This window comes from Paenibacillus sp. Soil750 (genome assembly GCF_001428045.1).
Classification (GTDB): domain Bacteria; phylum Bacillota; class Bacilli; order Paenibacillales; family NBRC-103111; genus Paenibacillus_E; species Paenibacillus_E allorhizoplanae.
The window spans coordinates 1,092,849-1,150,519 of the sequence record NZ_LMSD01000012.1 but is presented as its reverse complement, the minus strand read 5'-3'; the positions used below and the strand labels follow the sequence as shown (position 1 = coordinate 1,150,519).

The 57,671-nt window shown below is 44.8% G+C and carries 55 protein-coding genes and 1 riboswitch (2 of these 56 cut by a window edge); of the genes, 26 read left to right on the top strand and 29 right to left on the bottom strand.

Annotated features, from left to right (window positions below; translation table 11 throughout):
* Positions 1–504, top strand: the 3' portion of a protein-coding gene (locus ASL11_RS16950) for a DeoR/GlpR family DNA-binding transcription regulator (protein WP_056616717.1). The gene continues 258 nt to the left of window position 1, outside the view; 504 of the gene's 762 nt are visible here — the last part of the coding sequence; its start codon lies beyond the left edge, outside the window; it ends in the stop codon at positions 502–504.
* 144 nt (positions 505–648) lie between these two features.
* Positions 649–1,146 (top strand): metallophosphoesterase family protein, encoded by a 498-nt coding sequence (locus ASL11_RS16945; protein ID WP_056616714.1) that lies wholly within the window; start codon positions 649–651, stop codon positions 1,144–1,146.
* Positions 1,147–1,210: 64 nt separating this feature from the next.
* Here the strand turns inward: ASL11_RS16945 and ASL11_RS16940 are convergent, their stop codons facing one another.
* Complete coding sequence (locus tag ASL11_RS16940; RefSeq protein WP_056616711.1) at positions 1,211–2,074, bottom strand: aldo/keto reductase; 864 nt, start codon at positions 2,072–2,074, stop codon at positions 1,211–1,213.
* 352 nt (positions 2,075–2,426) lie between these two features.
* On the opposite strand from ASL11_RS16940, the gene motA reads away from it, so the two are divergent.
* Together motA and motB are read left to right on the top strand one after the other, a co-directional pair.
* On the top strand, positions 2,427–3,224 hold the full coding sequence (motA, locus tag ASL11_RS16935) for a flagellar motor stator protein MotA (RefSeq protein WP_056616707.1): 798 nt from the start codon (positions 2,427–2,429) through the stop codon (positions 3,222–3,224).
* The gene (gene motB, locus ASL11_RS16930) at positions 3,221–4,027 is read left to right on the top strand and encodes a flagellar motor protein MotB (RefSeq protein WP_056616704.1); all 807 of its coding nucleotides are present in this window, start codon (positions 3,221–3,223) and stop codon (positions 4,025–4,027) included. The genes motA and motB overlap by 4 nt, the downstream gene beginning before the upstream one ends.
* 120 nt (positions 4,028–4,147) lie before the next feature.
* Here the strand turns inward: motB and ASL11_RS16925 are convergent, their stop codons facing one another.
* Positions 4,148–6,073: a methyl-accepting chemotaxis protein gene (locus ASL11_RS16925; RefSeq protein ID WP_056616701.1), complete on the bottom strand. Its 1,926-nt coding sequence runs from the start codon at positions 6,071–6,073 to the stop codon at positions 4,148–4,150.
* Positions 6,074–6,332: 259 nt separating this feature from the next.
* Between ASL11_RS16925 and ASL11_RS16920 the strand changes: the two genes are divergently transcribed.
* From ASL11_RS16920 to phoU, 5 genes are all read left to right on the top strand, one after another.
* Entirely contained in the window at positions 6,333–7,253 is a 921-nt protein-coding gene (locus ASL11_RS16920; protein ID WP_056616697.1) for a phosphate ABC transporter substrate-binding protein, read from the top strand.
* 205 nt (positions 7,254–7,458) lie between these two features.
* On the top strand, positions 7,459–8,397 hold the full coding sequence (gene pstC, locus ASL11_RS16915) for a phosphate ABC transporter permease subunit PstC (protein WP_056616694.1): 939 nt from the start codon (positions 7,459–7,461) through the stop codon (positions 8,395–8,397).
* Positions 8,394–9,251 (top strand): phosphate ABC transporter permease PstA, encoded by an 858-nt coding sequence (gene pstA / locus ASL11_RS16910; protein ID WP_056616691.1) that lies wholly within the window; start codon positions 8,394–8,396, stop codon positions 9,249–9,251. The genes pstC and pstA overlap by 4 nt, the downstream gene beginning before the upstream one ends.
* Before the next feature lie 3 nt (positions 9,252–9,254).
* Positions 9,255–10,022: a phosphate ABC transporter ATP-binding protein PstB gene (gene pstB, locus ASL11_RS16905; RefSeq protein WP_056616688.1), complete on the top strand. Its 768-nt coding sequence runs from the start codon at positions 9,255–9,257 to the stop codon at positions 10,020–10,022.
* 23 nt (positions 10,023–10,045) lie between these two features.
* The gene (gene phoU, locus ASL11_RS16900) at positions 10,046–10,705 is read left to right on the top strand and encodes a phosphate signaling complex protein PhoU (protein ID WP_056616685.1); all 660 of its coding nucleotides are present in this window, start codon (positions 10,046–10,048) and stop codon (positions 10,703–10,705) included.
* A gap of 61 nt (positions 10,706–10,766) precedes the next feature.
* Here the strand turns inward: phoU and ASL11_RS16895 are convergent, their stop codons facing one another.
* Positions 10,767–12,338, bottom strand: a complete 1,572-nt coding sequence (locus ASL11_RS16895; RefSeq protein WP_056617172.1) for a response regulator — start codon at positions 12,336–12,338, stop codon at positions 10,767–10,769.
* 187 nt (positions 12,339–12,525) lie between these two features.
* Here ASL11_RS16895 and ASL11_RS16890 point away from each other — a divergent pair, with 187 nt between their 5' ends.
* Positions 12,526–14,268 carry a GGDEF domain-containing protein gene (locus tag ASL11_RS16890; RefSeq protein WP_056616682.1) on the top strand — a complete coding sequence of 581 codons (1,743 nt, stop codon included), beginning with the start codon at positions 12,526–12,528 and terminating at the stop codon, positions 14,266–14,268.
* 18 nt (positions 14,269–14,286) lie between these two features.
* On the opposite strand, the gene ASL11_RS16885 is transcribed toward ASL11_RS16890, so the two are convergent.
* Positions 14,287–15,036 (bottom strand): HAD family hydrolase, encoded by a 750-nt coding sequence (locus ASL11_RS16885; RefSeq protein ID WP_056616679.1) that lies wholly within the window; start codon positions 15,034–15,036, stop codon positions 14,287–14,289.
* Between the two features lie 141 nt (positions 15,037–15,177).
* Here ASL11_RS16885 and polA point away from each other — a divergent pair, with 141 nt between their 5' ends.
* The 5 genes from polA to ASL11_RS16860 all read left to right on the top strand — a co-directional run bounded on the left by polA (position 15,178) and on the right by ASL11_RS16860 (position 20,814).
* A complete protein-coding gene (gene polA, locus ASL11_RS16880; protein WP_056617169.1) occupies positions 15,178–17,841 on the top strand; it encodes a DNA polymerase I in 2,664 nt (887 codons plus the stop codon).
* Positions 17,842–17,898: 57 nt separating this feature from the next.
* Positions 17,899–18,759: a DNA-formamidopyrimidine glycosylase gene (gene mutM / locus ASL11_RS16875; RefSeq protein ID WP_056616664.1), complete on the top strand. Its 861-nt coding sequence runs from the start codon at positions 17,899–17,901 to the stop codon at positions 18,757–18,759.
* Between the two features lie 98 nt (positions 18,760–18,857).
* Positions 18,858–19,598, top strand: a complete 741-nt coding sequence (locus ASL11_RS16870; RefSeq protein WP_056616661.1) for an MntP/YtaF family protein — start codon at positions 18,858–18,860, stop codon at positions 19,596–19,598.
* 35 nt (positions 19,599–19,633) lie between these two features.
* Positions 19,634–20,230 carry a dephospho-CoA kinase gene (gene coaE / locus ASL11_RS16865; protein ID WP_056616658.1) on the top strand — a complete coding sequence of 199 codons (597 nt, stop codon included), beginning with the start codon at positions 19,634–19,636 and terminating at the stop codon, positions 20,228–20,230.
* On the top strand, positions 20,227–20,814 hold the full coding sequence (locus ASL11_RS16860; protein WP_056616656.1) for a lytic transglycosylase domain-containing protein: 588 nt from the start codon (positions 20,227–20,229) through the stop codon (positions 20,812–20,814). The genes coaE and ASL11_RS16860 overlap by 4 nt, the downstream gene beginning before the upstream one ends.
* Before the next feature lie 100 nt (positions 20,815–20,914).
* Here ASL11_RS16860 and ASL11_RS16855 read toward each other — a convergent pair whose 3' ends face one another.
* Positions 20,915–21,124, bottom strand: coding sequence for an alpha/beta-type small acid-soluble spore protein (locus tag ASL11_RS16855; protein ID WP_056616653.1), 210 nt, complete (start codon positions 21,122–21,124; stop codon positions 20,915–20,917).
* 111 nt (positions 21,125–21,235) lie between these two features.
* On the opposite strand from ASL11_RS16855, the gene nrdR reads away from it, so the two are divergent.
* A complete protein-coding gene (gene nrdR / locus ASL11_RS16850) occupies positions 21,236–21,715 on the top strand; it encodes a transcriptional regulator NrdR (protein WP_056616650.1) in 480 nt (159 codons plus the stop codon).
* Positions 21,716–22,111: 396 nt separating this feature from the next.
* On the opposite strand, the gene ASL11_RS16845 is transcribed toward nrdR, so the two are convergent.
* Positions 22,112–22,300, bottom strand: coding sequence for a hypothetical protein (locus ASL11_RS16845; RefSeq protein ID WP_056616647.1), 189 nt, complete (start codon positions 22,298–22,300; stop codon positions 22,112–22,114).
* A gap of 42 nt (positions 22,301–22,342) precedes the next feature.
* Positions 22,343–22,441, bottom strand: a riboswitch (cyclic di-GMP riboswitch).
* Positions 22,442–22,525: 84 nt separating this feature from the next.
* Between ASL11_RS16845 and ASL11_RS36535 the strand changes: the two genes are divergently transcribed.
* Complete coding sequence (locus ASL11_RS36535) at positions 22,526–22,699, top strand: hypothetical protein (RefSeq protein WP_157256942.1); 174 nt, start codon at positions 22,526–22,528, stop codon at positions 22,697–22,699.
* A gap of 50 nt (positions 22,700–22,749) precedes the next feature.
* Here the strand turns inward: ASL11_RS36535 and htpG are convergent, their stop codons facing one another.
* Both htpG and ASL11_RS16835 read right to left on the bottom strand, forming a co-directional pair.
* A complete protein-coding gene (htpG, locus tag ASL11_RS16840; RefSeq protein WP_056616645.1) occupies positions 22,750–24,630 on the bottom strand; it encodes a molecular chaperone HtpG in 1,881 nt (626 codons plus the stop codon).
* A 486-nt stretch (positions 24,631–25,116) separates the two neighbouring features.
* The gene (locus ASL11_RS16835) at positions 25,117–25,788 is read right to left on the bottom strand and encodes a DUF559 domain-containing protein (RefSeq protein WP_056616642.1); all 672 of its coding nucleotides are present in this window, start codon (positions 25,786–25,788) and stop codon (positions 25,117–25,119) included.
* A 180-nt stretch (positions 25,789–25,968) separates the two neighbouring features.
* On the opposite strand from ASL11_RS16835, the gene ASL11_RS16830 reads away from it, so the two are divergent.
* Positions 25,969–26,724: a PIG-L deacetylase family protein gene (locus tag ASL11_RS16830; protein WP_056616639.1), complete on the top strand. Its 756-nt coding sequence runs from the start codon at positions 25,969–25,971 to the stop codon at positions 26,722–26,724.
* A 30-nt stretch (positions 26,725–26,754) separates the two neighbouring features.
* Complete coding sequence (locus ASL11_RS16825) at positions 26,755–28,041, top strand: MFS transporter (protein ID WP_235550482.1); 1,287 nt, start codon at positions 26,755–26,757, stop codon at positions 28,039–28,041.
* A 718-nt stretch (positions 28,042–28,759) separates the two neighbouring features.
* Here the strand turns inward: ASL11_RS16825 and ASL11_RS16820 are convergent.
* From ASL11_RS16820 to ASL11_RS16810, 3 genes are all read right to left on the bottom strand, one after another.
* Positions 28,760–29,428, bottom strand: a complete 669-nt coding sequence (locus ASL11_RS16820) for an NAD-dependent epimerase/dehydratase family protein (RefSeq protein WP_056616632.1) — start codon at positions 29,426–29,428, stop codon at positions 28,760–28,762.
* A 26-nt stretch (positions 29,429–29,454) separates the two neighbouring features.
* Complete coding sequence (locus ASL11_RS16815) at positions 29,455–30,207, bottom strand: hypothetical protein (RefSeq protein WP_056616630.1); 753 nt, start codon at positions 30,205–30,207, stop codon at positions 29,455–29,457.
* Between the two features lie 98 nt (positions 30,208–30,305).
* Entirely contained in the window at positions 30,306–31,136 is an 831-nt protein-coding gene (locus tag ASL11_RS16810) for a helix-turn-helix domain-containing protein (RefSeq protein ID WP_056616625.1), read from the bottom strand.
* Positions 31,137–31,330: 194 nt separating this feature from the next.
* Between ASL11_RS16810 and ASL11_RS16805 the strand changes: the two genes are divergently transcribed.
* On the top strand, positions 31,331–33,583 hold the full coding sequence (locus ASL11_RS16805; protein WP_056616622.1) for an FAD-dependent oxidoreductase: 2,253 nt from the start codon (positions 31,331–31,333) through the stop codon (positions 33,581–33,583).
* A gap of 25 nt (positions 33,584–33,608) precedes the next feature.
* On the opposite strand, the gene ASL11_RS16800 is transcribed toward ASL11_RS16805, so the two are convergent.
* From ASL11_RS16800 to ASL11_RS16785, 4 genes are read right to left on the bottom strand one after another with little or no spacing between them, the layout of a single operon-like run.
* Positions 33,609–34,727 (bottom strand): GerAB/ArcD/ProY family transporter, encoded by a 1,119-nt coding sequence (locus tag ASL11_RS16800; protein ID WP_056616619.1) that lies wholly within the window; start codon positions 34,725–34,727, stop codon positions 33,609–33,611.
* Positions 34,728–34,770: 43 nt separating this feature from the next.
* Positions 34,771–35,016, bottom strand: coding sequence for a hypothetical protein (locus ASL11_RS16795; RefSeq protein ID WP_056616617.1), 246 nt, complete (start codon positions 35,014–35,016; stop codon positions 34,771–34,773).
* A gap of 36 nt (positions 35,017–35,052) precedes the next feature.
* The gene (locus tag ASL11_RS16790; protein ID WP_056616614.1) at positions 35,053–36,216 is read right to left on the bottom strand and encodes a Ger(x)C family spore germination protein; all 1,164 of its coding nucleotides are present in this window, start codon (positions 36,214–36,216) and stop codon (positions 35,053–35,055) included.
* A 30-nt stretch (positions 36,217–36,246) separates the two neighbouring features.
* The gene (locus ASL11_RS16785; RefSeq protein WP_082595508.1) at positions 36,247–37,812 is read right to left on the bottom strand and encodes a spore germination protein; all 1,566 of its coding nucleotides are present in this window, start codon (positions 37,810–37,812) and stop codon (positions 36,247–36,249) included.
* Positions 37,813–37,990: 178 nt separating this feature from the next.
* Here ASL11_RS16785 and ASL11_RS16780 point away from each other — a divergent pair, with 178 nt between their 5' ends.
* A complete protein-coding gene (locus tag ASL11_RS16780) occupies positions 37,991–39,181 on the top strand; it encodes an oxalate decarboxylase family bicupin (protein ID WP_056616611.1) in 1,191 nt (396 codons plus the stop codon).
* Positions 39,182–39,269: 88 nt separating this feature from the next.
* Here the strand turns inward: ASL11_RS16780 and ASL11_RS16775 are convergent, their stop codons facing one another.
* From ASL11_RS16775 to ASL11_RS16745, 7 genes are all read right to left on the bottom strand, one after another.
* Entirely contained in the window at positions 39,270–40,151 is an 882-nt protein-coding gene (locus ASL11_RS16775; RefSeq protein WP_063795586.1) for a carbohydrate ABC transporter permease, read from the bottom strand.
* Between the two features lie 19 nt (positions 40,152–40,170).
* Positions 40,171–41,076: a carbohydrate ABC transporter permease gene (locus ASL11_RS16770; protein WP_056616606.1), complete on the bottom strand. Its 906-nt coding sequence runs from the start codon at positions 41,074–41,076 to the stop codon at positions 40,171–40,173.
* Positions 41,077–41,233: 157 nt separating this feature from the next.
* Entirely contained in the window at positions 41,234–42,607 is a 1,374-nt protein-coding gene (locus tag ASL11_RS16765; protein WP_056616601.1) for an ABC transporter substrate-binding protein, read from the bottom strand.
* Positions 42,608–42,696: 89 nt separating this feature from the next.
* Complete coding sequence (locus ASL11_RS16760; protein WP_056616598.1) at positions 42,697–44,298, bottom strand: response regulator; 1,602 nt, start codon at positions 44,296–44,298, stop codon at positions 42,697–42,699.
* On the bottom strand, positions 44,276–46,078 hold the full coding sequence (locus ASL11_RS16755; protein WP_056616591.1) for a sensor histidine kinase: 1,803 nt from the start codon (positions 46,076–46,078) through the stop codon (positions 44,276–44,278). Before ASL11_RS16755 ends, ASL11_RS16760 begins: the two co-directional genes overlap by 23 nt.
* Positions 46,079–46,364: 286 nt before the next feature.
* Positions 46,365–46,778 carry a VOC family protein gene (locus tag ASL11_RS16750; protein WP_056616588.1) on the bottom strand — a complete coding sequence of 138 codons (414 nt, stop codon included), beginning with the start codon at positions 46,776–46,778 and terminating at the stop codon, positions 46,365–46,367.
* Between the two features lie 82 nt (positions 46,779–46,860).
* Positions 46,861–47,535: a DUF6022 family protein gene (locus tag ASL11_RS16745; protein WP_056616586.1), complete on the bottom strand. Its 675-nt coding sequence runs from the start codon at positions 47,533–47,535 to the stop codon at positions 46,861–46,863.
* 107 nt (positions 47,536–47,642) lie between these two features.
* On the opposite strand from ASL11_RS16745, the gene ASL11_RS16740 reads away from it, so the two are divergent.
* A complete protein-coding gene (locus tag ASL11_RS16740; protein ID WP_056616584.1) occupies positions 47,643–48,353 on the top strand; it encodes a TetR/AcrR family transcriptional regulator C-terminal domain-containing protein in 711 nt (236 codons plus the stop codon).
* Between the two features lie 422 nt (positions 48,354–48,775).
* Here ASL11_RS16740 and ASL11_RS16730 read toward each other — a convergent pair whose 3' ends face one another.
* The 4 genes from ASL11_RS16730 to ASL11_RS16715 all read right to left on the bottom strand — a co-directional run bounded on the left by ASL11_RS16730 (position 48,776) and on the right by ASL11_RS16715 (position 51,629).
* Entirely contained in the window at positions 48,776–49,231 is a 456-nt protein-coding gene (locus tag ASL11_RS16730) for a VOC family protein (protein ID WP_056616580.1), read from the bottom strand.
* An 81-nt stretch (positions 49,232–49,312) separates the two neighbouring features.
* Positions 49,313–49,762 carry a DoxX family protein gene (locus ASL11_RS16725; RefSeq protein WP_056616572.1) on the bottom strand — a complete coding sequence of 150 codons (450 nt, stop codon included), beginning with the start codon at positions 49,760–49,762 and terminating at the stop codon, positions 49,313–49,315.
* Between the two features lie 20 nt (positions 49,763–49,782).
* Complete coding sequence (locus ASL11_RS16720; RefSeq protein WP_056616569.1) at positions 49,783–50,379, bottom strand: TetR/AcrR family transcriptional regulator; 597 nt, start codon at positions 50,377–50,379, stop codon at positions 49,783–49,785.
* A gap of 215 nt (positions 50,380–50,594) precedes the next feature.
* Positions 50,595–51,629 (bottom strand): AraC family transcriptional regulator, encoded by a 1,035-nt coding sequence (locus ASL11_RS16715; protein WP_056616566.1) that lies wholly within the window; start codon positions 51,627–51,629, stop codon positions 50,595–50,597.
* Positions 51,630–51,741: 112 nt separating this feature from the next.
* On the opposite strand from ASL11_RS16715, the gene ASL11_RS16710 reads away from it, so the two are divergent.
* Positions 51,742–52,323, top strand: a complete 582-nt coding sequence (locus ASL11_RS16710) for an NAD(P)H-dependent oxidoreductase (RefSeq protein WP_235550481.1) — start codon at positions 51,742–51,744, stop codon at positions 52,321–52,323.
* 84 nt (positions 52,324–52,407) lie between these two features.
* On the opposite strand, the gene ASL11_RS16705 is transcribed toward ASL11_RS16710, so the two are convergent.
* Positions 52,408–52,566 carry a hypothetical protein gene (locus ASL11_RS16705; RefSeq protein WP_056616564.1) on the bottom strand — a complete coding sequence of 53 codons (159 nt, stop codon included), beginning with the start codon at positions 52,564–52,566 and terminating at the stop codon, positions 52,408–52,410.
* Between the two features lie 206 nt (positions 52,567–52,772).
* Between ASL11_RS16705 and ASL11_RS16700 the strand changes: the two genes are divergently transcribed.
* Entirely contained in the window at positions 52,773–54,422 is a 1,650-nt protein-coding gene (locus ASL11_RS16700; protein ID WP_056616560.1) for an alpha-amylase family glycosyl hydrolase, read from the top strand.
* A gap of 11 nt (positions 54,423–54,433) precedes the next feature.
* Here the strand turns inward: ASL11_RS16700 and ASL11_RS16695 are convergent, their stop codons facing one another.
* On the bottom strand, positions 54,434–54,976 hold the full coding sequence (locus ASL11_RS16695; protein ID WP_056616559.1) for a PadR family transcriptional regulator: 543 nt from the start codon (positions 54,974–54,976) through the stop codon (positions 54,434–54,436).
* 122 nt (positions 54,977–55,098) lie between these two features.
* Here ASL11_RS16695 and ASL11_RS16690 point away from each other — a divergent pair, with 122 nt between their 5' ends.
* Positions 55,099–56,223, top strand: coding sequence for a serine hydrolase domain-containing protein (locus ASL11_RS16690; RefSeq protein WP_056616555.1), 1,125 nt, complete (start codon positions 55,099–55,101; stop codon positions 56,221–56,223).
* Positions 56,224–56,324: 101 nt separating this feature from the next.
* Positions 56,325–57,098 carry an SDR family oxidoreductase gene (locus ASL11_RS16685; protein ID WP_056616552.1) on the top strand — a complete coding sequence of 258 codons (774 nt, stop codon included), beginning with the start codon at positions 56,325–56,327 and terminating at the stop codon, positions 57,096–57,098.
* Positions 57,099–57,165: 67 nt separating this feature from the next.
* On the opposite strand, the gene ASL11_RS16680 is transcribed toward ASL11_RS16685, so the two are convergent.
* Positions 57,166–57,671, bottom strand: the 3' portion of a protein-coding gene (locus tag ASL11_RS16680) for a MerR family DNA-binding transcriptional regulator (RefSeq protein WP_056616550.1). Its footprint extends 202 nt past the window's final position; the window shows 506 of its 708 coding nt (coding positions 203–708); its start codon lies beyond the right edge, outside the window — the gene reads right to left on this strand; it ends in the stop codon at positions 57,166–57,168.

Sequence of the window (57,671 nt, the reverse complement as noted above, 5' to 3'; positions counted from 1 at the left end):
GTTTCACATATTGGGGAGGGGGACCGCATCATTCTTGATGCGAGTACCACAGCTTGGTATATGGCGAAAATGATTCCAGACATGGCGATTACCATCATCACCAATTCGATGAAAGTTGCCTTGGAGGTAAGTGGCAAGGAGAAAATTCAAGTCATCTCCACCGGTGGCTTGCTTTCTCCGAAGTCTTTATCCTACGTAGGTCCATTATCGGAGCGGTCCTTGGATATGTACCATGCGCACAAGCTGTTCCTTTCATGTAAAGGGGTTCACGTACAGCGCGGTATCAGCGAATCGAATGAGCTGCAAGCGTTAATTAAGCGCAAAATGATCAGCATTGCTGACGAAACCTATCTGCTGGCTGATCATAGTAAATTCGGCACACAGGCTTTAACACAAGTTGCGGGTTGGTCGGAGATTCAACATGTGATTACCGATCGACTTACGAGCAAGGAAGCACTAGATCGCATTCGAGACAAAGGCGTGCAAGTGCGTCAATTGGATTAATAATGTAAGCTCTCAGCCGTTCCACGTTATGTGAGGCGGCTGTTTGTATGATTGACACATGAGTCCCAAATACTTATTTGCATTCCAACTTATTCCTGACTAGTATATGTTTAATGACTGTTGATATTGGAAGGAGTTAAGGTGATGCGAATAGGTGTTATAGCAGATACGCACTTATCCTACCGTGCCACGAAGCTGCCCGATGCGCTTATAGCCGGGCTACAGGGTGTCGATCTGATCATTCATGCAGGTGATTGGGTGAGTGAGCATGTCATCGAGCTTGTCGAGCAGATTGCGCCGTGTGAGTCCGTGGCTGGTAATAATGATGGTGAAGACATTGTGGAGCGATACGGGAAAAAGAAAGTGCTAACTTTCGGTAACTTCCGCATAGGGCTTATCCATGGAGATGGTTTCCGGAAAACGACTGAAGAAAGAGCACGTGAGGCGTTCGAAGCTGAGCGGCCTGATATGGTGATCTTTGGACACTCACACGTCCCATTTCTACAAAATGTTCAAGGAATGATTATGTTCAATCCAGGTTCGCCTACGGATAAAAGAAGACAGCCACGCTACTCGTATGGCATTCTCCAGTTAGGGGAGCAATGGAAGGTAGAGCACTTCTTCTTCGACTCCAAAGAATAATCTTCGGTGACATGATAGTTAAAAAAGCCCGATAGGCTCTGAGCTTATCGGGCTTTCGCTGTTGCTACCTCTCATACCACTCGCCGGAAACCCAATCCGTCGATTTCCACTTCAGCACATCCGGATTCGCCAAATGCATAATTTCCTTCAGGAAATCAAGCTGCTCGAGATCGGTCATTGGCTTGAAATTTTTCGCTATCGCAAGATTCTGCTCCAGTTGTTCCATAGACTCCATACCAACGATGGCCGTTGAGATTGGCAAAGATAGCGTGTAGCGCAAAGCTTTCTCATACCACGGCGCCAATTTGCCCAGCGCCATGACTTTCATGCCGATGACTGCGATTCCCTTTTCATTGGCCTTGGGGAGGAACTCATGGGCGAAGCTATAAACAAGGTGATCGGCAGCAGATAGTGCCACAAGTGCGCTATCGAATGGATAGCGGTCAATCGCTTCCAGTTGGACTTGAGGATTCGTATGACCACTGATTGAGATATGCTTAATCATGCCTTGTTCCTTCGCTTCAAGTAAAGCTTCGAGTGCGCCTCCTTTGGACAAACACTGATCGAGCTCTTCCATTTTCATAATATTATGTAGACGCCATTCCTCGACGTGATCCGTCTGCAGTCGCTTCAAGCTGTCTTCGAGAAGTCGCAAGGAACCGTCCCGCGTTCGGTCATTGGTCTTGGTTGCAATCCATACCTCGTCCCTGCGATTATGCAGGGCTAGTGCTTTACCTAACCGTTCTTCCGATTGCCCTTTCGAATAGCTAGGCGCTGTGTCGAAGTAAGTGATTCCCTCATCGATCGCACGATTCACTATCTGAATCGCTTGTTCCTCCGTGCAATTATGTTCATTTACAATACGTTGGGCGCCAAAGCTTAATAGTGGGAATTGTGCTCCCGTCTGGCCAAAAGGTCTTTTCTCCATTCCAAACATTCCTCCTATACTGGCTAGCTGAAGTTATTATGTCCTATCGTTCCCACAATGGATACCAAGACATACCAATTTTACCACATCGGTTGAATTCCGAAAGAGAGCGAAATAAGAAGGAATTCAATGCAGCTCCACATAATTTAATGAGTAGTGTTCTTCGTCAGGATTCGACCTAATTGGTTCGAAATGATGAACATATGGGTCTTTTGACCTAATATTTTTATGAAAAAGGATTGTGGTAATGCACAATTAAACTTATTATGAATATAGGACTCAGTTATTGTCGAAAGCTTGCTTGAACAAGTTGGAAATTCATAAATCGATTACTTGAAGAGGTGCATGAAGGATGGAGAAATCATCAATTATTGGTATTGTGCTGGCTGCAGTATCCATTGGCTTTGGGATGGTATTAAAAGGGGCAAGTCTAGCAGCCTTATTAAATCCTGCGGCCGCATTAATCATTTTCGGTGGAACAGCTTCAGCGCTGCTCATAGCCTTCTCACTCGAAGAGATCAAGAAAATTCCGGTCTTATTAAAAATTATTTTTACCGAACAGAAACTAATGCCCAAAAAAGAATTGATCGAGACGTTCATTAACTGGGTGAGCATTACGCGTCGTGAGGGGCTGCTTTCTTTGGAGAAGCAAGCTGAAGAGCTTTCGGATCCTTTTATGAAAAGCGGTATGCGACTGATTATCGATGGGAATGACCCTGACTTCGTGCGTGATGTTCTTCTTGAAGATATTGCTGAGATGGAAACGAGACATAAGAAATTTGCAAGCATTTTTACACAAGCAGGTACATATGCGCCTACACTAGGGGTACTTGGTGCGGTAGTAGGGCTTATCGCGGCACTCGGTAATTTGAGTGAAGTTGAGAAGTTGGGTCACTTGATTTCAGCAGCATTCGTTGCAACCATGTTCGGTATTTTCTTGGGCTATGTTATTTTTCACCCTTTTGCAAATAAGCTTAAGCAGAAGTCCAAGAAAGAAGTTGAAATTAAGCTGATGGTCGTAGAAGGTTTACTTTCCATCCAATCCGGTGTGTCTGCCAATTCCGTGAAGCAGAAGATGATGATTTTTGTTGCTAACAAAGATCGTGAGTCCTATGAAGAAAGCATGGAGGGGGGGGCATCCGGACAGTGAGTAAAAAAAAGAAGCATGAGGATCATGAAGAACATGTCGATGAATCCTGGCTGATTCCCTATGCAGATTTATTGACTTTACTACTTGCCCTTTTTATCATTCTGTTTGCTTCTAGTCAGTTGGACTCCAAGAAATATGATTCCATTATGCGATCGTTAAATAATGCTTTCACAGGTGGCGAAGCGCCATTCGCCATGTCGAACTTAATTCCAATTGATGATGCTGCGAATTCGACGAAAAATAATTTTAAGAACCAGAATCCACCTTCCAAAGAAGAGAATAAAATCGAGAGCCAGTTAGCTGCGAAGCTTCAGAAGGAAGAAAAGGATCTGGAAGAACTAAAGAAAAGTATGGATGCTTTCATTAAAGAGAATAACATGAGTGAACAGCTGACAACCAAGTTGGATAATGAAAAATTGACGATCACAATAAGCGATCGCGCACTGTTCGATTCGGGATCTGCTACGATCAAGCAAGAGTCCCAGAATCTAGCCACATCGATGTCGAATCTACTGGGACAATATCCAGGCTATCAGGTTGAAGTGGCTGGACATACCGATAATATACCGATTCACCGGGCGGATTTTGAAACGAATTGGGATTTAAGCGCCAAGCGTGCTGTGAATTTTATGAAATTGCTGCTCGTTAACACCAAGATTCAGCCAGCGTCTTATTCCTCAGTTGGTTACGGCGAGTATCGCCCAATTGCTGAGAATGCGACAACCGATGGCCGGGCCAAGAATCGCCGAGTCGAAGTGAGCATCCTCCGCAACATCAAAGCAACGGATGAGATTGCGAAATAAATGATTTTCGAAAATGAAAAGAGCTAAGCGGCTTAAAATCCGTTTAGCTCTTTTGCTTGTTGGAAGTTAGTCGGAGAAACCGACTAACTCAGTCTCGAAAACGGTTGGAAGCTCTATGTGTTACTTAACCCCCACCAATTCTTTCTTTTCTTCTAAACGCTGCTCCTCGTCCTTGCGTTCCTTCTGTTGCTGGACGTCACGCTGCTGTTCAAATACGGGCTCTACGTTCAATTCCTGTTCAATGGCTGCGATTTGTTCCACAATTTGTTCCACGATATGACCTTCAGCCAGATGGATTTCTATTGGCTCCTCCACACTAACAACCTCCGCAATTTGAAACTTGCTAATTTCTGCAAAAAGCTGCTGAGCCAGCTCAAGAATATCATCCGACTCCTCGGCAATACGGCGGATCGACGCGTCCTGTTGGATACTAGTCGAGTTCACCTCTTCAACACCTGCAGCTGTCTCTTGCGCAATAGCGGCAACGAATTGGACGGAATCAACAAGATGATCGTTTTTCGATTGGGCTTGCTCGATTTTCTGATGAATCTGCACAATCTGCTCACGGATGACTAACGTCGATTGTTCAATTCTATTGAACGCGCCGAAGGTTTCCTCCACATGGCTGCTTTGCGTTAGCGCAGATTCACGTGCATCACCTAGTGAAAGCTGCAGTTCCTGAATCTGTCCTTGCAGCGTCCCGATGATACCGCTGATCGTCTTCGACGATCCGTTCGTTTGCAGGGACAGCTCGCGCACTTCGTCCGCGATCACGGAGAAGCCGCGGCCGTGCACGCCGGCTCTGGCCGCTTCGATCGCGGCATTCAACGCAAGGACATTCGTCTGCGTTGAAATTTCCATGATCGAGCGCACGATGGCGCCGATCTGCTTAGAGCTGGCGCTGAGCGTCTGCATCGCAGCGTCAACCTTGTGCAGCAGGAGCTGCGACTGCGCAGTCGATGCTTTGAGCGCTTGTACGTACGCAGTACCTTGCTGCGTATCGATAGCTGCCTCGTCACTGCTGCGTTTCATTTCATGGGTATACGCGCTGATATCGCGGATTTCTTCTTCAAGCTCGGCAATGAGTAATGAGCTGCTCTCTGTTTTCATCGCTTGTTCATCCGCACCTGTCGAAATCTCGTGGATCGCTTTGAGGATATCTGAATTAGCCGAAGCCGTCAGCTGTGAGAAGCGATGAAATTCATGCGAATGGGCAGATAAGGAAGAAGCGATGCCCTTGGTCGCGCCAAGCATGAGCCTAACCTGTTTAATCATTTGGTCGAAGCTATTACTCAATTGCCCTAGCTCATCTTTGGCAGAGGAATTAATGGTGTGGGTTAAATCCCCGGAGGCAATGCGAGCGACGGCTTTTTGCAGTACCGAAATCGGACGCGTGAACGATGTAATAATGAGAAAAGCGATAACAAGGGTAAGAAAGAACACAACAGCGGAAGCAACCAACATGATCGTACGGCTATTATTGAGTGCTTTGGAGGAGTCAGCGATGGCAGCAGCAGCACCGTCTGCATAGGTTATGTAAAATTTATCGACTAATCCAAAAATGTTATCCTTCAACTCTTGCGATTCACTATATAAGTACAACAAATTAATCTGAAGATCGGTTGGCTTGATGTTGGGGTCCTGAACCATTTTAGCTGCTGAATCGAAATTGTTAATGTAATCAACCGAGGCTTGGATTAACTGGCTTCGCCATTTTTGTTGATCAGGAGTACTGGCGGTATCGCCTATCTTCTTAATGGAATCATTGTACGGTTTTCGTTTACTATTGTATTTCTCAATAAATTCGGGTTTCTTGGAGATTTCAAGTCCAGAAGCAATGATGTTCATCTCCTGAACCAAATTCTTAAGCTCTAAGGCCATTACTTTAAGATCTACCTTATCGTTCTGATCGATCATATGCTGCTTGATTTGTGTCACCTGATGAAGATTAAACAGAGCAACGGTTAAGAAAATTACTAATACACCGCTGAAGCTTGTGATTAATTTTGCACGCATAGAGAAGTTTGACATCATCAATCTAATCATATGTATTCCTCCTATAAATAGACAAGCTTAGACATTCTTCGTCTAATTACTTATTAATATAGGGGGCTTCTATTAACTAAAGCGTCGAACTATGTAAACGATTTGTAAATTAAAAGTTTTACATTACGTTAACGTTTCGTGGGTTTGTAATTTACATTCGCTTGTTACCATATGGAAGTAAGGTCGTTCGACACACAAGTAGATGGGGATCGAACATAACCAAATCCAGCACATACATTCAAAGGAGGACATGCTAACTATGTTTAACTTCATGTCGAGAAAAGGAATTACATTTACATTATCCGCGGTACTAATGATGGGGACTTTGGTTGGTTGCGGCGCTAAAACAGAGACGAACAACGCAGCAGCAACAACAGCAGCAACGACTGCAGCTTCAGCTTCTGCTAAACCGACAGATGCACCGAAAACAGAGTTGAGCGGCACAGTAACAGCTTCTGGTTCCAGCGCACTTCTTCCATTGGTTAAACAAGCAGCAACAGAGTTTATGGAAAAGAACCCGAAGGTAACTGTTAACGTTACTGCTGGTGGTTCAGGTACAGGAATTAAAAACGTAGCAGACGGAACATCCGACATTGGTAACTCCGACGTAGAACCTGCTGCTGAATATAAAGATAAAGGCCTTGTGGATCACCAAGTAGCAATCGCACCTTTCGCATTCATCGTTAACAAAGATGTTAAAGTAGACAACGTAACAAAAGCACAAGCGGCTGACATCTACATGGGTAAAATTACAAACTGGAAAGACGTTGGCGGCAATGACGCGAAAATCGTTCTTGTTCACCGTCCGGACAGCTCAGGTTCCCGTACACTAGTTAAACAAATTATTTTGGATGGCAAAGAATTCACGAAAGACGGTATTACCCAAGAAAATAGTGGTGCAATGAAAACAGCAGTTGTTGGTCAATCCGGTTCCGTTGGTTATGTTGATACGCCGTATATCGATGACACTGTAAAAGCTTTGAAAATTGATGGCGTAGCATTCTCCGAAGAAAACATCAAAAACGGCACATACAAATTGTTCGGTGTTGAGCACATGTATACAAAAGGTGAAGCGACAGGTGCTGCTAAAGCATTCATCGACTACATCTCCACAAAAGAATTCCAAGGTAAGCAAGTTCGTGAATTGAAGTTCTTACCAGCTGATTTGTTGAAAAAATAAGATATCCCATCATGAGCGTCTGCATATTCATGCAGCGCTCTTTTTCTGTGTATGTGTGCGGGGAGATCACTCGCTGCAAACTCGGAATACCGCGCATACACGCAAAACTTTTACATTCCCTTAACAATTCATTTACGATCCAATGACATTCGTATTCTATGATAATAGTAAGTCTTGTGTATTGTAGAGAAAGGGGAATCACCCAGTGAATTCCATAGTAGATCAACTTACCAGCAATGTGAAATCAGATGCAAGTCGCCCAGTCGTCACCAAATGGACTCAAAATCAGCATCGGCAAGATAGAATGATGAGGTGGGTGTTTGTTGGCAGTGCTGCTCTAGTTTCTGCAATTATATTCTCAATCATCATTTTCGTAGGTATGCAGGGAATCAAAACCTTTCAAGGTGTAAGTCCTCTCGAATTTTTCTTTTCTACCGATTGGACACCTGGTCAAAATAAATTCGGCGCATTTCCGTTTCTTTACAGCACGTTGCTCATGACACTAGTTGCGGTCGTCATTTCCGTTCCACTCGCCTTATCAGGTGCTTTGTTTATGGCTAAAATAGCACCAAAATGGATGCGTGAGATCATGCGTCCTGCCACGGATCTATTCGTTGGGATTCCTTCAGTTGTTTATGGACTGATCGGGATGACCGTCATTGTACCAGCGTTAGGTAAAATAACAGGTGGCATCGGGTACGGCATTTTGCCAGCAGCGATCATTCTAGCCATTATGATTCTACCTACTATTCTGTCCATTTCCGAAGATGCGATTCGCTCGCTTCCGGGCCGTTTGGAAGAAGCCTCATTGGCACTGGGAGCAACACGGTGGCAAACGATGTGGCGTGTACTCCTACCAGCAGCGAGACCTGGTATTCTAACAGCGATCATCCTTGGGATGGGCCGCGCGATTGGCGAAACGATGGCAGTATTCATGGTCATCGGGAACTCACCGCAAATGCCCAAATCGCTGCTCGATTCAACGACAGTACTAACGACAGCCATCGTTAAAGATATGGGGAATACAAATTACGGCTCAACGTGGAATAACGCGCTCTATTTGATGGCTTTGCTCCTACTTGTCATCTCCTTATCCCTCATTCTCATCATTCGTATTGTAGCCAAGAGGAGTGAACTCAAATGACAAGTAAATCAACAGATCGCATCGCAACCATCTATTTCTGGACATCAGGCATCGTCATTATCGGGATTCTGGCATGGTTTCTCGTTCGCATACTAGGGGATGGCATCCCGCATTTATCCTGGCATTTTATCTTCGGTAAGCCCGAAGAAATCAAAGCCGGCGGTGGCGTAGGACCTCAGCTTTTTAACTCGTTCTACGTACTGTTCCTGTCACTTGTGATTTCGATTCCAATCGGTTTATTTTCAGGTATTTACTTAGCCATTTATGCGCAAAAGAATTGGTTCACTGATCTCGTCCGTATTTCCGTAGAGGCACTATCTTCCGTACCATCTATCGTATTTGGTCTTTTCGGATTTCTTCTATTCGCTAACTTGCTAGGACTCAAGTTTTCATTGATTGGTGGCGCGGCCACTGTAGCCTTGCTGAATTTACCCGTCATGGTTCGGGTGACAGAGGAAGCTATTCGGACAGTGCCTGACTCCTATTGGGAGGCTAGCTTGGCGCTAGGCTCAACGAAATGGCAGGCCATTCGTAAGGTGCTCATTCCAGCAGCGTTACCAAGCTTGATTACAGGTATTACGTTAATCGCCGGACGGGCGCTTGGTGAATCAGCGATTCTCATTTATACAGCTGGCTTGTCCGTATCGCGCTTTTTCCCAGATTTCAATCCGCTCAAAATGGGAGAGACGCTCTCCGTTCATCTCTGGTACATCGGTGCAGAATCACTTGTTCCTGATGCGAAAGAGATTGCCAAGGGCAGTGCCGCTTTACTCTTAATCGTTGTCCTGATCTTCAATCTGCTGGTTTCGATACCAAGTCGAATCTTACAAAAAAGACTTTCCGGGGGGAAATAACATATGGCTATCGCGACGAAGTACAAAATTAAAGCAGAGAAATTGAATTTGTTTTATGGCGAAAACCAAGCACTTCACGATATTGATTTGAATATCGAAACAGGATCTATCGCCGCGTTGATCGGTCCTTCGGGTTGTGGGAAATCCACGTTCCTTCGTACGTTGAACCGAATGAATGATCTTATCGATAATGTGCGGATCACAGGGAATGTAGCCGTGGACGGACACAATATTTATGGCTCGGATTCCGATGTCGTGTCACTGCGTAAACGTGTGGGTATGGTATTTCAACGTCCAAATCCATTCCCAATGAGTATCTATGATAACATCGCTTATGGTCCAAGAATTCACGGTATCAAGAAGAAAGCTGTGTTAGATGAAATTGTAGAACGCAGTCTCGTACAAGCTGCGCTTTGGGAAGAAGTCAAGGATCGACTGAATAAGTCTGCGATGGGATTATCCGGGGGACAACAGCAACGTTTATGTATCGCACGATTACTCGCTGTCGAACCAGATGTATTGCTGATGGATGAGCCAACATCGGCTTTGGATCCTATTTCAACATTGAAAGTAGAAGAACTAACACAAACCTTAAAAGAGAAATATACGATCATCATCGTGACCCACAACATGCAACAAGCAGCGAGAATCTCAGATAAAACCTCTTTCTTCCTGAACGGTTATTTAGTCGAAACCGACCAAACCGATAAGATCTTCACGAATCCGAATGATCAACGTACAGAAGATTACATTACCGGACGTTTCGGTTAAAACACATAAAGGGAGAGATACACATGGATGCAAGACCAGGGTTTCATCAGTCGTTGGCACTACTGCAGAAGGAATTACAGCAAATGGGAGAAAGTGTGGAGGATTTAATTTACACCTCCGTGGAGTCCCTTGCCAAGCTGGATGAGAAGGCCGCTCAGCAAGTCATCCAGAAGGATGATCTTATTGATGATTATTTAACGACCATTGATGAGCTATGTTTACGATTAATTGCTCTTCAACAACCCATGGCTAGTGATCTGCGAATTATTGGAACGGCGTTGAAGATTGCCACGGACTTGGAACGTATTGCAGATCATGCTGTCGATATCGCGAAGATCACAATTCGATTTGCAGGTGAAGAGCTGGTGAAGCCACTAGAAGTCATTCCGCAAATGGCGGAAATTGCTATCGAAATGTTGCATGAGAGCCTTCTATCCTATACGGAACGCGATGTACATAGGGCGGCATCGCTTGCCGAGAAGGATGACCGTGTAGATAAGCTGTACAGTACGGTGATGCAGGAGCTGATGGGGATGATGGGTACCGATTATCATCGGAATCGTCAACTGACCCATCTGTTGTTTGTTGCGCACTTCTTGGAGCGTGTGGCAGATCATACCACGAATATCGGCGAAGGTGTCATCTACATGGTAACAGGGAAACGGAAAGATCTGAACGTATAAGCGAAATAGAGAAGGGCCATCTCCAAGCGTAGATTATCTACTCTCGGAGATGGCCCTTTTATCATTTGGAATGAAGCGGGAATCGAATGAAGAAGGTAGTACCATTTGGACTGGAGCTCACTTCAATCGTAGCGTGATGTCTGGCAGCAATACTGTAGCAGATGGCTAAACCGAGTCCAGTTCCTTCATCCTTCGTCGTGAAGAAGGGGCGGCCCAGCTTCTCCAAATGCTCTGTCTTAATGCCACTGCCTTGATCAGCAATTAAGAGGACAACGTGTTCATTCTCCTGATAGGTTTCAATCGATAGTGTTCCGCCTATGCTCATAGCCTCAAGACCATTCATACACATGTTCAGAATAAGCTGCCGCATCTCTTTGTCGTCAAGTTGTATCTCTGGACAATATCCGAATTGACCATTAACATGTTTGCCTGACATGACGGCTTCTGCTTGAATCAGAGGCAGCAAGCTTTCAATGATACGGTTAATACTCTCAGGACGTTGATAGGATTGCTTATTCTTGGCTAGAGAAAGATATTCCGTAATAATATCGTTGGCCCTGTCCAATTCTTCCAACATGATAGGGATATATTCCTTTTGCATATGTCGATCATTTTCTTGAAAGAGTTGAAGGAAGCCACGAATCGTCGTCATCGGATTCCGAATTTCATGTGCGATACCCGCGGCCATTTCACCGACTAGGTTTAACTGAGCAAGGCGTGCCATTTCGGTTTCAAATCGAAGACTTTCCGTAATATCAACTGCGACATGGAGCAAGCAATTTTCATCCTCGATATCGATGATCTCTGTGGATAGGAGCGCAGTCCGAACGTCGCCAGATTTGGTAACATAACGAACTTTCTCATTCCGGACAATATCGCCATATTTAGATGAATTATTAAGATCGTCACGAAATAGATTCAAGGCTGTGCCAATAACCTCGTCTCCATAGCCTGTATGCTGCTTCCAGCTTTCATTAACATCCAGAAAGGTAAGATCAGGTAATCGGCGAATGGCCATTAAGGAAGGCGAGAGGATGAACATTTTTTTGAAATGTTCTTGGGAGTTCATAAGCTTCTCATGGGCATCGACCAGCTCAGATGTACGCTCTTCGACCCAATTCTCGAGAAGTAAGTTTTGCTCTATTAACTTCTCCTCAGCTTCTGCAAGCTTGCGATTCGTTTCTTCAAGATCTAATGTACGTTTATGTAAAAGCTCGCTTTGAGCTTTCAGCTTCTGATGGTTCAGATGCATATTAACGAAACCATCCACCTTCATGCGCAGCATTTTGGGATGTACAGGTTTAAATAAGTAATCAATCGAACCCACATGATAGCCTCGCAATACATGCTCTATTGAGGTACTCAAGGCGGTTAAGAAAATAATCGGGATATCTTGACAGGCTTTCCGTTGCTTTATTAATTCTACGGTTTCAAAACCGCTAAGCCCCGGCATCTGCACATCCATCAAAATAACTGCAATATGGTCAGCAGGTTCTTTTAATAAATAGCGAAGTGCTTCCTCCCCTGATTGTAATGAAATAACGTCATAGGAAGAAGAGGCCAGAATGCTATTCAGAGCCAGCAAGTTTTCATAGCGATCATCTACCGCCAAGATTTTTACTTGTTGTTCCATCGGTTGTCCTTTCCGCACGAGATCTGCTATACGCACCTACAATCCATATCTCACCTTTTCGAGGAAAAAGTGTAATTCCCTCTTTTTTTCTTAAAGTCTTTACATACATTTTACATATGGTTAATCTTACCTATCATTTGATTTGCTAGACTTGGAATAGATGCAGAAATAGATGAGGATGATGGACATGCTTACTCAGTCAGAAGTCGCGATAGAGTTTCATAAGTTAATAGAAGAACAACGTATTTCTTCCGTTTATCAACCAATTGTATCCTTGCAAGATGGACAAGTGATGGGGTATGAAGCTTTAACTCGCGGTCCGGTGGACGGCCCTTTCCATTCGCCGCTCGCGATGTTTCAGTATGCGGAGCAGCAAGGTGAGCTATATCGTCTAGAGCGGCTAGCCCGTGAGAAGGCGATACAAGGTTCCATTTTGGAACACGGACAGCAATTGTTATTTATTAATATCTCGTCACACGTTTTAGAGGATCCTGGCTTTATTCCAGGTAAGACGCTTGAGATTCTACAGCAGTATGGACTTCGTCCGAGCAATGTCGTATTCGAAATTACGGAAAGAAGTTCGATCGAGGACTTCACTTTGGCTAAGAAAATTTTAGCTCATTATCGGACACAGGGTTATCGCATTGCGATTGATGACGCGGGGGCAGGATATTCTTCACTCCAAGCGATTGCCGAGCTTCAGCCTGATTTTATTAAAATCGATCGTTCATTGATTGAAAATATTCATTTGAATAAAGTGAAAGCTTATATTCTCGAAACTTTCGTCACCTTTGCTCAGAAAATGAACATTTCGTTAATCGCTGAGGGAATTGAACAAGTAGAGGAGCTAGCCAAATTAACTCAAATGGGTGTGCATTATGCGCAAGGCTTTTTACTCGGGAGACCTTCTACATCCATTGCGACTGTTCAAGACACGCATAAAATGACCATTTGGCAGCATCGCAACGTACAAGGAGGCACTATGACTTGGCATATTGGCGAGCTGAAAACACCTGTTGGTGTGTTCCATACGAAAGTGCAAATTTCCGAAATTGCGGAGTTTTTCAAAAAAAATCAAGAGGCAGTCGGGGTTGTCATTGTTCATGACGATGAGCCGCGCGGTCTTATGATGAGAGATCGCTTATTCCAGCATTTGGCTGGTCAATATGCTTATTCCCTTTACTGGAATCGCACGATTGATAGTGTGATGGATGCTTCTCCCTTAATCGTAGACGAGTTAACGCCTGTGGAGCAAGTGTCCCAGTTGGCAACTTCACGTGCGATTCATCATTTATACGACCTTGTCATCATTACTAGTCAGGGGAAAATGGCAGGTTCAGCATCCATACGAACGATATTAGAGAGTATTACGAATGTGAAAATGGAATCAGCACGCGTCGCGAATCCACTAACAGGCCTTCCTGGGAATTTGCAAATTAATCGGGAATTGAACAAACGAATAACGGCGAGAGTGCCATTTCATGTGATCTATGCGGATTTGGATTATTTTAAATGGTACAATGATCGATTTGGTTTTCAAAAAGGGGATCAATTAATTCAGTATATGGCGGATTTAATGCAACAAGCCATCGCTTTCTATGGAACACCAAGCGATTTTGTCGGTCATGTTGGCGGTGATGATTTTATTGCGATATCCACCTCGTTATCACCGAAACTCTTGTGTCAGGAAATCATCAATCGCTTCGAAACCGGTGTCCGTATGTTCTATGAAGGCGAAGACTGGGAGTATGTGGTGGATCGGGGGGGCCAGCAAGTGAAAAGCGAAGGGGTCACGGTGTCCTTATCTTTAGTCATCTGCAGCTGTGAGTCCCCTATTTCACTAGACTATATTTCTCAAACAGCGGCTCAACTCAAGAAGAAAGCGAAGGCGCATCAAGGCAGTATTTATTGTTTTCAAACGATTGGCTAACGAATGCTGTGAAGATTTTCAGAACGTATAGATTAATTGTTTGAATGAACGAACGATGATCACTTTCTGCTTCCCAATCCGCCTTTCAGAGATTTTCTTAATATTGGCTGGGTGAATCCAGACCGCATCCATCCCAGTAGAAGCCGCACCTACCACATCATTACGCCACGAATTCCCAACCATCACACTCTGGCCTGCAGCCGTATTCATCGATTTCAGGGCTTGCTCAAAAATCGCGGGATGCGGCTTCCGTGGTCCATCATTCTCCGTTGTAAATAAACGCTCTTGGTCGAACCAGGAGGTCAGCTTCATTTTCTCCAAATTACGTTGTAGTCGATTTCGATTTCCATTGCTGATAATCGCCAGCTTATATTGACGTGACAGCAGCTCTAGTGTGTCTTCTACCCCTGGAAATAAAGCAACGAAATTGTCCTCTTTCTCTTCGATTTGATTGAAAAAGGATCGCGTAAACGCCGTACTCACTTGCATCGGAAATGGATGGAGTGCTTTGATTAAACAAATATGCCGCAACTCGTCTGGCGAGATAGGGCTTCGGATAGGTGTTTTGCGATGGCGGCTCCACTCGGACTTATAGCTAAGCAGTGCCTCTTGCGCGGTCAGTTTCGAATCCTCTGTTTCCCACCGTGCCGTGAAATCCTGCATAACTTCAAGAAAAGCGGAGTCGAAGCATTGTCTTCGATCAAGGATCGTGTTATTCATATCAAAAAATATAACCTTTTTACGTGTGGGTGAGAAAAAAGGACTCATACGGAGAACCTCCTTCTGAAGACCTGACCGTCCTAACTTGTAAAATTTCGGCTCCTTACATGTTTATGTAGGGAACCGTTTTTTTATTTTAATTTCGTATGCTATGATGAAGGAAGTATGTTTAAAATTGGGGTGGAACTTATGGATAAGCTTATTATTATTGATGGGAACTCAATCGCTTTTCGTGCCTTCTATGCGTTACCTTTGCTGAGTAATTCAAGCGGTTTACATACCAATGCGGTATATGGATTTACGACCATGCTGCTGAAATTGATTGAAGAAGAAAAGCCAACCCATTTTCTTGTTGCATTTGATGCGGGGAAAATTACGTTCCGACATAAAGAATATACCGAGTATAAAGGTGGTCGTGCGAAAACGCCGACAGAGCTTTCAGAACAATTTCCTTTGATTAAAGAATTGCTGAAGGCTTTCAAAATCCCGCAATTCGAGCTATCTGGCTATGAAGCGGATGATATTATCGGAACGTTGACGAAAGAAGCGGATGCGAGAGGGGAGAAAGTTCTCCTCGTGTCTGGTGATAAAGATATGCTCCAACTTGCTTCTGAGCAAGTGACGGTTGCGATTACCCGCAAGGGAATCAGCGAGATGGATCGCTTCGATCCTGAAGCCATTAAAGAGAAATACGGGCTTACGCCGAATCAAATCATTGATTTGAAAGGTCTCATGGGCGATACGTCCGATAATATTCCGGGTATTCCCGGCGTTGGTGAGAAGACGGCTCTTAAAATGCTGCATGACTTTGGCACGGTTGAAGAAGTGTTGGCAAACACAGCAAGTCTGAAAGGCAAAATGAAAGAGAAAGTGGAAGAGCATGCCAAGAGTGCTCTCATGAGCAAAGAGCTGGCCACTATTTACCGTGAAGTCCCGATGGAAACAGCTTGGGAATCGTTCCGTTATGATGGCTTCGATGGACAAGCGTTATCCAGTATGTTTCGCAAGCTGGAGTTCAAGTCGCTGCTGGAGAAGATGGATTTCGGTTCAGTCAGCGTAGAAACTGAAGATCTCGTCGTGGAGAGTCTGGAAGCCGTTGCGGTTACAGAAGCTAATATGGGTGAGTTGGTTGCCAAATTGGACGACCATGCCGCGATCCATGTGGAAGCGGTTGGTGAGAATCCACATCAAGCTGTGATGGTTGGGGTTGTGTGGTTTATCGATGATGGTGCTTCCAACACTTCGTATTATGTGCCGTTTGCCCTGCTGCAAAGCGATGCAGGCAAGCCGCTGCGCGATTGGCTCAGCGATGCTTCCAAGAAGAAGCAGCTCTTCGACCTGCACCGCGCGCAGCTGGCGCTGGCTTGGCAGGGCATCCACCTCGCAGGGGTGGATTTTGATGTGCTGTTGGCCGCTTACCTCCTTGATCCGACGGAGTCGAATCTCAGCTTGAGCGGCCTGTCGGTGAAGTACGGTCTGCCATCTGTGAAGGCAGACGAGGATGTGTTCGGCAAAGGCGCGAAGTTTCGCCTGCCGGAACTCGCTGCGCTTAGCGACCACGTGGGTCGCAAAGCGATGGCGATGGCGCGCATGGTGCCCGTGCTGCGCGATGAATTAGAGAAGAGTGAGATGCATCAACTCTTCTACGAGCTTGAACTGCCACTCTCCGGCGTTCTCGCGGAGATGGAGATGTGCGGCATCGCCGTGGATGCCGAGGGGCTCAAAACGCTCGGCGTGGAGCTTGGTAAGCAGCTGGACACGATCATGTCCAGCATTTACAAGCTCGCCGGCGTCGAGTTCAACATCAACTCACCGAAGCAGCTCGGTGAGGTTCTGTTCGAGAAGCTGGGACTGCCAGCTTCGAAGAAGACCAAGACCGGCTACTCGACGGATGCCGAGGTGCTGGAACGTCTTGCGCCCTACAACGAAGTTGTCGGGCAGATCTTGCACTACCGCTCGCTAGCGAAGCTGCAGTCGACATACGTCGAAGGGCTGCTCAAAGAGGTGCGGCCAGAGACCGGTAAGGTGCACACCTATTACCGGCAGACGATTGCCGCGACGGGACGACTCAGCAGCCAGTTCCCGAACCTCCAGAACATTCCGATTCGTCTGGAAGAGGGCCGTAAGATCCGCAAGGTCTTCGTTCCATCCGAGCCTGGATGGTACATTCTTGCTGCGGATTACTCCCAGATCGAGCTGCGTGTGCTAGCGCACATCTCGCAAGATGAGAAGCTGAAGGAAGCGTTCCTTCAGAATATGGACATTCACACGAAGACTGCGATGGATGTCTTCGGTGTGGAAGAAAGCGCTGTTGACAGCAATATGCGCCGTCAAGCGAAAGCCGTTAACTTCGGAATCGTATACGGAATCAGCGACTACGGCCTGTCACAGAATTTAGATATTACCCGTCGGGAAGCCGCTCAGTTCATTGAACAGTATTTCGCGGTGTTCCAAGGGGTTCGCCGATATATGGATGAAATCGTTAAGGATGCTCGTCGTGACGGATATGTAACCACTTTGCTTCAGCGTCGACGCTTATTGCCTGAAATTACGCATTCGAACTTTAATATACGTTCATTCGCAGAACGCACTGCCATGAATACGCCAATCCAAGGGACAGCGGCAGATATCATCAAGCTTGCCATGGTTCAAATGGCTGATCGCTTGGTGAAAGAAGGGCTGAAGAGCCGCATGCTGCTTCAAGTACACGATGAGCTTGTCTTTGAAGTGCCAGCTGATGAGCTGGAAACAATGAAGGGGCTTGTGCCTGAAGTCATGGCAGCTGCGCTGAAGCTGGACGTTCCTTTACGTGCAGATGTTGATTTCGGTCTAACTTGGTATGATGCGAAGTAACAATTTGGTCTAGCGGCATGAACTGCAGCTCCCAACACCTAGAAGGAGGTGAACACCTTGCCTGAGCTACCCGAGGTCGAAACCGTCAAACGAACACTGAATGAGTTAATTACAGGGAAAACGATCGCCCATGTTGAGGTTAGACTGCCTCGTATTATCCAAAAGCCGGACGATATTCAGCAGTTTGAAACGCTGCTGCAAGGACAAACCATTGAAACCATTGAACGAAGAGGAAAGTTTCTTCGCTTCGTGCTTACGGATTATGTGATGGTCTCCCATTTGCGTATGGAAGGTCGCTATGGCTTGTACGCAGGCAATGATCCGATAGAACCGCATACACATGTTTTGTTCCGTTTTACAGATGAAAGTGAGCTGCGGTACAAAGATGTGCGGCAATTCGGCACGATGCACCTGTTTCCGAAGGGTGATGAGCTTACACAGCCACCATTGGTGAAGCTCGGTCTTGAGCCGCTCGATGAGGCGTTCACCCTCGAAGCATTTCGCGGGGTGATTGGTCATCGAACTACGAAGATCAAGCCGTTGCTGCTCAATCAAGCATATATCGTGGGCATCGGGAATATTTATGTAGACGAGTCCCTCTTCTTAGCGGGGATCCATCCCGAACGGGAAGCTTCCTCACTGAGTAGGAAGGAGTTAGCCTTGTTGCATGAGGCGATTATTCGTACCCTCCAAGAATCCGTTGAGGTAGGCGGATCATCCATTAAATCCTATGTGAATGGACAAGGCGAAATCGGCCTTTTCCAGCACCAATTAAACATTTATGGCAGACAATTACAGCCATGCAAAACGTGCGGCCAAGAGATTGTGAAAACCGTCGTGGGAGGCAGAGGGACACACATATGTCTCACTTGCCAACCTTTGAAGCCCAAGCGGTCGCGAAAGAAGTCTGAGAAATAGGCACGAGAAGCGCACCCTCCCCATATGATATGGAGTACTTAGCCTAGGTAACAGCCCATGAGGCTTGTTATTTGGGTAAAACGCTTAGGAGGGTTTGTATGCTTCCTGTCATATCTCTGCTCATTTTGGCATTTGCAGTTTCTTTAGACGGTTTCGGTGTTGGTGTGATGTATGGGTTACGTAAAATACGAATACCCCTTATCTCAATTGGAATTATATCGCTTTGGTCTGGTATCATTATTTTTACTTCGATGCAGATCGGCGTTTTGATGTCTTCCTTCATGTCCCCTGGGTTTGCTAAGCGGATAGGGGCGCTCATTTTAATCGGTATTGGCGTTTGGGCTCTTGTTCAAATGAGACAAGGGCAGAAAAACCAAACGCAACAAGAGCAAGCAGCTGCTACGGCAGATCAAGCGATGGTTAGCAGCATGCCTTATGGAGAGATTCGCAACTCTGGTTACGTGGAGCCGGTAACGTTCGATACGTTACAGCGGACCAAAGAGATTCTCAGTATTGAGCTGAAACGTTTTGGGCTAGTGATTCAAATTTTACGAACGCCTTCCATAGCGGACGTAGATAAATCAGGCAATATTTCAGCCTCTGAGGCTACTTTGCTCGGCTTAGCGCTATCTTTGGATGCCTTCGGAGCGGGAATCGGCGCTGCGCTTATTGGCTTCGTGCCGTTATTAACGGCTTCAGTCATTTCAATTTCAAGCGGCTCCTTACTTGCAGTCGGCTTGCGGATTGGTTTCCGATATGCAGAAATGAACTGGATGAAGAAGCTGTCTATTCTCCCAGGCTGTGTACTTATTGTCATGGGACTTTTGAAAATGCTATAGTTCACTAACAATGAACCTTTAGGAGAGAATCGCTTATGAATATCGGCTTAACTGGAGGTATTGCTTGTGGAAAAAGTACGGTTAGTCGCATGCTCGTTAGCCGTGGCGCACTTTTAATCGATGCCGATCAGATCGCTCGTGATGTCGTCGAGCCTGGCAGCCCTGTTCTCGAACAGGTTGCTGCGCATTTTGGACAAGCTGTGATTGGACCTGATGGATCTCTGCAACGTAAGAAGCTTGGTGAAATTATCTTTGGATCGCCTGAAGCTAGAAAGCAGCTAGATGGCTTGTTGCATCCCCCAATTCGGGCAAAGATGCGTGAACAAATGACTTTGTATGAACGGGACTTCCCCACCAAGCTGGTGGTGGTCGATGTTCCTTTACTCATAGAATCGAATCTGGTCTCGATGTTTGAGGAGATCATGGTTGTTTATATTCCGCGTCACTTGCAATTGGAGCGCCTGATGCAGCGAGATGGCTTGTCAGCCGAGAATGCTCAGCTTCGACTTGATGCACAGATGTCGATTGAGGAGAAACGAAAGCTAGCCGATATCGTGATTGATAATAGCGGAACTTTGGAAGAAACCAACATGAGGGTAGAGCTGTTCTGGGTAGGGAAGGGATTGGCATGACGTTCTTTCGGAAAAAACGAATGTTTGCTCTTCTGCTTATCGCATTTGTCATGATTCTCTTCATGAATAGCGCAATTATAGGTAGAAAGCTATATCCCATCTACTTTCAGCAGGAGATTAAGCAAAGCGCGGCGAAACACAATATAGACCCGTTTCTAATTGCAGCCATTATTCGCGTCGAAACGAATTATAAATATCATTTAGAATCAAGCAAAGGGGCATTAGGGCTCATGCAGCTAATGCCTGATACCGCTGATTGGATTGTTGAATCCTCGAATCTAGGGCCTCATACACAAGAAGATTTGCTTCGAGTCGATATTAATATTTATTTAGGGTCATGGTATCTAAATTGGTTAATTAAGCATTATAATGGGAATTTAGTCTATGCCATTGCAGCGTATAATGCAGGTCAAGGTAATGTGAATAAATGGAAAAACGGTAACGTTTGGGACGGTTCTGAAGACAATATTCGTGATATTCCATTTGGTGAAACCCGTCATTATGTGCAGCGTGTTCTTTATTACTATGAGAAGTATACGAAGCTATACACGGACACGGAGCAATGGCAGGGTGCAGATGCTTAAGTTAGCCCCACAAAACAAAGAAGCATTGGACTAGCTCCGAGTGGAGCGCAAAGTCCAATACTTCCTGTTTTGCAGAGTCAAAAGCGTGTGTTATTCAAGATTACTTGAATTGACCTGCTAGAGATTGTTCTGCGATTTGCACCAGGCGACGAGTAATGCTACCACCAATAGATCCAGTTTCACGAGAAGTCATGTTGCCATAGTAGCCATCTTGTGGGATAGCGATACCTAGCTCCTGAGCTACCTCGTACTTCAACTGATCCAAGGCTGCATTAGCTTGTGGAACGACTAAAGTGTTGCTTGAGCTCATGTCTGTTCACCTCCTTGTCGGTTGGTAAATCTATTGTGTGCAGAACTCAAAACTTCAAGACATGTAACATATGGTAATGATATTTCCAAGTGAGAAAGGAGATGAAAGCGAATGAAATGCCCGTTCTGTGACCATTCTGGTACGAAAGTGCTTGATTCCAGGTCTGCCAATGAGAATAAATCCATTCGTCGGCGTCGTGAATGCGAGAAATGCGCGCGAAGATTCACAACGTTCGAAATGGTAGAAGAAACACCTTTAATTGTGATTAAGAAAGATGGAAGTCGGGAAGAATTTAGTCGAGAGAAAATTTTACGGGGCTTAATTCGTGCTTGTGAAAAAAGACCTGTTTCCATGGAGCGGCTAGAGATGCTTGTCTCCGAAGTTGAAATGCAGCTTCGTACGACGGCTCATGCTGAAGTAGATAGCCTTGGCATTGGTGAAATTGTGATGGAGCAATTGTACCCCGTCGATGAAGTGGCCTACATTCGCTTCGCCTCTGTATATAGGCAGTTCAAGGACATTAACATGTTTTTGAAGGAGTTAACGCAAATATTGGGAAAGCATGATGTCGGGCTGCTCCGAGACAAATAAGCAGCACATGTATGCTTCTCAGTAAAAGCCGCGTGGTCTCATGAATGATTTCATGAGACCACGCGGCTTTATTCACTTTTGAGCTAATTCGTATGAATAGTTGTTGTGACAACCAGATTGTTCCCTAATACCACATTAGCTGTCCTATTCTAGTATTTGTTATGTGATATGTTAGAAACAGCTAGTTTGCTTGGGAAAATTAGAGGGTGACACGAATTGATTTGTTTTTTTTCGAAATGTGACAAAAAATCAACAAAAGACAGCGGCAGATGCGCTGTCTTTTGTTGCTTCATCAGAGAAAAGTCAATAACGACGCGCCCTCATGAGCTTTTGAAAAAAAATTATTCTCATGACATCAACCGACTGTATTTTTGAAAGCGATAAGGCATAATTCGGTTATTGAGTGCGTTTGTCCAATTCACTTCGAAGAAAATGAATAAATCGGATGGCTTCATCAGATGTTAACAGGTTGCCGCTGAATGAAAAGGAGAACATGTCCAAAATATCATCATCAGGGAGATGCAAGTTATCGATTAAATGCTTTATGTCTATGCTCATATTGCCGTCAATTACCATTTTATTCATGAAGCTGATTCCTCCTTTGTCGAACTGCCATTATCGGATGGAGGCGGTAGCTGGCTGACATATTGGACACTAGACAGGATTGCCAATTTAGTCCCTTTAGCTTTGCGTCACCACTTTTCAGCGGTTTTGCCCTTATCATACCGATAACGTCTTATATGAAAACTATATCACAGGTTAGGTTTAACGTGCTATTAATTACATTAATTCGAAGGATGGTTGAAGCATATGTCCGTCAATAGCCCAAAATCAAGTAAAATTATTTATGAATTGGATATTGTTAAGGTAGCGGAGGCGCTTGGTCTTGATCAAGCACGTTTACTCGCTTATGTCTATAATCGTTCAGAGGCTATTCACGCTTATGTGCTAGATGAGCCAGCAGCTCCTTCGGATGCTTCCTAACCATACATAAAAAAGCACCGCAACATGGAAGTTGCAGTGCCTGCATGGTATTACACCATGATTTTACAAATATCATTCGTGAATTCAACTGGATCCTGCAGCGGCAGACCTTCGATAAGAAGAGCTTGATTGTACAAGAGTGCTGTATACAGGTTCAATTTCTCTTTATCCTTTTCAAAAGCATCCTTCAAGGAAGTGAACACGTCATGATTGACGTTGATTTCTAATACTTTCTCAGCCTTAACGTTCGGATTGTTCGGCATAGCGTTCAAGATTTTTTCCATTTCGATGGTGACATCACCATCTGTAGATAAGCATACCGGATGCTTTCTCAAACGTTTGGAAGCTTTAACGCTTGTCACTTTACCAGCCAATAAGCCATTCATGTAGTCGAATAGATCTTGATTTTCTTTTTTATCAGACTCAGAATCGTTGGCGTTATCCTCTACATCAATACCAAGATCCCCGCTTGAAACCGATCTGAATTCCTTCTCTTTGTAAGTCATAATCATTTTGATTGCGAACTCATCAATATCATCTGTGAAGTATAAAATCTCATAGCCTTTGTCAGTTACAAGCTCCGTTTGCGGAAGCTTATCGATTCTTTCCATCGACTCACCGGAAGCATAGTAAATGTACTTCTGATCTTCTGGCATTCTAGCTACATACTCCTCCAACGTAACAAGCTGTTTCTCCTTGGAGGAAGAGAACATCAATAGATCCTGCAGCAGCTCTTTATGCGTGCCGTAGTCGCTGTAAACACCGAATTTAAGCTGTCTGCCGAAGGACTTGTAGAATTGCTCGTATTTCTCTCTCTCGTCCTTCAGGAGGCTTTGAAGTGAGCCTTTGATTTTGCTGGAGATATTCTTCGCAATTAATTTAAGCTGACGATCGTGCTGCAGCATTTCACGGGAGATGTTTAGTGACAAACTTTCGGAATCAACCATCCCTTTGACGAAGCTGAAATAGTCAGGAAGCAGGTCTGCACATTTATTCATAATGAGAACGCCATTTGCGTAAAGCTCGAGGCCTTTCTCGTATTCTTTGGAATAGTAGTCATAAGGCATGTTTTCAGGGATAAAGAGGATCGCTTGGTAGACTACCGCGCCATCTGCACTCACATGAATATGCTTCAGCGGCTTGTCGAAGCCGTAGTGTTTCTCATGGTAGAACTTCTCGTAATCTTCAGGAGTAAGTTCGCTTTTGTTTTTGCGCCAGATCGGCACCATGCTGTTCACGTGCTGCTCTTCTTGATAGTCCTCGAATTCGCTCTCGCTGCCTTCTTTGAGTCGCTTGCCCGTGATGTCCATTTTAATAGGATAACGGATGAAATCTGAATATTTCTTGATGATCGCTTTCAAGCGATACTCGTCCAAGTATTCGTCGTAGTTATCATCTTCGGTATTCGCTTTAATTGAAAGAACAATCTCCGTACCAATCGAATCCTTCTCGGCTGGTGCAATCGTGTACCCGTCTGCGCCATCGGATTCCCATTTGTAAGCTGTGTCGCTGCCAAGGGCTTTACTTGTTACTGCGATGTGATCAGCGACCATGAACGCGGAGTAGAAGCCTACCCCGAATTGGCCAATAATGTTGTGGCCGTCTTTAGCTTCGTTTTCTTTCTTGAAAGCAAGAGATCCGCTCTTCGCGATAATCCCCAAGTTGTTCTCAAGATCTTCTTTCGTCATCCCGACACCTGTATCGCGAATCGTTAAGATGCGATTGTCTTTATCGGCTGTAATTTTGATGAAGTAGCTATCTTTGTCAAAAACGAGCGAGTCGTCTGTAAGTGCCTTGTAGTAAATTTTGTCAATCGCATCGCTGGAGTTGGAGATAAGCTCTCTTAGAAAGATTTCACGTTGTGTGTAAATCGAATTGATCATCATTTCCAAAAGACGCTTGGATTCGGCTTGAAACTGTTTCTTTTCCACGGATAGATCTCCTTTCGATATGTAGCAGGGTTTATATAATTAGCACTCGCACGCTGTGAGTGCTATACACTAACTTTATAACATCCCTGAAATTTAATGTCAATTGGCATGGAGAGAAATTATGTGAAGTTGCGGGGAGTTATACGTTGTGATGGCGATAAGTGGCACGAAGTATGGGGGCGAGTGTGATTGGAGAAATGAGGTGCACGCATTTTCCAATTTCAACCATAAATTAGTGGGAAAGGTTGTATATTTGCATTTTTGAGAGTGAGGTGGGAGAGAAAGCGGAGAAAGAGAGAGCAATCCGCCAGCTCATTCCACATTCACTCGCCAGCCACCACACTCCACTCGCATTCACCCGCCACTGACCAACTCACAGTCGCCACCTCACAATCCCACGCCACCGAACCCCACATGCCACAGACCAACTATAACACTCTATCACACTCACCCTCGCTACCATTCCCCACCTAACACACCAATTCATTACATCATGCGTATATGATCCCTTTTTACTAACTCATAACGGAGCACATGTTTTCCTTCAGCTCCTTTGTGCGGGATGAACCAACCTTTGTCGCAGAGTGATTGGAGCACTCGAACGGTTGAGCGGTAGTTGATATCCAGATGTGTTCGAACATCAATTGGACGGAGTGGCCCAGCGAGCGTATAAGCTAGCCTAACAATTTCCCGTTCCATCACATTGTCTAGACTGACAGGTGAGGAGATAGCCTGAAATCGACTAATCAACATGCGAAGCAGCGTAATGCATAGGTCAGGGCGATTCGCGACGTCATCGTATGAAAATGAAATCACCTGATATCCCATCGCAGTCAAAAAGGTTTCCCTGTTCAGCTCATTGCAGTATTTCTGCCTGTCCATGTCTCGCACGTGCGGGCCGAATCCTTTGATCTCGATGATCAATTTCACAAATTTCGTCAGCCAGGCGAAGTCGCAGAAATACGAACGTCCACGCCAATCCAATACTTCGAATTCTGGGTGTAACTCATCGAAATTGCCTCGGAGCTCCCACCAGACTTTCTGACAGAACAACCTTTCCGCCTCTTGATGCCCACGCTCTAAGCGGCCGCTGCGTTCTCCGGTTCTGCGGTCAAGATGGTTTTGAATCCATAATGCATGCATTTTCTCGAAATTCATATGATCTTTCCCTCCTTTAAAATGAGAAAAACGCCCCTGTTCCACTCATGAAAAATGGACAGGGACGTTCTTCGCCTCTTGCAAATAAGTATAAAGGAAATCCCCTGATTTCACGAGGGAACATTTTCGACATTTCTTCGCCTTATTATGATAGAATGTGACATATTGGAGGGATGTCACATGGATATTAGACGAATATTAGGTCTTCCTGAGTTGTTAGATGTCAAAAAAGTCGTATGCGTTCAACCCCACCCTGATGATAACGAAGTTGGAGCTGCAGGAACGTTATACGAACTTGCACAGCGCGGTTGTGAAATCGTTTACATTACTGTTACGGATGGAAGTGGCAGTGGTTCAACTGGCGAGGTAGAACCAGAAGCGATCGCAGCGATTCGCCGTTCAGAGCGGTTGGCCGCTGGGGATATATTGGGTGTGACCAAGCATATTACGCTTGATTACCCGGATATGGGCAGTTATACCGAAGAGGAACTGCTTGCCAAGTTGATTCCGATTATCCGCGAAGAGAAGCCGGATTTGCTGATGTCCGTAGATCCTTGGATGCCATATGAGGCTCATCCGGACCATATCAAGACTGGGAAGGCTGTAGCTTCGACCATGCTCTTCTCGTCAAATGAGATCCTATTCCCTGGATCCAAACCACATGATGTCCCGCAAATCGCGTTCTATGCGACGTCGCATCCGAACACCTTCATTGATGTATCGGCCCATTGGGAAACGAAAATCGCATCCATCCTTGCCCATAAGAGCCAATTTGACAACGTTAATTGGCCCTTGGTTAAGGGGTATTTTGACTATCAAGGTGTTCAATTGTACTCCAAGTTGAAGCAAGACCCCGATGCCAAAGGATATGCGGAAGCTTTTAAATTACTTACGTCCCACCAACTGCACTTCTTCCCATCCGCACTATACAGCTAACAGCTACATATGACGAAGGAGGCAAGTCCAATGATTTCATTATCCAAAAAACTCGCTTACAGCTCGAATCAAATTGGACTTAGCGTCTTATGGCAAGCGTTTAGTGCCATTGCTGTTTTCTATTATGTTACGGTTTTGAATGTTTCCGGCACATCGATTTCCATCGGGATGATCATTTACGGCTTCCTGAATGCCTTGTTCAATTTGGTTGCTGGGTATGTGAGTGACCGTACGAAAACGCGTTTCGGAAGACGTATTCCGTATATTTTGTTCGGAAGTCTGCCATTTGGTGTGTTATTCTTCTTCCTCTTTAATCCGCCTGTGGGCAGCACGACGATGCTGTTAATTTACTTTTTCACACTAACGTTCTTCTTCGATTTGATCTACTCGTTCATTGGACTTAACACAGGTGCGTTATTTCCGGAGATGTATCAAACCAAGAAGGATCGTTATCAAGTGTCAGCGTTCCAGCAAATGTTCAGCATCATCGGCATGATCATCGGTATCGCGCTTGCGAAATCGTTAGGGCTCTCTTTAGGTTGGGGACTTATGGCGGGGATATTTGCGATCATCGCGGTCATTTCCTTGTATGTGTCCCTGTACGGTTCTTTCGAGAATCCCGCTGCTAGTAAGTCAGAGCCCCTACATTTTAAAGAAGCAACGGTTCAGACGTTTAAAAATAAACTATTCAGTTCCTACGTCGTAGCGAATTTATTGATTCAATTGACGACGACGATGTTCGTGTCATTAACAGCTTTTTACACGAAATACGTCGTGGTGTTAAACGGAACTCAAAACTCGATTTTCCTAGGCGCGGTGTTTATCGTAGCCATCCCGATGTCATTCATTTGGGCAAAAAGCGGCGTACGATTATCAACGGTTCGAGTTGCGATGATTTCATCAGTCTTGTATGCGATCATCTCGCTAGGCTTCCTTTTTGCCGACTCGACGGTCATGGTGATTATCATTGGCGCTCTGCTGGGTATTCCAGTTTCTGGTTTCATGCTGTCCTTGCATGTTCTGCTTTCCGATGTCGTTGATTTCGATGCACAGCAAACGGGACGTCGTCGTGAAGGGATGTATTATGGCGTGAATGGCTTTATCATTCGTATCGGGATGTCCATTCAATATGGGATTATGGGGATTTTCTTCGCGACGAGCGGCTTTGATGCGGATAAGGAAGTTCAGGTCACCAGCGCGATTCATGGCTTCCGCTTCCTCATTGGGGGATTACCGGTGCTTATTCTTGTGATCGCCTACATGTGCCTGAAAAAATATCAGTCTTCCGAGAAGAAGCTTAGAGGCACGAACAGTTAAGAGGGAACCCAGAATGCGATGGAACATGTACCCATTTGGGGAGGCTCCCCTGATGGTCCGAGTATAGCAATGGCTCCAACCTGCTGAGCTGGAGCTCCATGCCTGCCGCGGCGATGCTCATTGGCGGCGTCGGGCTGTATCCTAGCTTGGACGCGGAGAAGGTGCAACTGAAAGTTCCACTTTGGGGAACTTTCAGTTGCAGCATAGTCACTTCCGCAGAAGTGTGTACGATATAGCCTACTAAGATGGGGAGCAAGAGTACAGTGCTGGACCACACGTTGTGCAAGTGTCTAGTTGTGATAGTTAAGTTACCTAAACGAACGAGAAGAGCCTCCCGGAATGGGAGGCTCTTCTGCGTTCTAGGGTAGGCTAATTGCCTCAAAGCGGTGTCCGAACGCTGGACAGTAGTACCCTCCTCCAACGTTTAACTGTAAAACATACAGCTAATTTTAGCGCTTTTCCGCTATTTCCCCGTTTAACTGTAAAACATACAGTTAATTCAGAAGGTTGGATCCATGCGGCGTGGAATGGGAGAAATTAACTGTAGGAAATACAGCTATTGCCCAAAAGCAGCCGCTTTCGGCGAAATTAACGACATAAAATCCATCTAATTCAAAATTGAATCTATCTAGTTGGTGGATATGCAAACCGTAGAGTCTGAACCACATCTTGCACACAGATCATCAAGTAGATCACGCGCTAGCACCTAGCACCTCGCCTATCTCCCCGACGCCTCACGAATATCGGTGCTCTCCAGAATCGCTTTCGAATATCCGTCTCGCGCGACGGCGATCATGGCACGACCAATTTGCTCGGAGTCGATAACGGCGTTCGGGAACCATTTCTGTAGGAGAGGGAAAATTGGACGCAAGATGACAATGAAGGTCTGGTATAGCTTGGTTTTGGATTTGACGCCATTCTTCGGCAGAATCGCACCAGGTCGGAACATAAAAGCTGACTTAAAAGGCAGCTTGAGGAGCGCATTTTCCGTTTTACCTTTGACACGTGCCCACATGCTGCTGCCTTGCTCTGTACTATCGGTGCTGGCCCCAGTCACATAGACGAAGGTCATCTTGGGCTGGATTTGGACTAGCGCGTTAGCAATATTCATGGTCAGATCATAGGTGATTGCATGGTACTTTTCCTCGCTCATACCTACAGATGAAACACCGAGGCAGAAGAAACAAGCATCGATACTTGAAAGCTCATCCCTTAATGGGGATAGCTCGGTGATATCCTTGAGGATATGTTCACGGAATTTCGAATGAGTCTGCTGTGTAGCGCTTCGACCGATCGAAACGACTTGGTTAACTTGTGGATCAATCAAACATTCACGCAATACGCTTTGTCCGACCATCCCCGTTGCTCCAAAGATGAGAATGTTCATAGAGAGAGCCACCTTTCGCAAATGAATTAAGAGAGCAGAACAGCTAAGAGACACAGTATAGCATTTATCACCATGATGCTGATTTGGATGGGGTGCTTTTTGATAGTGGTAATAAAGTTAAGCAGTGTAGGACTAATAAAATAGGACTCGATATAAGCTTTTCCTGATATTTGAAAAATACCCGCAAACGTCAAGGAGGTGGCACGCATGATCAGCCATAATCCTGGGTTCATGGTCAGGCAAACGATCAACAAAGGGGTTGTCAAAACGGCAATATGATAAAATCCAATCTGTTGTTTAAATTCGTAAATGACGAAATCCCAGTTCCAAAGCGTGTAAGCGATGGCCCAGAAAATCATGGCTTCATTAACGGTTATGTAATAGCTGCCAAGCCATGTACCCGTGATGACAAATGACGTGGCGATTAGAATAAGCCCCGATATGACATTGAAGTAATTCTTGTTCTTAAAATCGGTCCATGTTGCTTCCAAAATGTTAATCCGCAGCAGCCACACGATAATGGGTACTAGCCATTCACTAGGGAAGTACCCTACGAACGTCAATAAAACGAGTACTCTTCCTATGACTAAGGTTGATAGTTTTAATTTTTCGAAGAAGTCCGATCGCAAGGCAAACAAAATGCAAATAGGTATAACAACATTAATCAATCCGTTTGCGTAAAGTGGTGAGAAGGCGGTAAGGGTGGTACCGAGGGAAAGAATAGTCAAAATGATGAGAAATCCTATCCATTGGGGCAATTTCATTAGTCGTTCTGTCATGCCGTTTACATTCCTCATTTAGAATTGATGTGATGCTAGTATCATACTAAATTTGTGTGCTTCTCGTATAGTTGCACTTGTTGGTCTAAGACGTCCATTCATAGGCGATGAAGCTTGCGAAAGGAAGACGGAGTTACATGCATGCGTTTTTTGAATACACGGCTCAAATAAAATTCGTTCTCAAAGCCGCATTGTCCAGCGATCTGCTGCAAGGTCATCTCACTATCCAGCAAGAGCTGCTGTACCTTCTGCAGACGTAACGTGGTTAAGTAATCGATCGGCAGCATGCCGGTCGATTTTTTGAATCGGCGGGTAAACTGCACCTGTGTCAATCCAAGTTCCATGGCGATGTCTTTCATGATGCAGGTCGATGACGCTAGTTCATGCAGCCGTTGAGTTGCCCCAGAAATAAGGGCATCCTTATTGTTCGTAATCCCTGCTGTCCAAGGAGATACCGCTTCTGGGCTTGCTGAATAAGCTTCTTCCACTACTAGCATCCATAGGTCAGTAACTACATGTTGACGCAGGGAGGAAGTAACTTTTCCTTCATGTTGGAACCATTTTTTCAAGTAGGCATAGTTAGATGACAGTCGATTGAGATCTTGGAGGGAAATTTTCCCTGAGGGGATATGAGTTTCCATGGCTAACGGATGTCCTGACGGATCACACCATTGCAGCAACATGACGTGAAAAGATAAGGGCTGAATGACTTCTCTTCGAAAAGTAACCCCTGGTGGACATAGCACTAGATCTCCGAATACAGCAGTCCCCTCGTGCTCTTGAATCTGGTAGGAGAAGCTCCCATTCTCTACGGCAAATAGCACCCAGAATTCATTCGAATCCTCCTGAAGCTGAAAGGCTGCTTTCTCCCTCCAATACATGTGACTGAGCAACTTTGGTTGTGTCTGATCGGCATCTTGAAGTTGCATCGCGCTTACCTATCCTCTCTCATTCCGAATCATCATGGGTATGAAATACCTACTTTCATCATAGTGGATTCGCTTGGTAGAAGAAAGTCTTGCTAGTGAAATTTTGTATAAGTTATTGCTAAAAGCGTGCATGGTTTAAAGCGCTGTCAATCCTATAAAATAAAGGTAATATCAAATATTATGGAGGCTATCCAATGAGAGAAGAATGGGTAAAAAAAGATATTACAGTCATCGGTGGCGGTCTTTCAGGCGTGTGTGCAGCTATAGCTGCTGCGAGGTTAGGTCAGACGGTGGCACTAATTCAAAATCGGCCCGTACTCGGAGGGAATTCGTCAAGTGAGGTCCGTGTGTGGGTTTGTGGTGCAACGGCGCATGGTATTAATCGCTACGCACGTGAAACAGGCATTATGGGAGAGCTGTTTGTAGAGAATCAGTACCAGAATCCTGACGGAAATCCGTATCTTTGGGATCTCATCGTGCTGGAAGCTGTACGCGCTGAAGCGAATATACAGTTATTCCTTAATACCGATGTGCATGAGGTGGAAGCGGATGGGGATGAGAATAATCGGATCATTCGCTCGGTTACAGGATGGATGATGGGCTCGGAGCGGCGTATTCAATTCGAGAGCGCAGTGTTTCTAGATTGTACGGGGGATGGCCAGATAGGATTCTTGGCAGGGGCCAAATTTCGTATCGGCCGTGAAGCACGAGAAGAGTTTCAGGAGGAGTGGGCGCCAGAGATCGCAGATGACATTACACTCGGGAGTACAATTTTATTTTATACCAAAGACGTGGGCCACCCGGTTAAATACCATCCGCCGAGCTTCGCCAAAGACATTACAACGACTTCGATCCCTATCAAACGTGTGATTCGTAGCGGCGATTCGGGCTGTCATTATTGGTGGATTGAGTGGGGCGGCGAGCTAGATACTGTACATGAGAACGAGCGTATTCGGGACGAATTATGGTCGGTTATTTATGGGATTTGGGATTTTATCAAAAATTCAGGTCAATTTGATTCAGCGAATATGACGCTAGAATGGGTAGGGGCTTTACCAGGCAAAAGAGAATACCGCCGTTTCATCGGGGATTACATGCTGAACCAGAATGACATTCTGGCTCAGACGAGGTTCGAGGACACCGTCGCCTTCGGCGGTTGGTCCATTGATTTGCACCCGCCCCAGGGGATGTATTCAATCGAGAGCGGTTCGAAGCATTTGCATGCGGATGGCATCTATCATATTCCGTTTCGCAGCTTATACTCCGTGAATGTATCCAACATGCTGATGGCTGGGCGTAATATAAGCGCATCCCATGTGGCTTTCGGCACGACACGCGTCATGGCGACTTGCGCAGTTATTGGGGAGGCCGCAGGAACGGGTGCGGCGCTATGCGTTCAGAAACAAGTGACACCGCGTGAGCTGTATCAGAAGCATAATAAGGAGCTCCAGCAGGTGCTGCTAAGACAAGATGCCGCGTTGATTGGTATTCGGAATGAGGATGAGCACGATCTTGGACGGCTGGCCAGGTTGAAGGCTTCCTCTTCGTTAACACAACTGAGTGTTTCCCATGCTGTGGAGCCAAGGCGATTGATCGACGATGTAGCGGTGTTATTCCCTGTGGAACCACAGCTGAAGGGCTTTGAGCTGCTGGTTGATGTAAGTGAAGCAACGACGATTCAAGTGGAACTGTGGGATACGGGCCGGGCGGAGAATTATGTGCCGAAGGTGGTGATCCAGCAGACGGAGAGAGCTGCGAATGCAGGGGAACAGCAGTGGATCAGCTTTCCACTGGATTGGGAGCCAGACGAGACGCAGAATGCTTTCGTCATTATCAAAGCCAATGAACATGTGGTGGTATATCATTCCGATCAGCAGCACACAGGAACTATTGCTTTTGTACGAGGAACGAAGCCGATTGTGGATCCGAAGCTAGAGAATCATCAACCGGATCAGCCAGTTGTTCAATGGAGTATGAAAAATGGCGTGGATCGCAAGCCAATCTGCTTCCGACTCACATCAGAGACGAAAGCATTCTCAGTGGAAAAGGTGACGAATGGCTATCTGCGGCCGTATGGCGCCCCACATCAATGGATGTCAGAGCCGATGTCGCCAGCCAAAGAAGAGTGGCTTGAGCTTCAATGGGATGAAGCCCAGAATCTGAGGTATCTACAAGTAACCTTTAATGATAATGTCCATGAGGATTTAATTAATCTTCACGCGTTCAGGACGAGTGATGAAGTCAGACCGGAGTTGGTGAAGGACTACCGATTGGAAGCATGGGTCGATGGCGATTGGGCGGTAGTGCAGCGTGTAACGAACAACCGCAAACGTACAAGGAGGTTGCAGTTGGAGGCAGCCATTAAGACCGATCGGTTGCGACTTGTCGTGGAGGCGACGAATGGCTGCCCGTGTGCTGAGGTGGTTGAGGTACGGGTTTATGGGTAGGGAAAGCATTTTACGATGAGCGTGTTTAGTCATTTGAGGTTAGAGCAGATTTGCTCTTCCGCTTCACAACATGTATAAGGATCACAATAGTAATAGGAAGTAGATAACCGATGGTTCCCAATAATGGATGTATAAAGGATACTAAGTTGCCCCAGAAAGCTTCACCTTTCACATGTGTAGTAAAAGATAACAAACAGCAAATCAATGTTAAAGGTAAAATGAGTAAGCGACTATTTTGCAAATTAAACAAGTGGGTAAAGGTCAAATTTAAGGCGAATATAACGATTGTGGCTTTCATATAGGAAGCTACAATTAATGAAATACCGATGAGTGATTCAATACGTTGAAATAATTCGTAAAATTCAATGGTTCGAGCTAACTGAAACATCGAATACTTGCGATCGCCAGCGATAGGTCCATATGTCATTATTGTGCATAGTGTGACAGTAATCAAGCTTAAAGCGTTGATAGAAAGAGCTAGAAATAAACCACGTTTCAGTGGTTTATTTTGGTTTATGGAGACAAAGGGAAGAATCATGCTGAAAAGAAAGATTTCAACATACGGAAACCCGTATGAAAAATAACTTCCTAGCAAGATAGGTTTAACGCCAAAAGGAATGAAAGGCAGCAGGTAAGATGGATGATAATTGAAACTTGCCAATGCTAATATGAGAATTACATAAACCATGACCATTACTGTAAGTAAAACAAACATGCGTGCCATGACGTCAATTCCCATTCTTACAGTCACATAAATCAGTGAAAATATGAGAGAGTTAAACACATAGATAGGTGTCTCTCGCATTAAAGTTGTGGTCATGAATAAGCCAATATCAATGACTATACCTGTCGCCATGTGGAACTGAAAAGAAATGAAGGGGATAGCGAGTAGAATCGTCATCCATGTACCAACGGTTTTCTTACTATATTCAATAAAGGTCAAGTCAGGATATTTTCCGTGCATATACAAGATACAACCAAGAAAGCTAAGGCTTAATAGGTAGGAAAGGATAAGCGATAGCCAGGCTCCGTTGTTGGCAAAGCTAATTAAGGGTTGAGGAATGTTGATAATAGATGAGCCTGTTAAATATATGAAAAACAAGACGGACATTTGGCCCGGACTAATTTCTACTCCAATTCTCATTGCATAGCCCCCTCCTTTCCTTAGTCTTCCTTACTTCCTATTGTTATTGAGGGGTGACATGTAAGAACTCAACGATCAGACGGGCAGGTGTTCCAAGCAAGAAATCAGCTGCATCAAAGAGGATCGGCCAACGTAATTCAAAAACGAAAATACTGCTAAGATAGATCGATACCAAAACTAAGAAGGCATAAATAAATTTGGCGCGGGGCTTTTCATTCTTTATGTTGACCATATCGAATAACAGTAACGGGACACATATGATTAATAGAATTACTAGCTTTAGGATCATAGGTAATCTTGTCCTCTCGTTGACGATTGCAGTTACTTATTTAGTTAGAGGCTTACCGCCGCTCATTCCTGAGTTAGCAACCGTCACATCAACTTGGATGTGAAATTGAACGTCTGCAAATCGATCTCCCCAGTCATCTTTCCATGCGAGCCATAAACGGGGATTTTTGGCATAGATCATGTTGCCAATGCCTAGTGCATCTAGTTTTTTGGATTGTAAATGATGAATTAATGTAAGTATCTCATTCTTGATTTGGTTACTTAAACGAGTTTTGTAGTCAAGTTCTTCTTTGGCTGTGTTTATAGTAGAACAACTTAACTCCCCAGCTGCCCCGATCAACTTTGCCTTGATATTCACGGTCACCATATTATTTTTGAGTGAAGTGGTGACCTTCGTACTCCCTTTGGCAACTTCAAATGATTCCTGTAGCGAGTGGTTGCTGTCACCATTGTTCCCCTCACAAGACGTTATGATAATACCACCTTTAAATTGATGATTAAGCAAAAGGAAGGCCTTTAATTCATCTGGTGGAATAATTTCAGCCATTTTTTGATTGTTAATTAAAACGACTCCAGCAATATTAGGAACATTCCCACGTTTTTTATTCAAATATAAGTAAGGAATCTCCGCAACGCCTGTTTCGCTTTTCATTTGAATCATAACTTTCAAGATATTCTGATTCATTGACTTAGCGGCAAATCGCGAGGAGCCTTCATCCATAGATCGCAATTGTTGCCCTAACGTATATTCAATAAACGGCTCTATATTCAAATACTCTCCTGCATTCCCTTTTGTAACTAAGAGCAGATTGGTAGGTCTTGGTTCATGATCTCGCCTAAAAAAGTCAAGAATCACGCCTATTTCGTGTGTCTTAAGAACCTCGTCACTAACCAGAATGGCACGCATGTGATCCCATTTTGCTTTTCGTCCTAAATGAATGGTGATATCCCGAATAGCATCAAAAACATTTTCACCCTCCGTCTTAATCGTGAACGAGGATTTCGTACCTGTTCCCTTTGACAGTGCACTGCTGCCGCTTGGCTTATAGAAAAGAGTGGTTAATTTGATATTGCCTTTGTCGGATAGATCCACAGAAACAGCTTGTACAAAGGCATATTCGACCAGTTCGGCTTTGTTCCAACAGCCTGTTAAAGAAAATAATAACAGTCCAGATAATGTCGTCACCATTAACCATCTCATGTTGTATTTCCTTCTTTCCCTGTCATGCAGTTACTTTTTGTAACTGTTAGGCCGATGTCGATTTCGCGGTGAGCGGAGGAGAAATTTTAATGGAGCTCGTATGATTCCATCTTTCAATTGACTCATTTTCAGAGGAGCCCAGGGAGTCAGATAGTGCTGTCCTAAAGATCGTAGGCTAACTAAATGAAGAAAAATAAACAGAAAACCGATCATGAAACCGAATCCTCCTATGGTTGCAGCAAGAATCATTAGGGGGAAGCGCAAGATGCGTAGAGAGATTGCCATATTGTAATTGGGTAGTGAAAAGGAAGCGATTCCTGTAAGTGCCACGATGATGACCATGATGGGTGAAGCGATTTTCGCTTCAATGGCAGCTTGCCCAATCACAAGAGCTCCGACGATACTTACTGCTGAACCTACGGGTTTAGGAAGACGGATACCGGCTTCGCGCATGATTTCAAAGAAAAATTCCATCAACAAAGCTTCGATGAATGCGGGGAAAGGGATACCTTCACGAGTATCCAGAATGGCTAACAGCAACACAGTGGGAATGAGCTCAGAGTGAAAAGTTGAGATAGCGATATATAGACTCGGTAAGGTAAGAGCCATAATAAACGCGGTTACTCTAAGCAATCGAATAAGCGAGGAATACAAGGATCGTATGTAGTAATCCTCACTTGATTGGAAAAACTCGATAAAGAGACCGGGACAAATCATAATGGAAGGAGAACCACAGGTGATAACAATGATTTTCCCATCAAGAAGTGCAGCAACAGCGGTATCCGTACGTTCCGTATGTCGATATTGTGGAAAAGGGGAGTACGTAGAGTCCTCAATCAATTCTTCGATATACGCGACTTCCAAAATTTCTTCTTGTATGGCTTTATCAAAACGTTTTTTAAATTCGGTTAACGTTTTTGGATTCACGAACCCATCTAAATAACCGATGGCAATCTCAGTCTTAGTTTCTCCGCTTGCAAAGAACTTTTCAATTTTGAAGTTGGCGCTTCTCAAACGGTTCCGCAGCAACCCTAAATTGATTCTCAGACTCTCCACAGTAGCTTCCTGAGGTCCTCTTACTACCGGTTCATTCGAGGGTTCACTAATTTGTCTTGTTTCTAAAGTAAGCGCATTAAAGCCCAGGGCCTTGTTCCATTGATCAAAAAAAATGACAACTTGACCAAGCAGGATGTTCTGTACTGCAATTGGCAATTGGTCAATAATCGTCACATTCCCAGAAGAGACACCATGATTCTCAACGAATGAGATTAAACTTTTAAGATCAATGTTTGCTGCGTCAAAGCCTGCTTCTTGAAAAACAAGATCTTGGAGTACATCTTTTAGAAAAATCAATTCTTTATCGTTTATAAGTGAATCGCAATATACAACAAGTGCTCCGTATTGCAAATCCGCGCCAAAATATCTAGGCAGATAGCAAATATCGGAACAATTGGCGAGTTGTTGTTCTACCCATTTTCTATTCTCTGCTAGGGTTAATGCTAGAGGAGACTCCCCTGAAGAAGGAAGAACAATCGTGTTTGACGCAGGAGCAGCTGATGATGATTTACTTTTTCTGAACAATTTTAGTATATCCATAAAAAGTTTCCTTCTATAATTTGTTGGTTGCACAGGTTTATTATGCCAATTTAAATGGGAAATATGTGAAATTCTATAAGGGGAATTTGATGCTATAGTAATGAACGCAGAATTAGCCTCATATATCAAGTAGGATGAGATAAAACGAAAACTCACCTTAATGGAGAGGAGACAGTCGATGGATACTCCGAATAGGAATCAGGGCGTGTACGGCAATGTGCCACAGCCGATTCGGCCAGATGGAGCTGGTGGGATAGATACGGGCCCCCGAGATGTTATGAGGGATATGGAAAACCCCAATATGTTAGTTCCTCCAATAACGGATTCTGGCTTGCTGCCGAATTTGAAATTTTCATTTTCCGATACTTCGATGAAATTGAATTTTGGAGGCTGGTCACGGGAAGTTACGGTTAGGGAATTACCCATTGCAACCACGCTGGCTGGTGTTAACATGAGTTTGACGCCTGGTGGTGTTCGCGAGTTACATTGGCATCAACAAGCCGAATGGTCCTATATGATAGTAGGTTCAGCTCGGATCACGTCGATTGACCAAGAGGGTCGCAATTTTATAGCGGATGTAGGTCCAGGGGATCTTTGGTACTTCCCGCCAGGACTTCCGCACTCCATTCAGGGACTAGAGCATTGCGAATTCTTGCTTGTTTTTGATGATGGTAACTTTTCTGATTTGAATACAATTTCTATCTCGGATTGGTTTTCACGAACACCGAAGGATGTACTTTCCGCCAATTTTGGCGTTCCCATGAGTGCCTTTAACAACATTCCCAAAGAGCAAGTCTATATCTATCAAGACAAGGTTCCTGGCCCAATCGAAAGCCAGAAGGTACAGTCCCCTTATGGGACGATTCCGCTTAGTTTTAAGCATCGACTGCTCGCGCAACCTCCGATCAAAACGCCGGGCGGCTGCGTCAGAATCGTAGACTCTACTAATTTTCCGATATCCAAAAATATTGCAGCGGCGCTTGTTGAGATTGAACCTGGCGGAATGAGAGAGTTGCATTGGCATCCGAATAACGATGAATGGCAGTACTACCTCACTGGACAGGGACGTATGACCGTTTTCGCTGGGGACGGTAACGCTCGTACATTCGATTATCGCGCTGGTGATGTTGGTTATGTGCCATTTGCATTGGGACATTATATACAGAATACAGGTACGCAATCATTATGGTTTTTGGAAATGTTCAAGAGTGATCGGTTTGAGGATGTGTCGTTAAATCAATGGATGGCGCTTACGCCACGCGATCTGGTTAGTACGAATTTGAACGTCGGACCAGAGGTGTTGAATGCGCTGCGTAAAGAAAAGTGGCCCGTCGTCAAATATCCGGGATTCTCTTATTACCCGAAATAAAAAAACAAGGCTATTTCATGTAGAATTTCTACAAGAAATAGCCTTTTCATATTTGAATGAAAGTTTTAATTCATTCCTTTTTGTGAGGCTAGCCTTTCAATCCCGAGCTTGCAATTCCCTCTACGAACCATTTCTGACAAACAACCACGACGATGAGCAGAGGAACAAGCCCAGAAACGGAAGCTGCCATGGTGAGCACATAATTCGTACCAAACTCTTCAACATAACTCGTTAAGCCAAGAGGAATCGTGTACAATGCTTTCTCGCGAAGCATAATGAGCGGGGTTTCATATTCGTTCCAATGCCAAGTAAAAGAGAGAATTAAGAGCGTGACGAGTGCAGGTTTGATCAACGGCATACAAATTTGCCAGAAGGTTCGCCAGTAGCCCGATCCATCAACACGACCTGCTTCCAGCAGTTCATTCGGAAGGCTGATAAAGAACTGACGCATCAAGAAGGTACCGAATACGGTAAATAGACCTGGTAAAATAATGGAAGCGTGTGTATTGATCAGCTGCAGCTGATCGAACAAGATGAAGCGAGGGACAAGCAAAACCTGGCCCGGAATCATCATCGTTGATAAATAAAGCAGAAATAGGAAGTTACGGCCTTTGAAGCGTATTTTGGCAAAAGCATAGCCAGCCATGGCACTCGTAAGTAGGTTACCAGCAACAGTGATTCCCGTAATTTTGATTGAATTCCAATAGAATAAATAGAAAGGATCTGTGCCGGCCCAGACTTTCTTATAATTCTCAAAATGCCATGTATTCGGAATCCAATCGATCGGATATTTGAATACTTCGCCATTTATTTTGAAAGAGGTAGAGATCATCCATAAAAAAGGCAGAATCATAACGATGGAGATCGCTCCCAAGATGATGGTAAGGAGGATCTTAAGCCAGAAGCTGCCCCTTCTGATCGTGGTAATGGTTGTTTTACGTGTAGCATCAAGAGGTGCGATAGTTTCCATAGGGGTTGCTCCTTTACTATTAGAAGTGTTGCTGCCAACGTTTCTGGCTCTGCCATTGAATAATCGTGACGACGAAGATGATGGCAAATAGCACCCAAGAGACGGTAGCTGCATAGCCCATTTTGTAGAATCGGAAAGCAAGTAAGTAAATGTGATAGGATAACACCATCGTCGAATCAATAGGACCACCCTGTGTCATAATATTGACGGGTCCGAATATCTGGAAGGAACCGATAATGAGTGTAATGGCAACGAGAAAAGTGGTTGGCGTGAGCATAGGAATAGTAATTTGGAAAAACTGACGAATTTTCGAAGCCCCATCAATATCGGAAGCCTCGTACAAATCCTTGGAAATCCCTTGCAATCCGGCCAAGTAAATGACCATCGAGTAACCAATCGTTACCCACACCTGCATAATGATTATCGCGAACAGAGCAGAATTTGGGCTCGACAACCAGCCTGGTGGATGATCAATGCCAACGGACTTGAGCAACTGGTTGATCGGACCATCGGACGCACGGTACATAATGCTCCAAATGACGGATACAGCGACGAGCGAGCTGACATAAGGCAGGAAGATCAGCGTTCGCAGTGTTTGCTTGAAAAACACATACTTGTTCAGTACGACAGCAAACAGGAGTCCTATAATGATAGAGCCTGGAACGCTGACTAGTGTAAAGACCATATTATTTTTGAGCGCTTTGACGAATTTCGGATCACTGCCCAACGCTTTGAAATTATCAAAGCCAACCCATTCGATCCCCGCAAACCCTTTGAGATATTCCCAATCCACGAATACGAGGTACAAACTGAATAAGATCGGCAGTAATATAAAGATAAGGTACCCTGAGAAGTTGGGCAAAATGAACAGGTAGCCTGCAAGGTTTTCCCTGAATTTGGCGTTATGCCAGAAATGTCGTTTCATTCGTAAGCCACCCTTTCGAATTCATGTGTTAACGTAACTTTACCAAGCGAATGAACGAATTCCCATAGCGTGAACGTGATCTTTTCTGTAGTTTCATTGAAAAAACCTCCAGCAAGAATCTGCCAGAGGTTTCCAAGTCACTGAAAATGAATTTGCCTTACTTTTTGGCGCCTTTGATCGTTGTATCCGCACGCGTTTTCATTGTATCCAAAGCCTTATCAAGCGGTTGAGCGCCAAGCAGATATTTCTCCATCTCATCTTTAAAGATAGCTCTTAGTTCAGTTGGAACAGGTACATTGTAGGACGTTGGGAATGTGTAATTGCCAGCTAGCAGTGCTTTCAAGGAGGCTTCGTCAATCAGATCCTTCGCATCACCAATGAGGATAGAGGCGATTTTGCCAGCATCTGCTTTTTTATTCGTTGGAATACGGCCGCCTGGTACCATGGACATATTACCTTCTTGTAAATACCAAGAGATGAATTTCATGGATGCTTCTTTGTTTTTACTGTTTTTATTAATGGACATATAGTCGCCCATACCGCCACCTGGATTAATGTTGCTGCCTGCCGTAAATTGCGGATAAGGAGCGAATGCAACTTTGAAATCATGCGGGAAGCTCTTGATGTCCTTAATATAACGGATGATGTAAATTTGAGAAGCCATCATAGCAGCTTTGCTTGTTAAAAGTTCATTTTGCACGGTAATTTTGCCAGCTACAGCTTCGGAATATTTCATCATGACGCCCTTGTCTTCCAAGCTCTTCTGCATTTCCAAGCCTTTCTTCATGGCTGGGCTATTAAAGTTGGATGTGCCATCTGCAGCGATTACCCAGTCTTGAGGCTTGGCTGTTTGTAGAACAGTATCCCCGAACCAACCCAAAGCTGGATCCAGCATGGTACCCTTCATAGCCCCTTTGTTAAGTTTGGTAGCCATTGCACTGAAATCGTCCCATGTCCAGGCGGTTGGGAGTTTCTCGCCGGCTGCATCTAGCGCTTTCATATTGAAAAGCACAGCACCCAAGTTCTTATTTGCTGGCAGGTAATAATATTTGCCGTCTGCGAATTTCTTGATATTAGCCGCTCCGATAATACCCTCAACGTCAAATCCTGATTTGGCTATAAGATCGTCCAAAGGCTCTGCCATGCCAGCAGCTTGGCGTTTGGTCATATAGGCATCACCGTAGTTCATGTAAATATCAGGTGCATCTGTATTAGAGAGCAGGGCTGTTTCGAGCTTCAGGTTGCCCGGGTCGTCGTTGACATAACGCGTATATTCTACTTTAATGTTTGGATTCGCTTTATTCCACGCATCGACGGCATCTTGTGGTCCGCTTTCTGGCGGAACGCCTCCCCAGAATTTAAGGGTAACTGGTTTCTGTGCTTCAGGTGTAGGTGTAGCCGCTGCTGCGGTGGCAGCAGGCGCGACGGACGCAGCTGCAGAAGGTGATGCCTCAGGTGTTTTGGAGCAGCCGGTTACGAGAACGCTTACAGCAAGAGCAATTGAAGCTCCCATGCCTAATATTTTTTTCATTTGTTCATCCCCTTTTCTTTTGGTAGTTAAATCGTAATGCAAATGTTCCCAAAAAGACACGGAGTATTCTTTACGAAGTAAGCATTATTCTACGATGTTCGATGTCCAAAGATGAGCTTGCGAAACTCAGTCGGGTACATGCCCTCCATTTGCTTAAAGCTTCGGCTGAAATGGTTGGGATCGGCATATCCAATAAGCTCAGAAATTTCGAAAATTTTATAATCGGGATTCTTGAGCAGCTCACGGGCATTTTTCATCCGAACATTCGTTATATAATCGGTGATCGTTTTGCCCGTTTCCTTTTTGAACAAAATACTCAAGTAATTCTCTGTATAACCAACGTTATTAGCTAAATCAGCTACCTTAAGTGGTAAATTATACTTCTCCATAATTTGACGGATCACCATTTGAATCTCCGGTCGGAGTTTCTCCTTCCCATGTTCACGTTTGTACGCTAGAAAGACGGGCAGCCATCCGATGAACCAGTTGGATAATGCCTGTAAAGTTTCAGCATTGCGAATGACATGGTACGGATATTGCTGCTCATGAAGGGTAACGGAGTAAATATCGCCGCCTTCCGCCTTCAAACAGCGTGCGAAAATATGAAGTAAACCAAGCCACTGCTCTCGCAGTAAGGCAGGAGGAATATTCTTATTGTGGCAAAGCTCCTCGGTCCAGGCGGCAATCTTCTCACGTAAGCCGATCTCGTCACCTTCTTCGATACGTTTCATCCATTCCTCTTCCTGCCATGGCTCAGATAGCGTGGGAAGTGATACATGTAAATGATCATAGTAAACGATGCAGGAGCCCCCGTAATAGAATCGGTAGCTTAAAGCATGATCTGCTTTTTCATAGGCTTGATGCAGAGCAAATGTATCCTCGTAGGAAGGAGACACACCGATAGCCAGTGAAATTTTCAGGAAAACCTGTACGGCATTCTGCATTTCGACTAACATGTTCGCGTTAATTTGGCCTGTAAGGACACAGAACTTTCCAACCGCCATCTCAACTAGCTCGCCATTGCCATACTTCTTGAGAATCTCATTAAGGACATTTTTCACCGTGTATGTCAAAAGACGATCGCTTTGGAAACGGTTATTTTGCGTCAATTCCTCATAAGAATCGATCTGGATCACCGCCGCTGATAAGGGGGAAGTGAATAGTTCCAGCTGGAATTCTCGCCATACTTGTTCGATTTCCCCACGGGAAACATGGCCTTGGAGGAGCTCGCGCAACCGTTTTTCTTTGACCTCGTTGCTATATTGATTCACCTTCTGCTCCAGCTGCGTTCTCGCATTCTGGCCTTGCTTCTCCAGTTGTAATTGATCCCGGATTGCGCCTAGCTTCTCCATCAGCTCGGAGGGATTGATTTCTAATTTCGTGACATATTCAATGGCACCTAGACGTAATGCCTGTTGTACATAGTTGAAGTCGTTATGATTGGATAAAATGAGACATTTGATCGCCGGCCAGCGTTCACGGATCTGTTTCAATAATTCAAGCCCGTCCATCTCCGGCATCCGAATATCTGTAAGTACGACATCACAAGCCTGCGATTCTAATATTTTCAAAGCTTCCAACCCATTAGCAGCTTCGCCTATGACCTGGAAATCTTCATTATCTCTAGGAATGATCGTTTTTAAGCCAATGCGCACAAGGATTTCATCATCAACGATCAGAATTCTCAGCATCTGTATTCCTCCTTTTCAAAGGCAGCACCAGTAGTAGTCGGACGCCTTCGCCCTCCACACTTGAAATTTGCATACCGTACTGCATGCCAAAGTGGAGCTTGATTCGTTCATTTACATTGCGTATTCCGATGCCGCTGAACTTTGCGTGTGGCTGATTCAGGGATGACTCGACTTGCTCAATCATCTCCATACTCATACCTACGCCGTTATCCTGCATCACAATATGCAGATTCCCATTAACTTCTTCAGCTTGAAGCTCGATAAGAAGCGGGAACCGATTGCCATGAATAATGCTGTTCTCCACGGCAGGCTGCAGCGTGAATTTTAACACTTCGCAATCAAGCAGCGCTTCCGGAATGTGAGAAGTAAATGTGATTTGATCATGATATCGAATTTCTTGGAGAGATAAGTACACTTGTAAATAGTCCAGTTCTTCTTGCAAGGTGACAAATTCTTGTTCATTCCGCATGGTGAAATTTAGCAGTTTACCCAGTTTAGTAATCATTTCACTGATATGATCAGCGCCAGAAAGCAGCGCCATCCATTTGATTGAATTGAGTGTATTGAGTAGAAAATGCGGATTAATTTGCGCTTGAAGCGCTTGGAACTGGGCTTTCTGCTTGCGCCGCTGCTCATCATATAAGTCGGATATGAGATCTTGCAGATGCAGCACCATACGATTGAAGTTATTGCCAAGCAGGGCGATCTCGTCTTCCCCTTTTATCGTAACCAGCGTATTAAATTCCCCCTTACCCACCTTGGTCATGGATTTGGCCAATTGTTTGAAAGGACTCGTTACACGAAGCATGAGTATGATGAAGGCGATGGCAAATAGAAGGAACCAGGCGACAACCCAGGTGATGGATTTGTCTTTTTCCCGACTAAGCTGTGTGGCAAAATCCTTCTGATTCATGAATTGGACTAGCCGCCAACCTAGCTGTGGTACATAAGCGTCATTCATAAAATAGAGATGGTCTTTGATTTTCACTTCTTGAATGCCATTTACATTGGTACGAACGTTCTGAAGGGCATGATTCGCCAACAAATCTGCAGCCGCACGATCACCGATTAAGAGATTCTGGTCTTCATCGACGAGGACAGAGGTTATGCCTGAAGCTTGTTGCTGCTGGATCTCGGCGTTCGGATAGAAGAAAACTGGGATCGGTACGCTGATAAAAAACACACCATAGTTACTTGTATATTCGCCATTAATTTGTCTCGTCATGACGATCAGATCTTGTTTATTATTGGATGAAGGAAGTGAGTAGGGAACCGTCCAGTAAGGGAAGCCATTGCGCCGCAGCGTTGGTTCGTACCAGCTTTCCTTGTAGAAGGATTGGACATTCGTTGGTGTGACGGCAGACCATGTGGTATGTGTAAACCCTCTGTTGTCGTATAACCCAAGTTGCGTAGTACTATCGAGAAGGAGATCTTTGACATTGGACATTTTCTTCTGCAGGCTCGTGAGCTTAATGAAGGAGAGGTAGTTATTGGACCAATCCGCAGGTTCTTTCAGAAATTTCTCCGTCTCTGGATCATTAATAATCAGACTAGACGCGGTGATCATGCGAACGGCCATCTCGTTCATGGCTGTGGCTTTCTGGGATACGGCGGCTTGATTGGATTGGTTGAGCTGAATTTGTACAATATCTTCAGAAGACTTATAGAACCGGTATAGAATGGTCACAACTGGAAGGATAATCAGGAAAAACAAAGAGATCAGAATCTTTCCACGCAAAGTCTTGATTGGACTGCGAAGTTTCATCATGGATGTCACCATTAACCTCATCTTCTAGGATTAGTAATCTCTTCTATCATACAACGATGACTCTTATCCTGCTAGAGAGAGTAGGAGGAAGCGTAGTATTTCAAAGAATATGCCGTATAAAACAAAGAATATGCATGGTCAATGTTAGGCGATTGGAGGGCGATAGGGGAATGGGCAGATAGGCTGATAGACAGATAGTAGAAAGCAATAGGCAATAGGCAATAGGCAGAAGACAGAAGACAGAAGACAAATAGGCAAAAAAAAGAGGTGTGAGATTCTCCCACCACCTACTGTATGCTTATTGATTCGCAGCGTTTGGATCCATCCAAAATAATTCCCATTGATGGCCGTCAAGATCTTGGAAGCTGTGCTGATACATGAAACCGAGATCGTTAGGGTCACTATAAAGCGTACCTCCAGCCGCTACAGCCTTTTCGATGAGTTCGTTGACTTCTTCACGACTAGAGAAGCTTAAAGCAACGAGTACTTCTGTCGTTTTCGTAGCATCGGATATTTGTTTTTTCGTAAACGTTTGGAAATATTTCTCGACCAATAGCATGACATAGATGTGTTCACTGATCACCATGCAGGTTGCATTTTCATCCGTAAATTGGGGGTTGAACGTGAACCCCATAGAAGTAAAGAAAGCGATCGACTTGTCCAAATCTTTTACAGGTAAATTCACGAAAATTTTATCCGATTGAACGGCCACGATAGGATCACCTCAATGAGTTATTTGGTAGTCACTCTCTATAATAATGGATCGTAAATTAGCGCGTCAAATGCGCCGGAAATTAGGGAGAGTGAATAGGACGTTTGAAATAAGCAATCATTTTCCCGTCTGCTTGTGCAACAGTGATAAGTTCCCAACTATAACGTCCCCAGTGGGATAACGCTTCATCCAGTGACCAGCTGCTATGTTCGGATTCTGATTTTCCAAGACAATCGGCCAAGGAGACATCCGTGGCGTATTCCCATTGCGTTATCTGGTGAGGTTCTTGGGAAAGATTACGTACTTCTTTACGATCCCATCGCACACGTGTAGTGGCTTGGGATAAAGCCGATAGGATATCTATTTTTTCCGTGACTTGTAAAAAAAGAAGCTGTGGTGCCCGCGGCACGAAAAAGGAACGATGCGAATGATAAATCTGAAGCACCAATGTACCGATAGGCGTGCCTACGTGATCATGAATGAGGTACCAAGCGCAGCGCTCACGCTCTTCGGGAGGACCCCAATTCTCGATCGAATTGTGACGATTAAAACCAGCTTTAATCTGGTACCCTTCTTGCTGGAAAGGTTCAACAACGTGTGCCATGAAGTCTTGAATCCAGACACTGTACGCACGATCGCCATACTCGTTGAACATTGAAATGAGTTCAGTTTGTTTATTCTCGTATACCGATTTCCAAGTATCGGATAGCCGATTTTCTGCTTTTCGGAATAAAAGATCGATTTGGTTGTTGGTCATGAAGAACAACTCCTTTTGGATTTTATTTAACAGTGTTAGAATAATAATTTAATGATGTTAGATTAATGTATTGTGGTATAATTGTCAAGAGAAATTGGAGGTCGAACATGGCGCGTAGACGAATTCATCCCCTACAAACGGAGGGGGCCGATGAAGGACAAGGGGCATCCGATGTACATACCCCACTAGATCGTGAACGTATTATTCAAGCTGTCCTAACACTGTTGCGCGATGAGGGGTTAGGATCGATCAGCATGCGTAAAATTGCAGATTCTCTCGGTGTTAAGGCAGCTTCTCTGTATTATCATGTCAAAGACAAAGAGCAATTAATGCATCTTCTCGCTGAGCAAATTAGTTCTGATGTGAGCTTTCCAGATGAAAGCCTCGATTGGCAGGAGCAGCTTCGCGAGTGGGCGCTTCATTTCCGACTCGTGCTGCATCGTTATCGAGATGCGATATCCATCATGAGCGCAACGATGGCTGGGAGCCCCCAGCGGCTGGCGCATATCGAGTTTCTATACCGATTATTCGCCAAATCGGGCTTCAGCGATCCGCACATTCCATGGTTCGCCAGCATGGTTAAGAATTTCATCTATAGTTTCGTCGATGAAGAAAATCGCTTAATGGCAATCGCGGCACCCGTCGAGCCTTCAGATAAAATCGAAGAGACCCCAGCAACACGTATGCAATCGCTCTCCGCCGAACTATATCCCCATTTTGTTCGGCTATTGCCCTATACGACGGCAGTCAATTGGGATGAAGAGTTTTTGTTCGGGCTTAAGGTGTTAGTCGACGGTTTTGAAGCTCAGCGCAAGTAGGCTGCGTTACGCGAAAAAGAGGGCCCCCCGAAAGCCATGGTTACTGGCGGGGACCCTCTTTTTCACGTTTTTTGAGTGCAAAAATGCTAAAGTACTAAAGTACAACCTTTTGTAGGGGAATGACCACGCCAATTGAAATGGTTGCAAATCTGCAACTATTTCTGCTGCGCTCCTCATTTTGGTGGCGTTTCGGCCCAAAAGGTTGCGCTTTCGCACGCATTTATCATTGTGTAGCCTTTTCCTCGGAAAAGGTTGTATTTTTGCATCTTTGGGCATTTAAGCAGGGGCGTGTCGCTGCTGTAACGATGTTTTTCATCGTTACAGTACGGTGAGGCGAGCGAAACCAGCCCACATCGCCCCCGCTGCAGCTTTTTACCAAAAAAGGAGCCAAGCGCAGACGCGCTTGAAGCTCCTTTTCGTACTTATCCTTCGTAAGCTTGCTTAAGCGCGGCGATGTCAATCTTCTGCATGCCGAGCATCGCGTTCATCACACGAGCCGCTTTCACGCGATCTTCGGCATTGAGTAGTTCCCCTAGGATACTCGGGATGATTTGCCAAGACAGGCCAAATTTATCCTGTACCCAACCACAGCGCTGAGGCATGCCGCCTTCAGACAGCTTTTCCCAATAGGTGTTGACTTCTTCTTGCGACTCGCAGTTTACGTATAGCGAGAGGGCAGGGGTGAATTTGAAATGAGGCCCGCCATTTAAAGCCATATACCGCACCCCACCAAGCAAAAATGTTCCTGAAATAACTCTTCCTTCAGGCCCAGAGCGACTTATACTTTCAATTTGGGAATCGCTGAATATGGATGTATAGAAGTTCATTGCCTCTTCGGCATTGCCGTCGAACCATAAGAATGGCGAGATTTTTTGCATGTCAGCAGCTCCTTTTATTAGGTATTGTATCACAAATGTTGCTGAATTCATGCGCATCGTAGCTGTTATCGCACATTACATCTATTGCGCAAACCATGGCGATGCCAAGACAACAGCCCCGATAAAAACGAGCTGCAGTAATATCCGAACTGCCAATTGAGGCACAGGCTTGCCGCCAATCGTCAATTTCTTGCGAGCAGCGAAGACGTTAGCGGGAAACATTGCGAGCAGCAGGAGCAATAGACCGATCGAGGCAGCCAGTGACATAACGGGAATCATTATCCCGATGGCACCGGCAATTTCTAAGTAGCCCGTAATCGTTACGATTGAGGCGGGTCTTGGGAAAGCAGGAGGGACCATCCGAATCAGATCTGGACGTCTTTTACCCCAATGTGCTGAGGCTGTAAGCAGATACATGACAGCGACTGCGCCTTGCAGCGCGGTGTGCCAATCATCGAAATATGTCCACCCGAGAGAACCGATTCCCCAAAAAAGTAGAAATGATGACATTAGCGCAATGAAAGGTGCCATGCGAATACCTCCTTATGATCTTATTTGGATTGGTTTTTCAAAATGGTGGACATAAATGTAGACACCTCAGTAGAGATCAGCGAGGTTGTCGAGGCAAAAGAGGAACGGACACGTAATCCAAGGGAGAGCAGGACGAACATTTCAGCAGTTTGGTCCGGGTTAACGTTTTCAATAATGACACCATGAAGCTGACCAATTGTGATCCAGTTCTTAGCAAAAGACACGGATCTCTCATAGAAATGCTGCAGCACATCCGCAACGGTCGGATCATCTTCCTTACCAAGTAAGTATTTGAGTATTTTATTCGTGATATCATGGGGATCTTCTAATGCGGTAAGATTATGCGCGATGCTTTGCATCGGTCCATCAAAGGTTTTGGCAGCGTGTTCCGTCTCCTGCATGAATTTCGTATTCGTTTCTTCGAGTCGCTCGTGCAGCACCATCGCGTAAATTTCGTCTTTACTCTTCACGTAATGGAAGATAGCTCCTTTGGATAGCGAAGATTGATCCATGATATCTTTCATCGTGATTGCGTGGCAGCCTTTTTCCTTCAATAGCGCTTTCGTCGCTTCGAGGAGCTTTCGTGTGGTGATTTCTCTGCGTTCCTCATTCTTCATATGCACAATCCTCCGTCTTTTGGAAATTAATCCATAACCTCATTATATAAACAGACCGTCGGTTTGTAAATAGAGAAATCCAACGACGCCACAAGAGTTAGAACCTCAGCAGCGTCGATGCACACCATTTGTTTGAATATTACGATTGTATGAAAATTAAGCGTCGTCCCCTATCATTTGTTTAAGTACCCCAACATTTGACTCAACAGCATCGCTCAGCCATTCACCCGTATTTGTTCACTTTGGATCGTGGCTCGATACTGTCCAGGCGTTAAGCCAGTCCATTTTTTAAAGGCATTTTGAAAGGCACTAGGCTCGGAAAAATGCAGCACATAAGCGATGTCACCAACGGAGAACTCCCATTTGCGAAGGTAGCCCATGGCTAATTCTTTGCGTACTTGAATGGAGAGATCGTTATATGTCGTATTCTCTTCTTTCAATTTATGTTGAAGTGTGCGTGCGCTCATTTGGAGGAAATCTGCAGTTTGCTGCAAGGATGGGAAATAGGATGGCATGCACGAACGTATCCACTGGACAACTTGTTCAGTAAATCGGCTAGCTTGTGTGAGCTCTTGTCTAGTTTCTTGTGCGATATTCTCAAATATGTTCAGTAACTTAGCGTCGGAATAGAGGACGGGGTAATGCAACACATCCTTGCTGAAACGCAAATAATTGCTGTTCGCAGCGAATCGAGGGATTCGCCCAAATACGGGTTGATAAGGCGTTACATCTGCTGTTGCCTCGTGATGAAATGCTACCTCCAGCAGTGGGATTGCCCGATTACTGAGTCTGCCGATCAAACGGAATAAGGAGCTGGCCATATCTTCTATACAATGACGGGTCATCTGTCCCTGACCGGGATGTTGTAGAAACATGGAGATCCGTACATCATCACCTTCCACGTCCCAGTCCAAATTAAATCCGCTGCATAGCAGTACGTTATATCGCTGGTAAGCCGTTAACGCATCGACGACGGATTGGGAATGCATCATGACATAGCCAAGGATGCCCATATCGGCGAATTCCATGATCTGTCCCTGATGTAAACCGAAATGAGTATCCTGGGTAAAATGGGCCGCGGCTATCGTTAATCGCTCCAATTCCTCGCCTGGGATGCGTGCCTCTACATCTTGGAGAAGACTAGCGTCGAAGGATGCATACGTGAGAAATTTATCCGAATCAAAGCCTTTTTGCACCACCGTTTTCATAATGGGGTACACCATAGAAATGGCAACACCTTGGCTTTTCAAGTTGAAAATCCCTCCTTTGCGTGAATCAGCAATTGGTTTGCGTGTTTCATCATTCAAAACAAACTGCATTCATTCTATGCTGATTATAGTCGCAAATAAGGAGGAAATCATCTTGAAATCGAATATACTTGTCATTAACGGACATCCAGATCCGCAAAGCTATTGTGCGGCCCTAACGAATGCCTATATCGAAGGGGTCTCACTCAATAAGGTTGACATCCAGAGGATAGATATTTATTCCTTAACGTTTGATCCAAATCTGCAGTTTGGTTATCGGAAGCGTACAGAGCTCGAAGAGGATTTACTGCATGCACAGGAACTCATCCGTTGGGCTGATCATCTAGTCTTCGTTTATCCAACCTGGTGGGGGGCGATGCCCGCGATGATGAAGGGGTTTATTGATCGGGTTTTCTTGCCTGGCTTCGCTTTCAAATATCGCGAGAAGTCCGCGCTTTGGGATAAGTTGCTGGTAGGTAAATCTGCACATCTCATTGTGACAACGGATACACCTGCTTGGTACAGTCGATGGGTCAATAAGCATGCGGGATACCGTGTAATGAAGCACAATATATTGCAATTCTGCGGGATTACGCCCGTACGTCTAACGGAGATTGGACCTGTAAAGCCGTCCTCGTTAGAGAAGCGAGCCAAATGGTTGGAGAAAGTAAAGCAGCTAGGAACGAAATTAGCCTAGTTAATGTGCTTAAACTACCGTGAGCGAATAAGGCATTATGCAAAGAGGGAGGCCCCTAAGGACCTCCCTCTTGATCTTACCAACCTAACGATGTTCCACCAAATCGATTGCTCCTAGAATCACATGAGCAACACCAAAGCCGAGCACGCCGACACCAAGAAGCTTATATTTGCTTTTTAGCATAGTAGCACCAGATGCAGAAACGACAGTTCCAAGAACAGCAGGAATCAATCCCTCGCGCATGAACATCACTCCTCCAAGTTTGTTTGGGTTAGGCAAGACATCTTAGTTTGCGTCAAAGTCATTAACATATGCAGGATGGAGAATTAATGGAACATAATCGCATCATAATTGAGTAGAAACGGACATTGGCAGGTTATGCCATAACCGCTACGATGTGAAGAGGAGTAAGCGTTAGCATCCTTCAAACTAAAAGGAGATTCACATCTATGTCTCATTTTCCCACAAAAGGATCACAAGGTGTACGGTTCATGTTTGCGACGGAAAGCCAGATAGAAAGTGTCGCGGTTGCAGGGACTTTTAACAATTGGAATGGCGATAGGAACTTCATGCGTCAAATCGAGGGGGAGAACGTCTGGGGGCTTGAGCTTCCGATCCCGAAGGGGAGGCATCTCTATAAATTCGTCGTGAATGGGGATAGTTGGATACTAGATCCCATGAATCCGAGTGTATCGGAAGATGGGCAAAATAATTCAGCGATCACGGTGACGGAGCATGGCGATGTGCTGATTAGAACAAATGACATTACAGAGGAACATCCAGGATATATGTATGACAATTATAAGGCGCTCTCTAGTCCTGAATGGATTATGAAAGCTGTCATTTACGAACTTCATATTCGAGCATTTACTAAAAACGGTTTTAATGGATTGGCTGATCAAATCAACTATTTCAAAAAACTCGGGGTAAACACGCTGTGGCTAATGCCATTCAACGAAGTAGGTCTTGAAGGTAGGCTTGGTAAGTATGGTGATCCGTATGCTGTGAAGGATTTTTATCGTATTGATCCAAGCTTTGGAACGAAAGAGGAACTAACGGCATTCATCCGCTTAGCGCATGAGAACGGGATGAGAGTCATTCTGGATTGGGTTCTGAACAGAACGAGTGTGGATCATATCATGACTACAAGTCGTCCGGATTTTTTCACGCGAACCGAACAAAATGAGCTGTTTTACGATGTGCCCAATCGATCCTATTTCGCTGGACTACAGTTCGATAATCGTGATATGCGAAACTATGTCATTGAGGCAATGAAGTATTGGGTTGTTGCGTTTGATTTTGACGGTATTCGACTGGATGATTCGGACATTACCCCGTATGATTTTCTAACAGAAATCAAGCAAGCTCTGCAAGTGGTAAAAGCAGATCTCATCCTAATTTCACAGTCCTACGATGAGTATCATCATCTGGAATCCTGCGATTTGACTTACGATGGCAAGCTGCGCATTCTCATTCGCGATTGGATCGATAGAAAGATCACTCAACAAGAGTTCATGTCCATTTATAATTCTTTTAAATACAGCTTCCCTCAACATGCGCTTAGAATGAGTTGGCTCGAGGAGAAAGAACAGTCTCGAATAGCTTCTTATTTAGGCGAAAAGCTTGCTGGACCCGCAGCAACGATTTTGCTTACGTTAGAAGGTGTTCCATGCTTGATGATGGGACAGGAGTTTAATGAGCCGACCTTGGCAACATGGGCGTCGTTATTCGATGAATATCAACTCGATTGGCAACAATTTGATAAAGAAATGTTTGAACATTATGCTTTTCTCAATCAGCTTCGCACGAGCAATCCCGCATTTTGGAAGGGGAAATTGACGTTTATCCGTAATTCAGGTGACATGGTTTTGTCGTATACGAGGCAGTATGAGAGTGATACGTTTATGATCGTTGTTAATTTATCGCCAGATGCCGTGTTTGTTCGATTTGACGATAGTCAGGTAGACGAGGATGATATCCATGATTGGAATAATGTGATCTATCGAACAGGGACGGGCAAGCGCCAGTTTGCGAAAGACTCGTCAGAGTTGTGGCTGGACGGTTATGAGAGTGTCATTTTTAGAAAAGTGAACGTTTAGTTGACTACGGGTTAGGGTGTATGCGAAGGGAGATCGGCAAGCAGGGCTTCGAACCATTCCTTGGCAAAAGCATGAGAACGAATGCCATAATCAAGGGTCTTGATTTGATACGCAAGGATTTCTGCATAGGGTGCCGGAACTTGAACGTTCTGGAGCCCTTTGTCCATTTGCTGTAGTTCATTTTCAACCTTTTCAATCTGCGAAATGATTTGCTGTAAGATCGCACGTTTATCTTGGGTGGAATCGATTAATCCCAGAAAAAACACTTTAGCTAGGGCTGTAGATTCTAACCTGCTTGCTGGTATCTCTGAGCCCATCCATCTATAGAAAGCTTCTCGACCTTTGTCTGTGATGATGTATACTTTCTTATTTCGCCCGCGATCAACCTGCTCCTCATAGCCAATATCACCTTGTTGAAGTAATTTCTTTAAAGCCGTCTGCAAGCTGCCGTAACTGGCACTATAGAACAAGGCAATGCCTTGTTGAAATGCTTTGTTGAGCTCATATACTGTCTGATTCTTCAAAATCAATAATCCGAGAATGACGAATTCCATATAGCGAGTCTCCTTATTCGTGTTGACATACGACTTGTCCTTACTCTACGATTAGTTATATTACTAATAGTAACATTGGCCGTTAGCAAACACAATTCGTTCTGGGGAGGTTCCGAATAGCGATGCTTGTTCGAAAATCATGGAGCAATGAGGCAGCTTCAAAGCATCTCGATTCGTACTTCACGAAATTACGTAAGAGCAGCCGCCATCAGACGGGATTACAGGTATGGATTGATAGTAGTGGATTTACATATCGTTATGCCGCAGGGAAAATAACAGCCTATAAAGATGCTTCGATCACACCTAATCAGCCCTTTCATACGGCAAGTATTGGGAAAGTTTTTACAGCTGTGTTAATTATGAAGCTGGCTGAGAGAGGGAAACTCTCATTAGATTCTCCAGTAGTGACCTATTTGTCACCGTCGGAATTGGAAAATCTCTTCGTGTATCGCGATGTTGACTACGCTAATCAAGTGACGATCAAGCAGCTGCTGGGGCACACATCTGGTTTGGCAGACTATTTCGAGGACCCTGTCATCCACAAGCCAATGTTTATGCAGCGTATTGTTGGTAATCCTCAGGAATGGTGGACACCTGAGACTTTGATTGAATTTACGAGGAGAAATCAACGAAGCTTTGGACCTCCAGCGTCGCGCTTTCATTACTCGGATACGGGGTATATCCTGTTAGGGAGAATTATCGAGCGTATCACGGGAAAAACTTTTAGCGACAATCTGCACCTTGAGATATTCAATCCCCTACAAATGAATGATTCGTACTTGATGTTCTATTCGCAGCCGAAACATACGCCAGTGGAACCGATTCAGGATATTTGGTTGAACAAGGTTGAAATCAGCCGATGTTCAAGCTTAAGCTGCGATTGGGCAGGTGGTGGCATCGTGACGACACCGCAAGATCTTTTGCTTTTTCAGAAAGCACTCTTGAATGGAACATGCATTGATGCAGCATCGTTACAGTACATGTCAACCTTCACACATAAATTCAGGAATGGCATTCATTATGGGTTGGGGATGATGGAGATTCATTTCGAGGGGTTTTTCTTCTTGCTCCGAGGGTTACCAAGGCTCCAGGGCCACAGTGGGATACTGGGAACGCATATGTTCAGTCATCCTGAAACTGAAACACATATCGTTATGAACTTCGGTTCGAGTACGGCGATTGTTCGAAGTTACAGAGCTCTGATTGAAGTGGTGACGACGTTGAAAAAGATGCGAATCTTGGTGTAGCGATATACACGAAGAACACAGGCTGGCGTTGCAGAGGGTAAGGGACCATTCATGGAATAGGTGAATATCATGGATCAACATACGAAAATGGAGGTCCACCGATGATTCCGATCTATCCTTACTACAGTCATGAAACGAAATGCAAGCAAGTACCCATTACGTTCCCACCCCAGCATCAAGACCAACAGCCTGGGCTCGAATATATAATGAACCCTATTCCCATATCTGATAACCCCGCATACAAGGGGAGCGAGAAATTGTCCGGCAAAGTTGCCATTATTACAGGTGGGGACAGTGGTATTGGACGTGCGGTAGCGATTGGATTCGCCAAAGAGGGCGCGGATGTAGCAATTGTCTATTTGTACGAACGTGAAGACGCTGTCGCGACCAAGCAGATGGTAGAGCAATACGGTGGTCGTTGTTTGTTGATCGAAGGCGATCTTCGTCATCCTGATTTCTCTATGGAAATAGTCCGAAAAACCTTGGAGTGCTATGGAAAAATCAACGTATTAGTATTAAATCAAGGCGTCCAATTTCCTCAGAAGAGCATCATGGACAATGCTGGAGCACCTTTATTGGTTGATTATTCATTAACGAAAAGAGCGGTGGTATCCTTTACACGCTCGTTGTCACTTCAACTAGTTGAGCGTGGCATTAGGGTAAACGCAGTGGCACCAGGTCCCATTTGGACACCATTAATCGTTTCCAGCTATTCAGCTGAATATGTAAAAACCTTTGGATTAGAAACGCCAATGAAGCGAGCTGGCCAGCCGTTCGAATTGGCTCCTACCTACATTTATTTAGCTTCGGACGATTCCTCTTTCGTTACAGGTCAAGTTCTCCATGTTAATGGAGGCATCATGACAGAGACCTAACAACGTGAAGATTCACAATAAGAGTTGACGAAACCCCCATGATTCATGGGGGTCAACGCTGATTATTTTAATCAATCAAATTCAAAAGTCGGCATAATTTGTACAAATTATACACGCCGCTTAGCTGTTCCCGTTTGATTTTGAATAGGAATTGTAGAGATTGATGCGCAATCCTCTTAGCATGCTCAATATCGGAAGGGTCCATTTCTGCGATAGCTTGTTTTAGGCCAATTAGATCGAGTGAATAGACAGCTGGTCGCAAGGTACGGAGCAGCATAATCTTGTGTAATTGTGATCGACTATATCTGCGATAGCCATTCTCGGGATCGCGCGAGGAGAGTATGAGGCCGACTTTTTCCCAGTGCCGAATGGTAGAGCGCGGGAGGGAGGTTTCCTCGGCAACCTCGCCAATTGTCATCCAGATCATTTCTTGGGCATCGCGTATGCTTAGGTACTCGGTTTCTAAAATTTGAATATTTGACTCAGCTAGTAGAGTATCACGATGTAGGTTAGCTTGCACTTCATTTACGATTCGAAGTGCGGAATCCATCTCTTTGCATTGCATGTAACGTA

Bases quoted from the DNA above. Each gene is read 5' to 3' on its own strand.
- pstA (WP_056616691.1), top strand. From the start codon at position 8,394: ATGACAAGTAAATCAACAGATCGCATCGCAACCATCTATTTCTGGACA.
- ASL11_RS16945 (WP_056616714.1), top strand. From the start codon at position 649: ATGCGAATAGGTGTTATAGCAGATACGCACTTATCCTACCGTGCCACG.
- ASL11_RS16855 (WP_056616653.1), bottom strand. From the start codon at position 21,124: ATGAGCTCAAGCAACACTTTAGTCGTTCCACAAGCTAATGCAGCCTTG.
- phoU (WP_056616685.1), top strand. From the start codon at position 10,046: ATGGATGCAAGACCAGGGTTTCATCAGTCGTTGGCACTACTGCAGAAG.
- ASL11_RS16895 (WP_056617172.1), bottom strand. From the start codon at position 12,338: ATGGAACAACAAGTAAAAATCTTGGCGGTAGATGATCGCTATGAAAAC.
- pstB (WP_056616688.1), top strand. From the start codon at position 9,255: ATGGCTATCGCGACGAAGTACAAAATTAAAGCAGAGAAATTGAATTTG.
- ASL11_RS16740 (WP_056616584.1), top strand. From the start codon at position 47,643: ATGGCGCGTAGACGAATTCATCCCCTACAAACGGAGGGGGCCGATGAA.
- ASL11_RS16885 (WP_056616679.1), bottom strand. From the start codon at position 15,036: ATGAGTCCTTTTTTCTCACCCACACGTAAAAAGGTTATATTTTTTGAT.
- ASL11_RS16830 (WP_056616639.1), top strand. From the start codon at position 25,969: ATGGATATTAGACGAATATTAGGTCTTCCTGAGTTGTTAGATGTCAAA.
- ASL11_RS16805 (WP_056616622.1), top strand. From the start codon at position 31,331: ATGAGAGAAGAATGGGTAAAAAAAGATATTACAGTCATCGGTGGCGGT.
- motA (WP_056616707.1), top strand. From the start codon at position 2,427: ATGGAGAAATCATCAATTATTGGTATTGTGCTGGCTGCAGTATCCATT.
- ASL11_RS16745 (WP_056616586.1), bottom strand. From the start codon at position 47,535: ATGACCAACAACCAAATCGATCTTTTATTCCGAAAAGCAGAAAATCGG.
- ASL11_RS16785 (WP_082595508.1), bottom strand. From the start codon at position 37,812: ATGGATATACTAAAATTGTTCAGAAAAAGTAAATCATCATCAGCTGCT.
- ASL11_RS16725 (WP_056616572.1), bottom strand. From the start codon at position 49,762: ATGGCACCTTTCATTGCGCTAATGTCATCATTTCTACTTTTTTGGGGA.
- ASL11_RS16770 (WP_056616606.1), bottom strand. From the start codon at position 41,076: ATGAAACGACATTTCTGGCATAACGCCAAATTCAGGGAAAACCTTGCA.
- ASL11_RS16700 (WP_056616560.1), top strand. From the start codon at position 52,773: ATGTCTCATTTTCCCACAAAAGGATCACAAGGTGTACGGTTCATGTTT.
- ASL11_RS36535 (WP_157256942.1), top strand. From the start codon at position 22,526: ATGTCCGTCAATAGCCCAAAATCAAGTAAAATTATTTATGAATTGGAT.
- ASL11_RS16825 (WP_235550482.1), top strand. From the start codon at position 26,755: ATGATTTCATTATCCAAAAAACTCGCTTACAGCTCGAATCAAATTGGA.
- ASL11_RS16705 (WP_056616564.1), bottom strand. From the start codon at position 52,566: ATGCGCGAGGGATTGATTCCTGCTGTTCTTGGAACTGTCGTTTCTGCA.
- ASL11_RS16795 (WP_056616617.1), bottom strand. From the start codon at position 35,016: ATGATCCTAAAGCTAGTAATTCTATTAATCATATGTGTCCCGTTACTG.
- ASL11_RS16925 (WP_056616701.1), bottom strand. From the start codon at position 6,073: ATGATTAGATTGATGATGTCAAACTTCTCTATGCGTGCAAAATTAATC.
- ASL11_RS16685 (WP_056616552.1), top strand. From the start codon at position 56,325: ATGATTCCGATCTATCCTTACTACAGTCATGAAACGAAATGCAAGCAA.
- ASL11_RS16860 (WP_056616656.1), top strand. From the start codon at position 20,227: ATGACGTTCTTTCGGAAAAAACGAATGTTTGCTCTTCTGCTTATCGCA.
- ASL11_RS16940 (WP_056616711.1), bottom strand. From the start codon at position 2,074: ATGGAGAAAAGACCTTTTGGCCAGACGGGAGCACAATTCCCACTATTA.
- ASL11_RS16760 (WP_056616598.1), bottom strand. From the start codon at position 44,298: ATGCTGAGAATTCTGATCGTTGATGATGAAATCCTTGTGCGCATTGGC.
- ASL11_RS16755 (WP_056616591.1), bottom strand. From the start codon at position 46,078: ATGGTGACATCCATGATGAAACTTCGCAGTCCAATCAAGACTTTGCGT.
- ASL11_RS16775 (WP_063795586.1), bottom strand. From the start codon at position 40,151: ATGGAAACTATCGCACCTCTTGATGCTACACGTAAAACAACCATTACC.
- nrdR (WP_056616650.1), top strand. From the start codon at position 21,236: ATGAAATGCCCGTTCTGTGACCATTCTGGTACGAAAGTGCTTGATTCC.
- ASL11_RS16890 (WP_056616682.1), top strand. From the start codon at position 12,526: ATGCTTACTCAGTCAGAAGTCGCGATAGAGTTTCATAAGTTAATAGAA.
- ASL11_RS16815 (WP_056616630.1), bottom strand. From the start codon at position 30,207: ATGACAGAACGACTAATGAAATTGCCCCAATGGATAGGATTTCTCATC.
- ASL11_RS16810 (WP_056616625.1), bottom strand. From the start codon at position 31,136: ATGCAACTTCAAGATGCCGATCAGACACAACCAAAGTTGCTCAGTCAC.
- ASL11_RS16690 (WP_056616555.1), top strand. From the start codon at position 55,099: ATGCTTGTTCGAAAATCATGGAGCAATGAGGCAGCTTCAAAGCATCTC.
- ASL11_RS16720 (WP_056616569.1), bottom strand. From the start codon at position 50,379: ATGAAGAATGAGGAACGCAGAGAAATCACCACACGAAAGCTCCTCGAA.
- ASL11_RS16845 (WP_056616647.1), bottom strand. From the start codon at position 22,300: ATGAATAAAATGGTAATTGACGGCAATATGAGCATAGACATAAAGCAT.
- ASL11_RS16800 (WP_056616619.1), bottom strand. From the start codon at position 34,727: ATGAGAATTGGAGTAGAAATTAGTCCGGGCCAAATGTCCGTCTTGTTT.
- ASL11_RS16920 (WP_056616697.1), top strand. From the start codon at position 6,333: ATGTTTAACTTCATGTCGAGAAAAGGAATTACATTTACATTATCCGCG.
- ASL11_RS16765 (WP_056616601.1), bottom strand. From the start codon at position 42,607: ATGAAAAAAATATTAGGCATGGGAGCTTCAATTGCTCTTGCTGTAAGC.
- ASL11_RS16835 (WP_056616642.1), bottom strand. From the start codon at position 25,788: ATGAATTTCGAGAAAATGCATGCATTATGGATTCAAAACCATCTTGAC.
- ASL11_RS16780 (WP_056616611.1), top strand. From the start codon at position 37,991: ATGGATACTCCGAATAGGAATCAGGGCGTGTACGGCAATGTGCCACAG.
- ASL11_RS16870 (WP_056616661.1), top strand. From the start codon at position 18,858: ATGCTTCCTGTCATATCTCTGCTCATTTTGGCATTTGCAGTTTCTTTA.
- ASL11_RS16730 (WP_056616580.1), bottom strand. From the start codon at position 49,231: ATGCAAAAAATCTCGCCATTCTTATGGTTCGACGGCAATGCCGAAGAG.
- ASL11_RS16695 (WP_056616559.1), bottom strand. From the start codon at position 54,976: ATGGAATTCGTCATTCTCGGATTATTGATTTTGAAGAATCAGACAGTA.
- coaE (WP_056616658.1), top strand. From the start codon at position 19,634: ATGAATATCGGCTTAACTGGAGGTATTGCTTGTGGAAAAAGTACGGTT.
- polA (WP_056617169.1), top strand. From the start codon at position 15,178: ATGGATAAGCTTATTATTATTGATGGGAACTCAATCGCTTTTCGTGCC.
- ASL11_RS16790 (WP_056616614.1), bottom strand. From the start codon at position 36,216: ATGAGATGGTTAATGGTGACGACATTATCTGGACTGTTATTATTTTCT.
- ASL11_RS16820 (WP_056616632.1), bottom strand. From the start codon at position 29,428: ATGAACATTCTCATCTTTGGAGCAACGGGGATGGTCGGACAAAGCGTA.